Here is a 57671-nt window from a genome sequence, read left to right as displayed (position 1 = left end):
GCGCAGCCGAAGGTGCGATTGACGCAGCATCCATTCTGAAGCCCCTTCTTGCTCGCGGTGAGCTTCAGACCATTGGCGCCACGACTCTCGATGAGTACCGCAAGCATTTCGAGAAGGATGCTGCCCTCGAGCGCCGCTTCCAGCCGATTCAGGTCGCTGAGCCGAGCCTTCCTCACTCGATCAATATCCTCAAGGGATTGCGCGATCGCTACGAGGCACACCACAAGGTTCAGATCACCGACGGCGCTATCGTCGCGGCAGCTAACTTGGCTGATCGCTATATCGCTGACCGCTTCTTGCCAGACAAGGCCATCGACCTGATCGACGAAGCTGGCGCTCGCCTGCGCTTGTCGATCCTGTCGAGCCCGCCTGAACTGCGCGAGTTCGACGACAAGATCGCTCGCGTTCGTGCCGACAAAGAGATCGCCTCAGAAGAGCAGGACTTTGAAAAGGCCGCGTCATTGCGCGACGAAGAGAAATCTCTTCTCGCGGAGCGTCTGCGACTCGAGAAGCAGTGGCGCTCGGGTGACGTTGCAAGCCACGCGGTGGTCGACGAGGGTCTGATCGCCGAGGTGCTCGCCCAGGCGACCGGCATTCCGGTGTTCAAGCTCACCGAAGAAGAGTCCAGCCGCCTGGTCTTCATGGAGAAGGCGCTGCACCAGCGCGTCATCGGCCAAGAAGAAGCTATCGCCGCGCTGGCAAAGACGATTCGACGTCAGCGTGCTGGGCTCAAGGACCCCAAGCGCCCCAGCGGCTCGTTCATCTTTGCTGGTCCGACGGGTGTGGGAAAGACCGAGCTCGCGAAGGCTCTCGCAGAGTTCCTCTTCGACGACGAGTCGGCTTTGATCTCGCTCGACATGAGTGAGTTCGGCGAGAAGCACACCGTGTCTCGTCTGTTCGGTGCCCCTCCCGGATTCGTCGGCTTCGAAGAAGGCGGACAGCTCACCGAGAAGGTGCGTCGCAAGCCGTTCTCGGTGGTGCTGTTCGACGAGATTGAGAAGGCCCACCCCGACATCTTCAACTCGCTGTTGCAGATTCTCGAAGAAGGTCGTCTTACCGACGGCCAGGGCCGTGTCATCGACTTCAAGAACACCGTGATCATCATGACGACGAACCTCGGCTCGTCGGCGATCGCGGGTGGGCCGGTCGGCTTCCAGGTCGAGGGCAACTCCGCGACGACGTACGAGCGCATGAAGGGCAAGGTTGATGAAGAGCTCAAGCGCCACTTCAAGCCCGAGTTCCTCAACCGCGTCGACGACGTCATCGTGTTCCCGCAGCTATCGAAGGAAGAGCTGGTGCAGATCGTCGATCTGTTCACCAAGCGCCTCAGCGAGCGACTGCTTGATCGCGACATGACGGTGGAGCTGTCGCAGAGTGCGAAGGAACGGCTCATTGAGATCGGCTTCGACCCGACTCTCGGTGCACGACCGCTGCGTCGCGCTATGCAGCGCGAGGTCGAAGACGCACTTAGTGAACAGATTCTGCACGGCACGCTCAACGCGGGCGACCACGTAAAGGTGGACTTTGCCGACGGAAAGTTTGGGTTTGAGACGGCACCGCGCGGCGAGAAGGTGGCTGTCGGTGAAGTCACCCAAGGTGAGATCGCTTCGACGCCATACCTTGCGGCAACCAGCGACTGATCGCACACCATAGCGAAGGGCGGGTGCTTCCGAAAGGGAGCATTCGCCCTTCGCGTTGTGGGCCGTAGGCTTGAGCGGTGAGTACTTTCACCGTCAGACCGGCCGCGACGCGAGACGTTCGGGCAATCCAGTCACTGCTGGAGCCGTACGTGCAGCGACGCATTCTGCTGGGCAAAGACCTCGTGGTGCTCTATGAATCGACCCAGCAGTTCGTGGTTGCCGAGGCGGAAGACGGCACGATAATCGGCTGTGGTGCGCTCCATGTGATGTGGGAAGACCTCGGCGAGGTTCGCACGCTCATCGTTTCAGATGAGTGGCTGCATCGCGGTGTGGGCCGCCGCGTCGTGGCAGCTTTGGAAGACAACGCGCGTGCCCTCGGAATCTCGCGACTGTTCTGCCTGACCTTCGAAGTGGCCTTTTTTGAACGGCGCGGCTTTGCGACTATCGGCGAACAAGTTGTCGACCCCGACGTGTACTCCCAACTGGTTCGCAGCCCCGACGAAGGTATCGCCGAGTTTCTCGATTTGGCACACGTCAAGCCGAACACTTTGGGTAACACTCGCATGCTGAAGAGCCTCTGAGGGGCGAGTCACACCAAAGACTCGGCAAGGCCCGCCTACCCTGGAAGGCATGACCGGCCAGGAACGTCGCAGAAAGCATTCCCCCGCCGTCTACCGACGCCGGCGCATCGTGGTGCTCCTCGCGATTATCGCGATTGCGGGATCTGTGTGGCTTCTCATCGCGCAGCCATGGCAGAGCTGGGGTGTTGAACCCGAACCCACCGCGGGAGCGACTGAGCCCGTTGCGCAATCGACAGCATCCGAGCTTCCGGCTGCCGGATCGACCGCCGCGGCGACACCAGCAGCAACCGCGCAGCCTACGAGCGACGTGCCCACCGCCTCACCCGACGCGACACCTGTAGTGACCCCCTGCGTCGAGAGCGCAATCACGGTCATTCCGGCAACGGACCAGAGCAGCTACGCCGCTGACGAAAACCCGCAGTTCTCGATCACCCTGACCAATGACGGCGAAACTGACTGCAGTCTCAATGTGGGTACGAGCACCCAGAAGTTTGAGGTATCGAGCGGCAGCGATGTGTGGTGGCGATCAACCGACTGCCAGAGCGAACCGAGTGACATGGTCGTCATGCTCGCAGCTGGCCAGACTGTCTCAAGCGCAGCGCCGCTGGAATGGGACCGAACTCGTTCGTCGGTCGGCACGTGCGACGACGACACTCGATCACGAGCAGCCGGCGGCGGGGCCACTTATCACCTGTCGGTAGAGATCGGCGGCATCCCGTCGTTTGAAACCGCGTCATTCCAGCTCTACTGACCGGCGAGCGAGGGCACGGTCTGCTGGCCGCGACTACGCTGGTGGGGTGGCAGGCAAGAAGCGATCGAAGAAGCAAGAGCCCCTCGAGTTTCGAAATCCGCAACTGAGCGACGCATTGCAGACCGGCGACATGGCTGCGGTTGCGTTCGCGCTGCGGCACGGACCGACGGTTGCGCCGCTCATGCGCGCGGGCCAGCGTGACAACCCGCTCGACTCGGGTGAGGTGTGGACCTATCGCGATCCGAAGACAGGCGACGTCGCGTTGTTGCTCTTCAGTGACGCTGCGAATAAGCCAGAGAGCTTGCCACCGGGTGTCGCCTTGCAATCACCCGCATGGCTTCACGCGTTTCTCGAGGTGCACGGTGACGAGATCACGACGGTGTTTTTCGATATCGCAGGCCCCCACGCGATGCAGGCAACTCCGTCTGACTTGATCGCGGCGCTCGACGCGTAGTCGCTTTCCTTAGAACTGGGGAACGTCGTCGCCCGGGCGCCCTTTGGAGCGAGCTCGCACGTCATCGAGCGCGCCGCGTAGCCGCGACGAGCGGCTGTCGATCAGGTCGCGATACCCCAAGCGAGCGGCTTCGGTGCGCCGCTGGGCGGCCTGCGTGACCGGACGAATCTCGCCCGCGAGGCTCAGTTCACCGATGGCGGCAATGTGTTTGGGGATCGCTTCGTTGCGCACTGCTCCGGCCACGGCGAGCGCGATCGCGAGGTCGGCGGCGGGTTCGGTGAACTTCACGCCTCCGACCGTTGATACATAAACATCTTGATTCGAGGTGACGATGCCGGCCTTCTTCTCAAGCACGGCAAGCACCATCGCCACTCGGGCAGAGTCGACCCCGTTCACGATGCGACGCGGGTTTGGCGCATTCGTCGCGATAGTGAGTGCCTGCACCTCGACCGGCAGTGCCCGTCGTCCTTCAAGCGCGATGGCGACGCAGGTACCCGGCTCGGTGCTGCCATGGCCGAGGAAGAGCGCGCTCGGGTCAGGAACCTCAGCAATTCCTGCGCCGGTCATGTCGAAACATCCCACCTCGTCGGTGGGGCCGAAGCGGTTCTTCAGCGCTCGCACGAAACGCAGCGACGTCTGTCGGTCGCCCTCAAAGTGACAGACCACATCAACGAGGTGTTCGAGAATGCGCGGGCCAGCGATTGACCCATCCTTCGTCACGTGCCCGACGATGATGGTGGGGAGGTCGCGGTCTTTCGCGGTGCGGATGAGCGTCGCTGCAACCTCACGCACTTGCGACGGATGACCAGCCATGCCGTCAGACATGGATGACGAAACGGTCTGCACCGAATCGACGATCAGCAGGTCAGGTTTCACCTCGTCGACGTGTCCGAGAATCGTGGCGAGGTCGGTCTCGCTGGCGAGATAAAGACTGTCGTGCAGAGCCCCGGTGCGCTCAGCACGCAGGCGCACCTGGCCGGTGGACTCTTCAGCACTCGCGTACAGCACCCGCCGCCCCGACTGAGCAGCCTTCGCAGCTACTTCGAGAAGCAGCGTCGACTTGCCCACCCCGGGCTCGCCAGACAGCAGAATTGCGGCGCCTGGCACTAGGCCCCCACCAAGAACGCGGTCGAATTCGCCCACTCCGGTGCTGCGCCGCGGCGTATCGGTGGTGTCAATCGCGGTGATCGGCCGGGCCGCTCGTGATGCGCCGGGCGCAACTGCAGTGACTGACTTTAGAATTCCGGTTTGCTCGGCGCTTTCGACCACCGTTCCCCACTGCTGGCATTCGCCGCAGCGGCCGACCCACTTGTGGGCAGTCCAACCGCACTCCGTACAGCGGTACGCCGCAGTGGTGATGGATTTGCGGGTCGCCATGAGATCAGCGTACGGGCCGGGTACGACACTCGCCGCCCGCCGTAGGCATCAATGGCTCACACTGGAAAGATGACAGACCGATCGCCGAGCAAACCCGATACGTGGCCGCGGCGAATTGCGCGCTGGCTTCTCGGCGCGTTCTTGGTGTTCGCAGGCACTTCGCATCTGACCTTTTCACGTGAGGACTTTCGCGCGCAGGTACCGCCCTGGTTACCGCTCGATGTTGATTTCGTCGTCATCGCTTCGGGAATAGTCGAGATCGCTCTCGGCCTCGCGTTGCTGTTCTTAGGGCGCTGGCGTGTGCCGATCGGATGGATTGTCGCGGCTTTCTTCGTCGCCGTATTCCCCGGCAATATCGCGCAGTTCGTCGAGGGCCGCGATGCGTTCGGCCTTGACTCCGACCTTGCTCGCGGATTGAGGTTGCTGTTTCAGCCACTGCTCGTGCTGTGGGCCCTATGGGCGACCGGCGCGTGGGCCACGTGGCGGGCGCGGCGAAACCGCTGACCGCCAGGATTGAGTGAGCGGACGCCGCCGCTGGCAGCATCCGCTCAGTCATCCCCCAGAGACGGGTTAGGAACGCAAGGAATTCACGACCTTGGTGAGCTCCTGTGCGGAATGTAGGAGCAGCTCGTGCTCTTTGGGGGAGAACGGTGTCTGGGGGATCGGGACGGCTCCCTTGGCGCTGACGATGGAGGGGACCGAGAGGGCAACTCCGTCGACGCCTTGGAAGTCTTTCAACACCGGCGAGACGGGAAGCACGGCGTGCTCGTCGTTCAGGATGGCTTCAATGATGCGCGCACTTGACAGGCCGATTGCGTAGTTCGTTGCGCCCTTGCCCTGAATGACCTTGTAGGCAGCATCGCGCACATCAATTGCGATCTGGTCAAGTTCTTCGACCGTCATCCGGTCACCAGCTGGGGTGACCCAGTCGAGAATGGGGACCGTGCCGATGGTCGCGGCCGACCAGATCGGAAACTCGGTGTCGCCGTGCTCGCCGACGATGTACGCGTGCACGCTTGAGGTAGCAACTCCGGCTCGTTGCGCAAGCTTCCAGCGCAGGCGCGAGGTGTCGAGAACGGTGCCAGAGGCGAAGATGCGCTCGGGCGGCAGACCGGTTTCTTGCTGTGACAGCACCGTCAGTACATCGCACGGATTGGTCACGATCACATAGACAGCGTTAGGCGCGACCGACAGCAGCTGCGGCATCATCTTGCGCATGATGCCCGCGTTGACGCCCGCCAGTTCGATGCGCGTCTGACCGGGGTTCTGCTTTGCGCCGGCGGTGATCACCACGACGTGTGAACCCTCGGCGACCGAGATATCGCTCCCGCCAGTAATGCTGCTGGTTCCCGTGAACTGGGTGCCATGTGCGAGGTCAAGCACTTCGGCTTCGACCTTCTCGGTGGCGATGTCGTAGAGCGCGACGTGGCGCGCGGAGCCTCGGATGAGTGCTGCGTACGCGACGCTGGAGCCGACGCTGCCGGCGCCTACAACGGTGACTTTGGAGTTCTCAATAACGGCCATGCGTACAGTCTGGCAGTGGCGGTTGAATCTGCGCCAGGACTAAAGGCCCGTCTGTCACGTGTCATGGTGAATCTGGGTATTTCGGATGCCGAAAAACGACACCAGACCACCCGCGAACATGAAGATTGCCGTCGCGATGGCTGCACGATGGAAGCCGTCGAGATCGAGCGCGCCGCCGACGATGGTGGCGAGCAGGGCGAGCGTCACGAGTCCGGCGACGCGTGAAACGGCGTTGTTGACAGCAGAGGCTATGCCCGAGCGTGCGATGTCAATCGAACCGAGAATCGTGGCGGTCAGCGGGGCCACCATAAGCGCGAGTCCGAATCCGCTCAGCAGCATGCTCGGCAGTACTTGCCACCAATAGGAGAAATCGAGCGAGACAGTGAGCAGCAGCAGGGCGCCGGCTCCCATCAAGATCGGCCCGATGGTCATGAACAGTCGAGGGCCGATACGTGCCGCGACCGCGCCGACGCGAGAGCTCAGCAGGATCAGCAGCACGGTAGCGGGAAGGCTCGCCAGCCCTGCCAACGTCGCCGAGAGCCCTGCGCTCTGCTGCAGATAGACCGCCACGACGAAACCGTTGAGTGCGAGGGCGCCATAGATGAAGAAGGTCGCCACGTTGCCGGTCCAGAAGTTGCGCACCGTGAATAGATCGAGCGGCAAAATCGGATTGCGCACGCGTCGCTGCCGAAGGATGAAGAGTGTGAACAGGATGCTGCCGCCGACCAGTGGCATCCAGATCGCCGCAGATTGCCATCCCAGGTGCGGCTGCTCGATGAGCGCGAAGACCATCGTGCCGAGGCCCACGGTGCAAAGCACTGCGCCAAGCCAATCGACCGATGCGTCGGTGCGCCGTACGTCGCGCACGCGGGTGCGGGTGAGCAGCCAAAGGGTGATCGCGATCGGCACCACGTTGATGAGGAACGCGAGTCGCCATGACACAAGGTCAACGAAGACTCCACCGATAACGGGGCCGACGATCATCGCGCTGGTGGTCATGGCCGTCCACACGCCGATCGCGCGCCCCTGGGCAACGCCTCGAAAGGTTGAGGTGATGAGAGCCAGGGAACTGGGAACAAGCAACGCGCCTGCTGCGCCTTGAAGAGCGCGTGCAACGACGAGAAGTTCCGCCGTCGGGGCTATGGCGATGGCGATGGATGCTGCGCCGAAACCGATCAGCCCGAGGCGCAGCACCAACACACGTCCGTAGGCATCACTAATTGAGCCGGCAATCAGGATCAGCGCGCCGAGGGTAATCAGATATGCATCGACTACCCACTGTTGTGTCGCCAAACCGCCGCCAAGTTCGTCACGGATCGCGGGCAGCGCGACGTTGACCACCGTCCCATCGAGGAACGCGACGAATGACGCGAGCACCGCGATGATGAGGATGACGCGCTGGTCTCGCGTCATTCGCCCAGCGGGACTGTCGCCGAGCGGCTCACCTCGCGTGGCACTCATGTTGACACCGTATTGGGTGGGCGTGCAGACCAGGGTGATCGGGCTGAATTGTGCCCTAGCTGACCCGATTCGCGGCATCCGGATCCGTATCGTAAACTGATCGATGGTGACGTGTCCGAGCGGCCGAAGGTGCAACACTCGAAATGTTGTGTAGGTTCACCCCTACCGTGGGTTCAAATCCCACCGTCACCGCCATTTAAAACCCCCGCAGTTCCCTTGTAAACACTGGGATCGCGGGGGTTTTTGCTTTTCCTCCTCGCCGATCTGACCGCGATCTGACCGGACTTGGCCAGCGAGGCGTACCTGCGTCGTAGGCGAAGCGGTCGCAGGCCGCCGGACGCCGCCATATCAGCGTGTCGCACCGGTTGGCCCCGACGGGGTGTTGTGATGACCGGCTTCTGTGAGTGTGCCCCGCGGCGAGCTTGTGCGATCGAGCGCGTCACCAGTGAGTCAGAAGGAGTTTCTCAGTCGGCGATGTTTCGCAGAGCTAACGTGCCGCGTTGCAACATGGTGTGAACGAAAGCAGCAGAGACGGGTGTCGGCTTGCCGTTCCGCGAGTGGAGCTGATCAGCTCCGAGGCTGGGCAGATTCTCAGGATTCTATTTCCCGTTCATATATCAGCCAGGGTGTGCGTGGGCTGCGTTACAACCGCATCGTGGGGTGTTCAGCCGGTGCGAGAATCAGCCAGACCGGTCCGACACGAGCACAACCAGACGCCCCATGAAGGAGTCCCTTCCCATGAGCACGCAGCCGACACCAGAACTCGATGACACGGACGTTCCAAGCGAGACCGCAGGACTGGAGCTACCCGATTTCATTGGGCAGAGTGCTTCCGTGCCTGAGCTAGACGACCTCGGCCGACCACTTCGCGTCATCAGGCAGTTCGAGCCGTACCCGTTCGACCGGAACTCGTCATCGCCTGCAAGCTTCTTAGTCACGTTCATCGAGAGCGCCCAGGAGTTGGATTTGCAGCTGCGGATCACAAACATCGTTGCCGAGGTCGGGGAGATCGAATTTCAAGTGTCGGTGATGTCGGGCGCTTCCGAGATCAGCCAGACGGACGCGGTATGGGCGAACAATCCAACCACTTCACCGATCGTTCGCGTGGGTGCAGCGGACGAAGATCAACTCGAGGAATTGCTTGCAGACCCGAGGTGGAAGTCCCACCATGCGCGTCTGATCACCGTGTCCATGCAAGACGGCGATATTGCCAGTGCGGTGACGCTCGTCGACTTTGTAGACGAACCGATTCCCGCGGACTAGATTCCCTCCCAGATCAGAAACCGAGGGTGTTGCACTGGAAGATCACGCTCCAATTGCCGGCATTGGTGTTGTCCTCAATGCTGAAGAATGTGTGCGACCACCGCTTGCAGAAATCATGACGCGGAAATGCGAAATTGTCAGCCAATTACAACGAGGTTGCAAGTGCGACAACGCCAGGCCTTCCCGTCCGGATAACACCGCGTGCCGCATGAGGGGCAGTCAGGGTCGGTTGCGAAAAAATCCTCGTCCATGGGGAAATCATTGCACCGCGAGCTCGTCGCCCCGAGGAGTTATGCACAGCCGCCGGACCAAGACACGGCGGAACTGTCACCTGACGGTGCAATTCCGCCGCTCACATTGCTCAAGCGGTGCACAGGATTGCGGCATGATGAAGTCATGTCGACGACGCTCTGGGATCTACTTGATGACATGTATTACTCGGCGACGAGTGAACGTGACAAGGGGACGAAGTTCGAGCGCTTTTTGAAGAGCTATTTGCAGACTGAGCCGAAGTACGCTGATCTGTTTTCGGATGTGTGGTTGTGGCAGGAGTGGCCCGAGCGCGCGAAGCGTCCGGACACTGGCATCGACCTCGTTGCGCAGGATCGCTACACGGGCGAGTACACCGCGATCCAGGCGAAGTTCTACGATCCCTCGCGGGCGCTCCCTAAAGCTGAGATCGACTCCTTCTTCACAGAGTTGGGTAAGCATCCGTTTACCAACGGCATGATCATCACGACCACGCAGACGTGGTCGAAGCACGCCGAGGCTGCTCTCAATGATCAGTCCAAGCCGATCCAGCGCATCGATCTTCATGACCTCGCGGCATCCCGCATCGATTGGTCCTTGTTCGATCCGAACCAGCCCGAAGTGCTCGTCAAGGGCCCCGGCAAAGAGCCCCGCAAGTATCAGCGCGAAGCGATTGACGACGTGGTCACCGGCTTCACAGCGAACGACCGCGGCAAGCTCATCATGGCGTGCGGTACAGGCAAGACGTTCACTTCACTGAAGCTGGTCGAAGAATTCGTACCGATCGGCGGCTCGGTGCTGTTCCTTGTCCCGTCGATCGCTCTGCTGCAGCAGACGCTCAACGAGTGGACCGCGCAGGCAGACAAGCCGTTGCGCGCGTTTGCTGTTTGCTCTGACGTGTCTGTCGGCCGGCGTGAACATGAAGACGTCTCCTCCCATGACTTAGGTTTCCCCGCGACCACGGATGCTAACAAGCTGTTTCATCGCTTCCAGATCTCCAACGGCGAAGAAGCCATCTCGGTGATCTTCTCCACCTACCAGTCGATCGACGTGATCCACCGCGCACAGGAACTCGGTCTACCTGAGTTCGATCTCGTGATCTGCGACGAGGCACACCGCACCACCGGTATTTCGCAACCAGGCAGTGATGACTCTGCGTTCGTCAGCGTGCACAACCAGTCGTTCTTGAAGGCTAAGAAGCGCCTCTACATGACGGCGACCCCTCGTATCTATATTGAGGACTCGAAGCAGAAAGCGGCCAAGGATGGCGTCGCCGTGTTCTCTATGGACGAAGAGGACACCTACGGTCCCGAGTTCCATCACCTTGGTTTCGGTCGCGCAGTGGAGATGGGACACCTCTCCGACTACAAAGTCCTCATCCTTGCAGTGGACGAAGAATCCGTCGCGACGAGTTTCCAGGACCTCTTGGCTCGTGAAGGTGACATGAACCTTGACGACGTCGCTCGCATCGTGGGCTGTTGGAACGGGCTGTCAAAGCGGGGCGTGAACGGTGAGCGTCTGTCGATCACCGACACGGCTCCCATGCAGCGTGCGGTGGCGTTCGCACGCAACATCAAAGAGTCCAAAGCGATCGCGAACCAGATGAATGTGATCGGCCGCGAGCTCTTGATGAATGCCAAGGATGGCGCATCTGCGCTTGCGCTGTCTGCGCAGCACGTCGACGGTACATTCAACGTGCTCGAGCGCTCCGCGCGCCTGGACTGGCTGCAGGCCGGTGAAGCTGCTGATGAGTGCCGCATCCTGACTAATGCGAAGTGCCTCACCGAAGGCGTTGACGTGCCTTCACTTGACGCGGTGCTGTTCTTGAACCCGCGTAACTCTCAGGTCGATGTTGTCCAGGCTGTCGGCCGTGTCATGCGGCGGGCCGCGGGCAAAGAATACGGCTACATCATTCTGCCGATCGCGGTGCCTGCGTCCCAGGACCCGGAAACGGCTCTCAACGACAACAAGAAATACAAGGTCGTGTGGGACGTCTTGCAGGCTCTGCGGGCGCACGATGATCGCTTCGAGGCGATGGTCAACAAGCTCGGCATCGATAAGAAGGCCAACAACCGCATCGACGTCATCGGTATCGGTGGCGGCGGTGGCGGCAAAGAAGACGGTGACGCCACGTCCAACGATGACACAAACGAAGCATTGTTTTCGATGGTCAATGCTGCTGAATGGCAGGACGCGATCTTCGCGCGCATGGTCAAGAAGGTCGGTGACCGTCGGTATTGGGAGGACTGGGCGAGCGATGTTAAAGACATCGCGGATCGCCAGGTCATCCGGATCAAAAACATCCTTGACACTGTCCCTGCAGCATCGACTGAGTTCGAGGACTTTCACAAAGCGCTGCAGGCGAACCTGAACGACGGTATCAGCCGAGATGACGCCGTCGACATGCTTGTGCAGCATCTGATTACGAAGCCGGTATTTGATGCGCTGTTCGAGGACTACGCATTCTCTGAACACAACCCCGTCTCAGTGGTGATGGATCGCATGCTGGCAACGCTTGACGGCTACCACCTCGAATCCGAGACGTCGCAGCTGGAGGACTTCTACCGATCGGTCAGGGTGAGGGCCGAGGGTGTCAGTACCGCCACTGGCAAGCAGAAGATCGTCACCGAGTTGTATGAGCGATTCTTCAAGCTGGCGTTCCCGCGCGTCGCGGAGTCCCTGGGCATCGTTTACACGCCGATGGAGATCGTTGATTTCATTCTGCGTGCCGTCAACGACGCGCTGAAGGAGCACTTCGGAGCAAGTATCGGGGATGAGGGTGTGCACGTGCTCGACCCGTTCACCGGCACCGGCACGTTCATCGTTCGCCTGATGCAGTCCGGCCTGATCGACCCGCAGGATTTGCTGCGAAAGTTCACGCAGGAGCTCCATGCCAACGAGATCCTGTTGATGGCGTATTACATCGCGGCGATCAACATTGAGGCGACGTTCCACGCGCTACAACAAGACCAGGCGCGAGAGCGTGGCGAGGATATCCACTCGGTTGGGTACGAGCCCTTCAATGGCATCGTTCTCACGGATACGTTCCAGATGAGTGAGGACGGTGACGCTCTCGACGAGCTGGTGTTCACGCACAACAACGATCGCGTCGTAGAACAGAACGCCCTCGATATTCGGGTGATCGTCGGTAACCCGCCATATTCTGCTGGACAATCTAGCGAGAACGACAACAACGCGAACTTAAAGTATCCCTCGCTCGATTCGACAATCAGGTCGACGTACGCTCGGTTCTCAAATGCTGTCAGTTCACGCAGTACATATGATTCATATGTACGCGCAATCCGCTGGGCTTCAAACAAAGTCCTGTCATCACACCAAGGCGGGGTTGTTAGCTTCGTGTCGAACGGTGGATATATAGATGATAAATCCGCGGACGGCTTGCGTCGGGCTTTGAGCGCTGAGTTCCACCATGTCTACGTTTACAACCTCCGCGGAAATCAGCGGACTGCCGGAGAGCTGAGTCGCAAGGAAGGGGGTAAGATCTTCGACTCGGGGTCGCGGAACACAGTGGCAATCATCTTGCTTGTCAAGCTGCCGGGTTCTGTTGCTGCTAACACACTTCACTACCACGACATCGGAGATTACCTCACGCGCGAAGAGAAGCTCGACCGAGTGAACGAGGCATCGCTGGCGACGATCGAGTGGCGGACAATCGTCCCAAACCCGGAGGGAGACTGGGTAAATCAGCGCGACCCGGCGTTCGAGGCATATGCCCCAATCTCCGATAAATTAGGGACGGGGATATTTCAGATTCGATCGCTCGGACTGACGACGAATCGAGATAGTTGGGCGTATAACTCAAGTTTGACGAACCTCACCAGCAATATGTCGAAAATGGTGGAGAGTTATAACAACCACCTCGCCGCCTGGGTCGCAAATGGTAGCCCAGTTCCCGCAACGGACCACATGGGTGTGGAGACGACGAAGGTGAGTTGGTCGCGTCGACTTCGTCAGACTTTCACTAAAGGTATCCGACTTGAATTCTCCGAGGCGAGCGCTAGAACCGCGCTGTATCGACCTTTTCAAAAGCTAAATGTCTACTACGCCCCAGTCCTAAATGAGGATCGTCGTCAGATTCCACGACTGTTTCCTTCGGCTCAACAACACAATCATGGGTTTCATGTTGTAGGAACGGGGCTCGAAGTGGAGTTTTCGCTAATCGCGTCAGACTTGATGCCCGATTTGCAGCTACAAGGAAATGGCCAGTTCTTCGCCCGATATTCCTACACTCAGCCCGCGCCGGACTCGTTGTTCGGTGAGCCTGAACGAGTCGACAACATCACGGACTGGGCTCTCGGCGAATACCAACGCGAGTACGGTGCGCAGGTCACCAAGGATAACGTCTTCTTCTACGTATACGGGCTGTTGCACTCGCCCGAGTACCGTAAGCGCTACGCCTCGGACCTGAAGAAGCAGTTGCCACGTATCCCGATGGTTCCGGGCCGTGATCGCTTCGAAGCGTTCGCTGACGCTGGCCGCAAGCTTTCTGAGCTGCACATCGGATACGAGGGCGTGGAACCGTATCCGTTGACTGAGGTGAGCACCAAGTTCACTCCCAGTGATCCCTTCGAGAAGTTCGAAGTGAAGAAGATGAGGTATGGCGGCAAGGCGGGCGCGTGGGACAAAACCCGCATCGTTTACAACAGCCACATCGATATCGAGGGCATCCCTGAAGATGCCCAGCGCTACATGCTGGGCAGTCGGTCAGCGCTTGACTGGATTGTCGAGCGATACCAGGTCAAGACTGACAAAGCTTCTGGCATCGTCAATGACCCTAACGACTGGTCACGCGAGCACGATCAGCCTCGTTACATCATCGATCTCATCGGCCGCATCGTGACGGTGTCGATCGAGACGATGAAGATCGTGGACGCGCTGCCGGATCTGGGGATCTGAGAGTCACGGGGAGGACGAGACCGGGGCCTCGCGGCGGCTCAACGCCCTGGGAATCCCAGATGCGACGAGTTCGCTCGCGAGCGAACGGCATCTTTTCCGAGCAGTGCACATGGACGGAGCGCATCCAACGGTTTGGTTTTGTTGGCAGACGCACTTAGGGCCGTAAGGGTTGGGCCCTTCGCGCAGGCTAGTTCACAAGTGGGTGGTTCACCCGAGAGAATGAGGCGGTGCCGTTGAGGAGTGAAGCACCGCTTCGTCTGGTTGGGATGCCGGGTGTGTGCTTACTCAAGCACTACTTTCTGGCCTTCAACGCCTAAGAAGCTGCGAGGAGTCGGGCAATTGTCAGCGACGGCTGGCCGCCTGCACTCCGCGCGTAGTATCGTGTACACGACGTACTTGATGTACGTTGCCGAAAGGAACTAGCCATGTCGATCGTCGTCGACTATCCGACCTTTACCAACGCCCGTGCGCACCTAAAGGATGTTCTGGATTCGAACGCCCGAGGTATCACCGTAACCGTCGGTCGTGATGAGCAGGTGTCTGCCGTGGTGCCCGCGGAACGTCTCCGTGAATATTTCTTCCGCACCGTGTCACCACGTGTTCGACTGATGCGCGAGGATGGTCGCGTCATCGCGCTGATGGACGAGCGCCCCTTCGTCTCGGAGGGAGCGGACATTGAAGGCGCCCTCGGCGACTTAGCGCTGACGCTGCGCGAGTACGCGGATGACTGGGAGGAGCGCTTGCAACACGCCCCCAACCACTCTCAGCAGTGGGCGATCGTGCAACTAGTTAAGCTCTCGACCGATGACGAGCTTCGTGAGTGGTTCAGGCGCGGCGGTGAGTGACAAGCGCCCTCCTGCTACACGGGAGGACCACGACCAGTTCTGCGAGAACGAGGGATGGAGACTGGTTCGCGGAGCCACTGGGAAACCAGTGAAGCATCATCGAACGTACGAACTTGGCCTTTGGGATGGTCGCATCTTGCGGACACGCATCTCGAAGCCTGTCGACAAGACGGACTACGCAACGAGCATGTGGTCTCACATTCTCAAGAATCAGCTAGAAGTCACTGCTAACGCTTTCTGGTCCTGCGTCAATGAGCGAGTGATTCCCGATCGCGGCTCACCCTCGAAGCCGGACACGAAGAAGGCCGTGCCACTGTTCCTCATAGAGGCACTACGGGATCACGGGGTCGATGATGACACGATCCTGGCTCTCGACGCCGCGGGGGCGGCCGCTCTGCTGTCGTCGAAATACCTCGACGAGCAGGCGGAGGCTACTGGCGACGCAACGGACAGCGGATGAACTATCGGCTGGCTTAGGCTCCCCGGTTCGCCAAGGCGCTCAAGACTCAAGAAGCTTGACCGCCCCATATCGCGGTGCGTCTTGGCCGCGATTGTGGCGACTGAGTGTGGGTGACTACCGGGTGATCCTCGATGCGCACACGGGGGATTTTCTCGGCCTGGGCGGGGAGTCTCACACGATGACTCGACCGCCTTCAATTTCTCTTCAATGTGAGTCGAAGCATTCGACGGGAGCATCTACCAGGCCGGCTGCGATCGCCGTTGCTGTTTCTCTCCAAGAAGTCAGTTCAGCAATAGCAAGGTGGGGCTGTCCTGTTGAGAACGAAGCGCGTGCTGCGTCGACGAGATCTTGAGCGCACTGCTCACGGTCAGTCTGTGACAGGGCGAGCATCCATTCGAATTTGCGACCCATGCGCGAGGCGAGGCTTCCTTCGTCGTCAAGAGTCACCGTGATCAGGTCAGCCGCGAACTTCAGGAGCTGAGCGCGGGCATCGGCTTCGCGCTCGGACATCAGCACCATGGACTCGCCGTCTCGGCGAGTGATGATGACCTGACCGCGCTCTGCTTCTGCGAAGACGCCAGCGGAGTGCTTGCTCAGATCCGACGAACGTCGAGTTGGGGAGGATGCAGGGCGCGGGAGTGACATGGGTGCAGGCTATTCGGAATGTGTTCGGAAGTCTAGCCTTCACGTGTCACGATGCCTTTGTGGACGGGCGGGTGCTAGTTCTGGTCGAATCGACCTCGAACGGGAAAGTGGTCACCCGGCGGATGACCAGTTCAGCAGCTGTGCGCTGAGCGTTCTCGACGCGGCGCATCTCGCTGGTGTCGAAGTCACGTGTCATGTCTGCAACCTCGGGTGCCCACAGCGTCTGCGTGTACGCCGCAGTGGTTCTGACGTAGCAAAGCTCACGGTCAACCATCTCGGGGGATGGTCGCTTCGTGTCGCGGGTTTGGTATCCCAGCAGTGAGAAGGCCATGCCGACTTCACTCGCAGACTTGTCGCACAGCGAGCCGAGCTGAGTCTAGTTCAGCCATTCGGTCATGGGATTCTCCATATATATAGGTCAGCAAACGTATGGCGATAAGGTATCTTATCGCCCACCCAATTCGAGACAATTGAGTCATGGATCTCGCCCTCGTCACACGAACCGGCAGCACGCCCGAAAACCGCGTACCAAGAGCCGCTGTCGTAGGTGCTCTCGCCGACGCACGCTCTGCGTCACCACAACGGATCGATCGATCAGTTGCGCTGACGGTATCCCGTGGCTCCGACAAGACCGCTCACCTGCGCCTGGAGCGACTGGCTCGTGTAGTGATGGCCGCCGACTCCCGTGTGACCGACCCGATGATTGCGTGGTCATCGAATTGGGCAGGTATGAGTGTGCCGACAGCGGAGGCGATGGACAGAGCGATCCGGAACCGCTGGAGCTCAGTGTCGACGCGCAACGCGATGCGCGATTCTGTGCGCGCTGTGTTTCGGGAATCACTGAACGCAGGGATCCTCACCCACGACCAGGCGACGCCGCTGCTGAACGCGCTGCGCCCCGAGAAAGCTGTCCGAGATGAGGAGAAGCAGGCGAGAGGCCATGTGCCGGCTGATCGGCTGCGGGAGGTCTTTCATGAGCTGGCGAGTGACCCGGAGCCGACGGCTCGACGTGATGCGGCGTTGATCTCGTTGCTCGTAGGCGGAGGGCTCCGCCGTGCCGAAGCCGCCGGCGCCGATGTTGCCGACTTGGATAGCAACCAGGAGACGTTGCTCGTGCGAGGCAAGGGTGGTGTGGTCAGGGACGTTCCCCTGGCGCCAGGTGTCAGGCGCGCGATCCGAGCGTGGTTGGATGCGCGAGGGGGCGACCCAGGACCATTGCTGAACCCGATGACTCGAACGAAGCCAAGGGCGGCGGTCATTGGAAAGAGGCTGTCTACGAACGCGATCGCGCAGATCGTGGAACGCAGGTTCGGTGGTGACGTCGCCCCGCATGATCTCCGGCGCACCTTCGCCGGCGACCTGCTGAACAGCGGCGCCGATCTATCGACCGTGAGCAAGGTGTTGGGCCATCAGAACCCGGCAACCACGGCCGGCTACGACCGCCGAGGTCACTCAGCCCGACGTGAGGCCGTGGAGCGGATCGGGGTCCCGTTCGAGGACGCGGTTATCCAGCCGGCGTGTGCGTCACCACAGGTCTAGAGTCACTTCCGACGGCTGAGAGCATGACTCCGAGGTCGAAATCAAGCTTCGGAAGGTCGTTACAGCCCGTGTTGCTTCACGCGACCGCAGTTTGCGCAGACGCGGTGCGTAGTTTGGCTGGCAGTCCCGCATTGGGAGCAGGGGCGGGACGCAAGCTCCGCGTATTTTCGGTCAAGGCTTGCGTTGCGGATGTTCTGGAGCCATATCCACAAGCCGACCCACATGAAACACCACAGCGGACCGAGGATCGAACCCCACGGGTTGACCCTGAACCCGTCGGCGGACCAAATGACAATGGCGACAATCACAGTGACAATGATCGAAGCGAAGGCGAGAAGTCTGAACATAAGTTACTCCAAGGGTTTGTGTGCGGGGATCGGCGTGCTCCGGAAGCCCGGTTGGCTACGTGCAGATTTCTAGCCGGCCGGGTGGACCACGCAGAGTGGTATGCCCTCCTCGACAAGGAACGCGCACCTATGAGACCGGAAACTACCCGCACTATTACGCAGCTGCGTCCAATTTCACCCGCGGGTGAAATTGAGATGACCACGCGCGGTCTCGTTACGCCGCGGCTAGGCGTCGCGTTCGAGGATGAAATCACCGGCCAAAAAAGATCAGCCCCACTTCACCTCATATACGAGCGGGGAACTGAGAATCCAGCTCAAAAGTGCCCAGATGAGGGACTAAATTACCTGGCAGTATCGGAGAATGGTCGAGCCACATGAAGTCACCCAAGCAAAGCTTTATACGCAAGTGTGGAAGGATTCAGCCTTCCTAACTCCTCGACAGGCCTATGCCGTCGGGGGAGTCTTGGAATTCTGGGCAGACTCGTTTATCGACCATCTGCTCGACGGTTCGGAAGAGCAGCCAGTGTTCCGCACCACACCCTTTTCAGAAATCGACCGACGCGTGTTTTTTCATGTGGGGGAGAACCGCGCGTGGGTAGCTCACACCCAAGACCGGTGTAACAAGCTCGCACAGGAGATCGAAGCAGGAATCCTTCCTTTCCAGCGAAACGGCGCGTTCATTGACGAACTGCTGTTTGTGCTCGCGCTGCGCGAGGCTCAGGCCGAGGCTGATGCGAGAGTCGAGTTCGTCGAGATGATCCCCGCTCGGCCTGCGCAAGCCGTGAAGGGTTCTGCGGGCGGCTCAGAGCTCAATCTTCCCGGCGACGATGACTGGGATCTCGTATGGTTGACCCTCGACGAATTGTTCAGGTGGGGGGAGTGGGGACTCGTCATCACACCAGACCGCCCAGATTTGCCCGGGTTTCTCGCGAAGCATCACCCGTTCACCTGGTTCGACGTCCCCGTCAGCTAACAGCAAAGCCCGAGGCGCATCCGCATCCTCGGGCTTTGTGATGGGGGCTCGATACGCCCCGGCGAGAGCGGGCGAACTGACGTGCCACGTGCAGGCAGTGTCATCGCAGTCGGGGAGTTCGCGGTGGCTACGTGCGACCTCGGGCCAGTTCGCTTTCTCGGTCCGATAACAGTCCGCCCAGTCGCGACCCCGTTCAGACTTCTCGGCGTAGACCGGCACGGGGGTCGCCCCGTCACGGATGGTGAACACGAACTGCAGCGCCTTGAGCACAGCGGCTTCACCTTCGTCGGCACGCTCGATAGGAACCGAGAGCACGATCTCGTCATGGACGATTGCTCGGAGACACGGCAATAGCCAGTCCGGCAGGCGGAGAACACCCTCCATCATCAGGTCGCGTGCAGTGCCCTGGCCGACGTGCGCAGGTGCCTGCGTGTGCTCCCTGCCAGGCAGAACTCGCATCCGACGCCCGAAGGCGTTTTCGATGACTTGGGCGCGAGCCTCTTCACGAATCGCGCGCTTGAACGATGCAAGCGCTGGGAATTTCACCTCGAGCAGTGCCAGTTGATGCGCGGCCTCAGTCTCGCTAATTCCAACACGGCCAGCCATCGAGGCCGGACCCATCCCGTATGTGGTTGCATGGGTGATCGCCTTTGCGTCATCTCGTCGAGGGTGATGCCCTGCACTGCGATCCCAACCCTCCTCTCCAAACAGGGTGGCTGCCATCTCGGAGTGCATGTCTTTTCCCTTTTCAAGGGCGCTGATGTACGCCGGGTCCTGGCTGTGCGCGGCCATCGCACGCGCGTCAATCTGCGACAGGTCGGCGCTGATGAGCACGTGGCCCTCGTCGGCCAGGAGTAGGGCTCTCTCACACACGTTCCCACGATCACGCTTTCCCATCACGGACAGACCCGGCTTCGTCGTGCTGACACGTCCGGTCGCCTGCGTTGCCGCAACGCTGGGGCGGACCCGGCCGTCGGGTCCGGTGTTGTCGAGGATCGTCTGCGCGGTGGAGCGTTCGCCGTTGAAAGCACGAAGCGTCCCACACAACTCCAGCAGAGCGTCATTGGCCGGATGACGGGCTTCCAGTTCACACAACGCGTCTTTTCCCGTCGCCAGCGCACCTTTCGAAGTGCGGATCGGCTCAACGTCGAGGTCTCGGAACGCCCGCTCGAGCGCTTCCTTGCCCGCGTTCGTCGTGTGAGGCCTTTTTCCTTCCATCGGCAGCCCGTAGCGCTCGTGCAGTGCGCGCTTGTGCTCCAGCACCCGAACGCCCTGCTCGCCCACAAGCCGTTGCGCCAGCTTCACGTCGACGCGAAATCCATGCTTCGTGATGTGATTGAGACGGTAAGTGACCTCGTGCTCGCGGAACAGGTAGTCATCAACCCGCAGCACTCTCGCCAACTCGCGAACAAGCTCGACGTCCTTTCGGAGATAGCGCAGATATTCCGGGTGGTCGACGGGAATTCGGTCGTAGCCGCCGTACTCCGCACGAAGTGCCTCTAACACAGAGCCACCGTCGCCGGAAGGGAGCTTGCCGCCAAGGCCCAGGCGCTGTGCGATCGCGTCAAGGCCGTAGCGACGGCTGTCGACCTTGCTCGAAAGCGGCGGATCGTTCTGACGCACCGTGAGCAGAGTGTCAATCACACGCTTCTCACGCACCAACTTTGCGAGATCGAGCCCGTAGTAGCGCTCCAACGCCGGCAGATCGAACGAAAGAATGTTATGCCCCACGACAAGGCCCGCCTGCGAGATCAACCGAACGAGCGCCGGAATGTCAGTGGTGGTGACTAAAGGCCCGTTACCAATTGCGTAGCCCGCGAGACGGACGAACCCCTCACCGCAGGTGTAGAGCTCGTCCGCATCGGCTGTTTCAAGGTCAAGGTAAATTATCTCCACGCTTAGTCCTCGATCTCTGCGATTGTCGGGCCAGCTACGGGCTTGTTGACGCGGGCCACGGAGTTCTTAAAGCCGCGCCGGTCCGTTGTCGAAATCGCTTCGCCAGGCGATACAACAGACGCGGGGGCGGGTGCCTGCGTGGCGGGGGCGACAGCGGAAAGTCGTTCAAGTACGAACGCCTTGACGTGCCCCGAGAACCTACCGTCTTCTTTGATTCGGAGGTCACCGAACCAGCGGGGACTTCCCCGGTAGTGGGCAGAGAGCTTCTTACTATCAGCGTCATCACGGGCCATCCCGTACGGCATGGCCGCCTCAACGTCGCTCTTGATCTTGGCTAGGACGTCGGCGCACTTGAACCTCGTACCCACCGGGAAGGCCTCTTCGAGCCATTGGAGGTGCGCGACGTTGTCAACGGTCTCACTGTCTGCGCTTGCGCGAACCTCAAGGAGGTTTGACAAGAACCCTTCAATCCCGGCCGAGTGAAGGATCCCACCAACGACGCGCTGCCACGAGTTGAAGGACTTGAACCCAAATGTCTTAGGTGCCTCGGGTTGTCCGAGATCAAACCACGCACGAATGAGAATCAGAACGGCGCGCAGAAGCTCAGCGCGGTTGTCTGCAACCCACGTGTCGAGGTCATGGCGGAAGTTGTCGCGAGTCTCGAGGTCGGCGCGGTCGGATGCGAGACGGCAGGTGTACACACGACGAACCATGTCGCCCGGGATGTTGACGTTGTTACCCGTGGCGAAGAACGTCGCACGCACAGGCAGTGACAGCCGTTCGGAGACCCCCAACTTGCGACTCTCAAAAATCTCGGAGGTCAACACGGAACTCAACGTGGGTGAATCGATCCGCGACGAACCATCCGAGTTCTGAATCTCGTCGAGAACGATGACGTCAGAGCCAGCAAGCAAGCTTGAAACGAGACGCTTGCCCATTTCGTCGTCGGTGCGTGGAGCCACGCCAACCGCAACGGGTGCACCGTACGCAACAGTGCAGATCACTGAGATCAACTCACCCTTACCCACACCACGGTGAATCCCATTGAAGATAAGCATCGGAACCTTACTAACGACATCGCGTAGGAACGGCGTGACCAACCCGGCGATCGCGTGAGTTTGATCAGCCTTCATAGCCCACGGCCAACTATCGAACCCGTCCGCACCATCGGCCGCGAAGAGGTCGTCGCGGAGGAGTTTTACAGACTCCTGTACCTGCGCGGCGGTCGGGTGTTCCGGGACTGTGAAGCCCTCAATATCGTCGGCAAGGTCGAGAATCATATGGGTCTTCTCGTCAAAACCAGAGACACTGCAGATAGATCCATCCCGCCGCACGATGGGGGAGCGTACGATACCGGCGAGGAAAGGCAGCTCACACGCGTAGGTCGCAACCATATCGACGAGGGCGTCCGACAGAGGTGCAGGCGAGGCCGCACCCTCTGACTTCGAGTACGTCGAGGGCGCCGCTGCCTTGAACAGTTCCACCCGGAGTCGCGCACGGGTGAGCGGCTCCATCGTAAGCGCGCCGGCGTTGCCAAACACATCTCGCTCTCGCACGACGCGCACCATCCCACCGGCGTAGTTGTACACGCCGTTCGCAGGGCTTTTCGCAACAAGAGCGGCAAGAAGGGCGCGGGCCACCTCACCCTGATCACCGTCGACATCAACGGTCACACGACCACCCGAATCGGCAGAATCGTTCACCGAGTTCCGCTTACGGCTGAGTTCCACACGCATCGACTTCTGCCGGACGGCAGTAAGGTCCGCAGGCTTCGACTTTGCGTTGTCAATCCAGGCTTCCACGAGCGCACGCCGATCCCCTTCAGCCACGCTAGCCAGGGCGTCGTCAAGACCGTCCTTTTCCGCCCCAGGGAACCGCAGGAACTTGACCGAGGACGCTCCGAAATCTCGGCACGCCTCCCCAAGCGCGCTCGCACCGTCGAAGACATTGATATTCGTCTTGGCATCTGCATCAGCGACGATGACAACCCGATGGCCAAGTACGACGCTGAGAAGCGGAGTGGGTGCACCCGACGAGCCGTCCTCGCCCGCGACCATCCAGCTCCAAATTCCGGTGATCCGGTAAATCGATACGTTCTCCGGAGCCCATGCCAACGCCGCCAGCGCCTGCTTGCCACCCTCGACGATGAGAACGAAGTCGGGGTTATCGACTTCGCGCAGCACTGTCAGTCGTGGCGGGTTATGGTCCTTGCCGGGGGAGACGTATTTAAGTGAGCGCCCGTTCTTGTCAGTGACACTACCCGCGGCGGGTTTGACCTGCCAGGTCTCAGTCCCGTCCGGTTGCACCATGGGGTAGACGATGGCCGGGAGGACCGCGCCACCGTGGACGTCATGAATCCATCGGGCGTCCGCAGGCAACTCGTCACGCACGGTTGCCGTGTGCACACCTTGCGAGTGAGCCACGGAAAGCGGGATTGCGCTGGCGTATAGCTCAGCCTCGTGCTCAGGGGCTAAAGTGCGACCAGCCGCCACGCACTGCAGGCGATCGGTCACACTGGACGGGGGTTGGTTCGTGTCGACATCGCCGACGTTGTTCGGTAGAATAGTAGTCAAGGGGTTCGCCTCTGCGTTCGGTAACGGTGTGCAGCCGCTACGGAATGAAAATGTGTGGAAAATGATTTGTTGAAACGCCCTGACCTCGGTCGGGGCGTTTCACTTGTTGCGGCTAGTTGGTCGAAACCACCAGCGAGGATTCATCGTTGCTCGACGCGGTAACCGCTTTGAGCAGGTCAATCAGCGCAGCCTTACCCTCGGACCGGCGATTTCCATCGAAGACGAGCATCCGTGCATTACTGACGGCACGGCCGGCAAGTAATGCAACCAACGCACCGCTCAGCTCGCCAAACTCCTTCAAGGACTGCGCAACGTCAGCGGAGGTTGTAGGCGGATTCGAAATGTTTGTCATGGGAGTTTCTCCTTATCCCGTGCAGCGGCAGCTGCAACGGGACTCTTCTTGTAATGGTCTAGGTCTTGTTGGGTACACCCAACGCAGCCAGGTCAGGCTGCGCCGGAAGCTCGCTCGTGCGAGTACATCCACTCGAGGACCGCAGAGCGGCGATACAGAGCGCGGGCGCCGATCTTCAGGTAGCGGGGGCCAGTCCCGTCGTAGCGGCGCTGGCGGAAAGTGCGCGCACTCTCGCGGGCAACTACCGCGGCCTCAGGCTCCCGCAGAATGTCGTCGGTGAGTTCTTGATTGGCCATGCTGTCCTCCTGGGTCATATCTCCACAGTACACGAAGTTGCGCAGATTTGGCCAAAACTTACAAATAGATGTCAAGAACCGCCAACCCCGAAGCGACGAGGCACGAAGAAGTAAGGTCGAAAGCATGCGCACAACACTCATGACCGACCCGGCAAAGTCTGGTTGGAAGGTTAGCCCTCATGCAGCAGACAACCTCAACCTGTTTCCAGGCATGAACGCGGTTGAGCTGACACCGGGGGTAGTCGCACCGCTCACCGTGACCGCCACAGGGCCACTCAAAAACATCCCAACGCTGAGAAGGGCTGACGAGCTGAGCGGGGACTCGCTCCACGCAAACGTGTACATAGAGATGAACTACAACGAGGATCTTGGGCAGTACCTCGTGCAGGACATCGGGATGCGGATGAATGGCGAGCTGGAGGTCACAACAGTTAGGCTCCGCGAGATACCACCCCTCCGCATCGCGAGGTGGGTGTTGCCTTGGACATTCAAGATCGACAACAAAGAGCTTGACGCGCACCCAGCGGCGTTTATCACACCGGGGTCGATTGGCAAGGTCACAGGCGAATCTGCGAAACCCACGCTCGCGGACGCGGCAGTCATTTACCGCCTCGCGACGGCAATCAGGGAAACAGCACCGAACGCGGTAGCGGCCTCATTGGGACTCGCGCCACGGACGGCGGTCTACTGGATCGCCCGGGCCCGAGAAGAGGGGTACCTGCAGACAAGAGCTGAAGCGCGGGAAGAACAACGCAGGGATGAGCTGGAGCTGCTGCGGGACCTTCAGGCAGAGCAGGACCCGAGATAGCGTCTGAAAGCGTCAAATAAGGGGATGGGGGGGGATGAAGGGGGATGAAATACCCAAAAGAGGGGGATCCCCACACACCATCCCCCACCGTTTTCCCTTGATATACAAGACAACCCCAGCAGGAGGGGGGATAAGGGGGATAAATCGGTGGTCCTACCCCTATAGGGAACGAATGCAACACGTCGCAATGCACACACGTAGACAGGCATACTTTTGTTTTTCTATACGTTGAGTTATTGATTTATCCCCCTTATCCCCCCTCGTAGTTGCTTTCCCTTGATATACCGAGGGTTTTTGGGTGGGGGATGGGTGGTTTCCATCCCCCTCCATCCCCCTTTTGTCCCCCCCTCCATCCCTCCGAGCGCCCTGCTGGAGTCGGTTTCGTCTTCAGTTTGCAGAGCGCTCGTTCGCGCTACCGGCGGCGGTAGCCTTGGTAGCTCACCCCAACTCCCGGAGGGACCCCATGTCGCCAGCCGATCTTGTAAAGCTTCGCGAGCTGACGCTGCTCCTGGACCTTGCGTACATTCACAAGTTCGAACGTGACGCCGACGCCGACGCCCCTGCTAAGAGTGCAGAAGGTACTGTGCGCCTCGAATTCGGCAATCACTTTTGGCGGCGGGAAAACGCTCCAGTCAACAGCCCGGAGGTCACGATCGAAGATGTGGTCGTATACAGCTCCGTGTTTTCGGCAAACAGGATCAGCCATTTTGACTCGCTCGACGACGCGATCGCTGTCGTCCGGGGCTGGTACACGGACGCGAAAGCGAAGAACGAATCGCGAAGCTGAGCCGCTTTTTTGGGCTAGTGGCTCGCACGCGTCTCGCATTTGGGCCGCAGGCGGCTACGCCGCCTCTCTTTGCTGTCTCCACACAAGCAGCAACGGCCCCAGCCGGGGATGCGAAGTGCCGCCGACCACGCGCAGGGTGGGGGCACCGCAGCAAGGCCCACCGGGCGTTGATGGGGCAAGACGTTGAAGCGCAGCGAAACGACGCAGTAAGAGGCCTCAAGGAGCGAAGCGACGAAGAGGTGAGGGAACCGTGAGCGTCAGCGAACGGGGCCCGAAGGGATGTCGGCTCTGCCGACCCCCAAGCGAAGCGAGGTGCCATCCCCCCTTATGCCCTTTTCTCTTCTTTGGAGCATCTACCGCTTCAGCGGTGGATCGACGTCGACATCCCTTACGTTTCAAGGGATTCGAGCGGGTCCGCAGCATGCGGGTCCGCTCGTTTTTGACTGGAACTACAGTTCCGGTCAAAAGTTGTGGCCCCTTTGTGACAGGGATCGTGGCCCTTTGAGCGGGTCCGCTCGTTTCGGTGCCGTGGCACCGCGGGTCCGCTCGGGTTTCAGGGGTGCTCTTCCCCCTGAAACTTTCTTGGACAGGGTCTCGGTCACTGTTTCTGTGGAGCACTGCCCGTCTTGGCGGGCTGTGTCATTGTTGCTCGTAAGGGATGTGTTTTCACCCTCTGGTTTGACTCTTTCCGGGAGCGTTAGCGACTGTGTTGCTGTCCCTTGTGCCACCTTTCAGGGACAGACGCTTTCATCGCGAAACATCGGCTCGAGATATACAGGCTGTGAGACAGGCTGTGAGCACTGGAGTAAGGCTGCGAGGCAGGCTTGATTCAGGGCTTAGATATGCAGGGCAATGAAACCCAGAGCCATCAGGCCGGCTTCCCGAGGGGGAACCCTGGGCTGTGTTCTCAAAACAGCGTGCTTCTGGTGCTTCACTGTCGCCCGAATGAACAGGCTGGTGCGCAGAGCTACAAGGTCCCGATGGGGGCTTGCAGCGGCGCTTGTATTACTCGGGTGACACTCGTGATCTGTAGACCATGAGATTCAGCGCGCATCACGGCCTCGAGGAGGGCTTGATGAAGCGTCTTCGTCTCCTTCTGGAGCGCGATTGCTTCCCGAGGGGGAGCATGAGCGTGACGCGATCGTGTTCACATCGTGCTGTGTTCTTGTCGTAAATGTGTCTTGTCGTAAATGTGTCTTGATCGTGCTTGTTTCGTGTCGTAAGCGTGCTGTGTTCGTGTCGTAAACGTGTCGGCTACGTGCTTGTTTCGTGCTGAAAGCTCGTCGCGTTATGAATCCGAACATAGGTCGCGAGGCGGGCTTGTCGGATTCGTGCTGTGTTTGTGCAGGATTCGTGTCGCGAACGTGCACTCTCCGTGTCGTGATCGTGCAGGATTCGTGCTGAGAACGTGTCGTCCCGTAAAGAACATCATGAGCATCACGAGGTGGTGCGACCGGTTGTCGTAAACGTGCTCGTTTCTCGTCGGCTTCGTGCGTGCTTCGTGCTGGAAACGTGTCGTCACCTGTGATCCGAAAGCGGCTATGTGATTCGGCCTGGGTTTAGTTCCGACCGGTTTGTCCGTTACTCAGTGAGTATCGGAAGCTGTGTGGCTGATTTGGCCTGGGTTTAGTTCCGACCTTCAGCGCTCACGGCTCCGATACACCTTCGAGGCGATCGCACTCTCCGAAGCGAGGTGAACTTGCTAAGCGTGTCGCGTGCGCGCGGTCACGCGCGGCCGTCGATCACCACGCGCATCTCGCACCGGCCGGCCTCGTTCCACTGATGGCTCGGATCGACGAGTTCGCCCCTGTCTGATGCTTTGGGCCGTCTCTGGACGGGCCCTCGGCGACCTGTTGTCATTTTGTCAGACGTCTCCGCTAGTGTGTGAGACACCAGTCCCCCCGCCGCCTCTCCACGATGCGCCCTGCGGGGGTCCTTTTTACCCAGGCAGACCAATGACCGAGAAGCGGCCGTACCTAACGCCCGAGAAGCGCACGGCGTACCTCGTCGATCGCGGATACATCGAATCCGGCGAGCTGAGCGACGAGGCGAAGTCCTTCCTCGCTCGCACGAACTTTCACTACTTCCTTGGTTACGCGCGGAATTTCCGCAAGCTCCGCCGCGATGGACTGATCGACGGCGACGACCGCATCGATCGTGTCATCCGTATGGTGCAACTCGATCACCAGATCTCGACGAGGCTGTTCACAGCGCTTCGTACGCTCGAGTGGCGACTCCGGTCGGCGCTCGTTGATCACCACTGCCAACTCTTCTCGCCGGCTGGCTGCTTCTTGAAGTCAGACCACTTCGTTGTCATGAATCCCGACGCTGCGCCCGTCGATGTCATCCTTCGCGATCAGATTGCACGCTCGCGTGAGCCGTTCGTGCTCGGAGAGTTCGAGAAGTACGAGACGAAGCACGGACGCACCTGGCGAGATAGCCCTCGGAAGATGGCCGGGCCTGATCAGCTTGCAGCGATGCAGGATCTGCCGATCTGGGCCGCGGTCGACGGCTGGACTCTAGGCCTGCTCGAGCGGATCGTCACGGAGACAAAGTCGACAAAGGTTGACGACCAGGAGCGCTGGCTGTGGAAGGACGTCGCCGGAACGTTTGGTGTGAGCAACACGATGTTCCACACGCAGTTGGGCAGTGTGATTGTCCTGCGTAATCTCGTCGCCCATCACTCTCGCCTCTGGATGAGGCCCACGACGGTGTCGCCCAAGAAGCCGAAGATCTACGTGAGGTCGCTGCGCGATGTGGACGCCAAGTCGATGTACGTACTCTGGATGACGCTCGCCTCGTTCCTGCGGTCGGCCGGCGGTGATCGGGAGTTGATGGACGACCTCGACGCCCTGATCGCACTGGACCCGCTCTACGAGCTCGGCGTCAAACACCCGCTGAGCTCAGCCGAACTCGTAGATCGCTGACCTCCTCTGCGCCTCAAGTGCGCCCCGCGAGTCTCAAAGGCCTTGCAAACATTGGGCTGCCTCCTGCTTTACAAGCAGGATGTCAGGAGTTCGAATCTCCTAGGCTCCACAGAATAGAAGTCCCCCGGCCAGACGGAAACGTCAGGCCGGGGTTTTTCGTTATCCTGCCCTTTTTCGAGTCGGACCTTTCGATGTGTCTTTGAACAACGCTCGACTTATAGACGACCGTTACGCGGAGAGCGGGATCCGAAGACTGGCGCGTCCCACGATTACAGCGTTGCGCTGGGCTTCAGCCTAAACAGCACTATGGACGGCCTGGAGGTGACAGGACCGATTCACTGCCACCTCGGCGAGTCTCTGTAACCCTTCGGAGCTCCGCGTCTAGGGGGAGGGTGAAACAACAGGTGAAGTTAAATTCGCATGAATAGAAGTCGGTAAACCTACGGATGCATCGCAAGGTGTATTCAAGAGGACGGCTTGAGTAGTCACGCAGTCTCCATCGTTGAAATTTCGCGGCTGCGAGCTGAATGCTGCGGTCTCTATCTTGTCGCTAAAGTGCGAATTTAGATCCTGCAATGAAATGTCGAGCCGCAGATCACTTCCCGCGACGTTGCTAGCTTTGCGGCAATCGTGCTTACAACTCGAATGTAGGCGTGTTCAAAACATGCAACGAGGGTTCCTATGCCCGAGTTGCGCCCGGGGGGGGGGAAATGCAGAAACGCACGCCTACGCGTCGCGCCATCGCAGCTTGTGCTGCAGTGGGCGTCGCGCTAACAACAACTTTTACCTTTGGAGCGGTGCCGGCCTTAGCGGCCGGTGAAACGCTGAACGTTACGCTCGCGCAGATAACTGGAACGCCGGACTTTGACGCGGATGATGCTCCGGGGAATGATTCGTCGGCCGATAACGACATTGTTCGCACGAACGACACCGTCGCTTACACGGTTGGCCTCCGCTACGAAGGCGGAGCCCAGACGAATCCGACGATTGAGTTCACTCTGCCGCAGGGAGAAGAACTGGTTTCACTGCCCGCATTCTGCTTGGCCGGTTCTAGTGTGACGCCAGCAACAGTGCCAGCACCTGCAGTGCCCATAACAGCGACGAGTTGGGAAAGTCTTCCCATTCAAACCATCACCTGTGTAGTGGCAAACCAAAATGCAGGTACATCCTTGGACTACAGCTTCTTGTCCAAGGTTCGTTCTGAGGTTCCCAACGGAACTGCGCTCACTCCGGTGTCTGCGTCAGCAACGTCCGACCAGGTGACGGTGCCGGTTGTCTCGAGTGAGGTTTCGCACACGGTTTCGGCCGCGGCGGACTTCGACCTCTCGAAGCGCCGCGACGTCGTCGCAGAAAACTCCGGGCCGCTCTTCACCAACAACCGCACGTGCTCGTTTGATACGACACGTGCGTGCGCCTACCTTGAGTACCCCCTGTCACTGTCCGGTCCTGCCGGCGGTAAGGGTATTACCCCGCTACTGTCACCGATCACGGTGACGGAAGACCTCCGCGTGGACTCGTTCTACGGTGCAGGCACCACCACGTCAGCCGCTTGGCTGGCCGCCGGTGCAAACGCCGCAGAGTTGTATGCACCTCGTTTGGTGAATTGCGCTGGTAGTACCTGGAACTTGAGGTACGCCATGCCTGGTTCGGAGGCGACGTCAACGACGCTCGATTCGGCCGTACGGGACTCGGGTACGAGCACCTGCGTGCAGTCTTCGTTGAACAGCGAAGTCGACATCGTTATTTCAGATGCCGACACCTCGGGCTACACCGTGCCCACCAAGACCAGTGGAGGCTCAGCGCTACCCGCAGACCTTGGGTTCGTCATCTCGCAGACGGTCCAGATCGAAATTCCGATGGACGCGATTACCGACTTCGGAATTCAGTCAGGAAACACGTGGACCCTCAACTGGGAGAACACCTACACCGGCATCGAGGCCACCGCCGTTGACGGAACCCCGTTCACGACCGATGACCCGTCCAACAATAACCGGACAGGTACCTCAAAGCTGCAGACTGGCTTCGGGTTCGACAAGGGCTACAGCGGAATCACCGATGCCGCCGGAAACACGCCCATGGGGACTGGTGGCTACACCACCTTCAACTATGAAGGCCCCGCTGGATCTGGCGTCTGGCATGACGGCAACACTGTTGTGCTGCCTGGCCAGACTGTTTTGAGCAACGTTCTCTCAACCCAGTCAGTGCCCCCGTTCACCGGGGAGCAGTTCTCGTACAGTTCTTTGATGTGTGACACCTGGGACAGCACCACGATGGCGATGCCTGCAACGTTCGACTTCGCCGGGGCAACGAGTTCTCGAGTACAGATTCCCAGCGACGGCAACCCCGCCTGGATTTCAAGCTTTTGGCAGGACGGGTATCAGCCCAACGCTGACGCCCTAGAGAACCTGACGATCGAATACGGTTACACGGCTACGCCGGGTGCCGGTGCAGCATCTTCTTGTGACACGGGGGTTTGGGCATCTACGCCTGCCGGTGTGGCCGGAGCGTCTGTTGTCGACGGCCTGTGGGAAGGTGTCAACCGTGTGCGGGTCTCCTTCAGCAGCGATGCTGGTGTGGACGCCGAGGCATTTGACGTCAACCTCTCTATTGCGTTGACTGCACTCGACTCAGGAGAAGCGACTGGCACGTACTTGCCCAACTGGGCGAGCATCAAGCGCGTTCCCGGTGTCATGGGAATTGATGACGTCGTTGCGTCAACGGTTTCAACCGGCACGTCCACCTACAACCCTGACAACAACTCAGGTCAGTACGGTGACCGTCTGATTCTTGGCGGTGCATCAACTCGCATCACTAAGGCAGTCAAGAACCCGTCCACGGGCGAGTTCTCGGACAGTACTGTTCCTCAGTACACGTCAGGCGCGTTGGTTGACTACCGTCTAAGCCCGTCGTTGACGGCGGACACTTCGGGAACAGGCTCTTCTCAGGATGTGATTGTCGAGGATTGCCTACCTGCGTATCAGTCGTTCGTGGCATCGGTGCGAGCAAATGGTGACGCGATTAGTCCGGTTCTCGTCCAGGCCGGTTCGCCGTCTGGTTCAGAGCTCACATGTGCTGCTACCGAGACTTACATCAAGTGGGAGCTTGGTTCGTTGCCGGTCAACACCGTCATTGACCCGATCATCTACTCGGTCGAGCTCGGTGGAACCGTCCGCAACGGTCTCTACACGAACACCACAGTGGTGTCATCTCCGGGGGACCCCTCATCGGTGGCGTCTCGTACGGACACCGCACAGATTCAGGTGACTGTGCCTACTGGTATCGCCATTTCCAAGACGGTCGACAAGTCAAGCGTCCAGGTCAACGACACTGGACTCACCAACCCGCGCTCCTTTGTGTGGACGGTGGATTTCGCCAACTTGAACTCGCCCGCGGGGATCTCGAATGTCGACGTGATCGATGTGCTGCCCGCTGATGGCATCAGCGGTTCTGACTTCGAAGGCACCTTGGCGCTAGACTCGGTGACTGTCGCGGCCGGAACCGGCATCGAGATCCTATACACGAAGACACCGTCTGGGTCGCTTGCAGTCGACCCGGCGGACTCGTCTAACGGTGCGGCGGGTTCCGCTGTCTGGTGTGACGCCTCAACTGGCGGATCAGTAGTTCTTGGTGCAGGTGCAGGTGCAGATTGTCCGACTGGCTTGAATGAAGTCACGGGTCTGCGGTTCCTGCGTGCTGGGGATTTCGAGTCGACAGACTTCATGACCATCAATATCGCGATGACACCTTCGGGAAACTCTAAGGGAGATGTGTACGAGAACATCACTGCTGGTCGCGCCGATGGTGTCAGCCAGGCCGTTGGCCCCGCTACTCGCACCGTGAATGTTGTCGCATCGTCGGTCGGTGACCTTGTGTGGCTCGATGCAAATAGCGACGGCATCCAAGATGCCGGTGAACTTGGCGTTGAGGGTGTACCGGTCACGTTGGCGGGTACGGACATTGACGGCAACACGGTGTCTGAAACCACAGTCACGGATGCAGACGGTAACTATCTGTTCGCTGACTTGGCATCGGGTGATTACACGGTAACTTTCGATCCCACGTGGGTCGATGCGAACAACTACACGTTCACTCTCCAAAGCAACGGCGACGATACGACTATTGATTCAGATGCTGACCCGGTAGCGGGTGTTGTGACCGACATTGCTCTTGGCGTCGAGGAAGATCGCACTGACATTGATGCGGGACTCATTCGAATCATGGGCGGGCTCGTCATCAATAAAGCGCTCGAGGGCCAGGGGGTGCGCTTCGCCGAGCAAACCTTTGCATTCTCGGTTGTCTGCACTTTCGGTGGTGCAGAGATCTATAACGGCGGCCTCAACATTGTGCAGCCGGCCGGAGTGTTCGGTGGAGCAACTCTCACCTCAGACCGAATCGGCAATCTCCCCGTTGGTTCGGTGTGTGATGTGTCTGAGACTGAAAACGGTGGAGCAGATTCAACACCCGCTCCGATCACCGTGATCATCGAGCGTGACGAAGACACAGACAACACCGCGTCCGTTGCGTTCGTGAACGAGTACTCCGCGGGAACCATCTCGGTTGAGAAGGTGCTTGACGGCACTGCTGCTTTGACAGAAGAAATTCTGGCGAAGACGTTTACCGTACAGGTTGTGTGCCAGGTTGACGTTGACGGTCAGGAAGCAGCTTCCACGGTGTACACCGGCGATATCGACATCAAGGGCGGTGAGATCATGCCCATGCTTGATGAAGAAGGCGAAGTCATATTGCTCCCCGCTGGCGCGATCTGCTTCGGAACAGAAACAGACGATGCAGGTGCCGACAGCTCAAGCGTTGACTTCGATTCGTTCGAAAACGGTGTTGAGGTTCAGACCGGGAACGTCGACGAGCTTCAAGCTCTGAAGATCACTGTGACGAACACGTTCGATGCCGTCGAGCCGACGCCCACCCCGGCAAGCCCCCCGACCGCTCTTGCCGTCACCGGTGTAGCTGTAGGCGGAACGCTCGCGGCTGCAATCCTGCTCATTGTTCTGGGTCTCTTCATCTCGAAGCGCAAGCGACGTGACGAAGTCGAAATGAGCGTATAGCTTCCCCCGAGCTGTACGCGCCTCGGGAGACGCGACCCCAGCCCAAGTCTCCCGAGGCGCCTGCATCCGTAGGTGAGGTGGCACCCCAGCTCCCTCGCCTACGGGCACAGGTGGGCGCGGGCGGAAACCGTGCCACTAGAATTCAGGGCATCAGCTGGCGTAGAACATCGCTGCATCTCAGGCTTTTCCTGGGTTTTTTGGTGCGCGGCTTGTCGAGAAACGTGTGACCACCACCACCGCGGCGCAAGCATACTGATCTCAGAGCAGGCTTAACTGTTCCCATCCCACCTAAGGGGAGAAGTGGCACCGCACCGCTACGACGCAACGATCTTGCCACGACCAAGGCTTCTGGAGGTCTTCGACGCCGCACGTCCCGCTGTGTGCATTCTCAGTGCGCCTAGTGGATTTGGAAAGACAACGCTTGTTCGCGATTGGATCAAGTCTCGTGAGTTGGACGAGTCACGCATGATCGCCTGGGTTCCGCTTACAAGAATCGTCCCGTCCGTGCGAGCATTTTGGGACGCTGTGCTTTGGGCATGTCACCGGGCGGGCATGGTTGACGCGTCTTACGTCGGTGCAGTGAGGAGTGCAGATCACATCGGCGACGATTTACTTCAACGTGTTGCGGCTAGCTTTCCACCGCATTCGTTCCTCGTGATTGATGCATATGAGAACGTCGGGACAAACGCTGACCGTCTTGCAGATGAGCTGATGACTCTCGATGCCATGGCCGATGACCTCCACCTCATCGTCACCACACACTCGGCCGGAAACTTCGCAAGTGCCTCGCGTGTGTTGCGAGATGAGGTGCGCGTCGTCACGGCTGATGATTTAGCCTTCAACCTCGAAGAGACAGAGCTACTTCTTGAGCGGATTGACCGTGCCGAAGACGCCAAAGCACTGCATGCTGCGACGAAGGGTTACCCGTTGGCTTTGCGGTCCGCGCTGCTCAGTTCTTCGAATCCGAAAGTAGTCCCACAGTTCGTTCAAGGAGGAGATGCGACAGTGTGGGCGCCGCTTGTTGCCGATCATCTCCGCAACCAAATTCGAGATCCCCGGCTTCTCGAATTCGCGCGCTTGACGTCATTGTGTGCTTTTTTCGACAGAGATCTCGCGGCATCGATTACTGGGTGGAGCGACCTCGACCCAGTCATCGAGACTTTCCAACGCGCGGGGTTGGGACGTTGGATTCCGTTCGGGTACGACCTCGAAGTATTCCAGTACATTGACTCGTTTCGCGAGACGATGCGAGAAGATGCGAGGCGGGGTGCGATCCACGGAGCTGCCCTCGCTCACGCAAATCATGTGTCTGCGCGGTGGTTCGAAAAGCATGGGCTGGTGGAGGACGCCCTCGCACTTGCGATATCAGCAAATTCTCTGGATATGGCAACAGCGCTCACGATGAATCTACTGTTGACGGTGCCCGAAACGTACACGTCTGGTCGTCTTCGCCCGCACCTGAGTATGGTCAGCAAGACCGCGCTGGCGGTGCATCCAATTCTTGCTTTTGCCCTCGGGCTTGGGATGCTGGTCGATCCGCACGCTCGAGCCGGGTCAGTGGAGCTCTTCAACATCGTCAATGAAAATCTCATCGTAGATGCACTCACCCCGCAAGGTCGATTCTTCGAGTACGGAGTTCTCACGGTCAGTCAGAGACTTGCTGGGCGCTTTGATCAGGCCGCGGAGTCAGCCGAGCGTGTCTGGACGACGTATCGCGAACTCTCGGACTCAGAGCGAAATTCTCTTGGTTCGCTCGCTACCGTTGCGCTTCGCAACGCTAGCTACGCCTTTCTTCAGGCCGGGTTGGTGGACACAGCGTCAGAGGTTCTGCGGGCTGCACTGCTTGGAAGCGAGCCTGGATCAGAGCAGAATTTCACGCTCGCATTCGCTTCGGGAGTCAACGCGATCGAGGGGCGGAGTGACTTGGCTGTTTACGCGTTAGATCGCCAGGATCCGCAGTCATGGCCACGTAGGCTCAACCGGTCGTATATGAGTCTTCTGGGCGAGGTCGGCGCTGCCCAGGTGCGTCTCGACGCGCTCGATGCGGAAGGCGTCGCCGCGTTGATAACCGAAGATGCCGCCTATGTGCGCGACTCCGAGTTTTGGCCATTTGCTGTCGCGATGTCGATGCGCGCCGATCTCGCACGCGGAAATGCGGAACTTCGAGCGTTGTTGATGGCGAAGAAACTCACCGAAGCTCCCAAACCCCCAGGAATCGGCAACAATTTCGGCACCGCGCTTGTGTATAACGAACTGGCGTTACTTTGGCTTGCATGTCGAAGGTTCAACCTTGCTCGAGAGGCCCTCGCCGCGTTCGGCGCTCCTCACGCTCAGCTTTCTTCGGCCCTGATCTTGTTCCCGCTCGTGCAGGGCGACTTCAATGAGGCGATCAGGCAATCAAAGATTTCTCTGGATCGTCACGGCCATACCCGACGTTCGAGGGCCTCCGTCGCGTTGTTATCGGCCGCGGCCGCGGCTCAGCGAGGGAGTGCAGAGTTCGCAATCACCCGGCTGAGGTCAGCGGTCGTTGACTTTCAGATGTATGGGATTCGATCGGACGTGTTGCTGTTGCCGCTGCCCGCACGAGAGGCGCTTTGTCGTCTCGCTGATGCGCACGGACTGGATGTGCGTGAGTACATACCTGAAAGCCTTCACGTGCCGTTTCTCATGGTTGAATCTCCGGTTCCCCGTCTCTCTGCCAGTGAGAGAAGGGTGCTTCAGGCGTTGATGGCCTCAAGATCAGATACAACCGCGACGCTTGCCGCGAGTCTCTTTGTGTCGGTCAACACTTTGAAGTCACAGCTCTCAGCGATCTATCGCAAACTTGGAGTCAGCTCACGCGAGCAAGCGGTGGAGCGTGCTCACTCGCTCGGCCTCTGAGAACGGGCGTAAACCTCCTAGGCTCCACAGAAAAGCCCCCGGGTCGGGTCCCCTTCTTCTCAGTTCGGACGCAGGCCCCCTCTCATCCTCTGGTGGACTACTGGTGCGCGTATTATCTATCGAGCAGCTCCCAAAAAAACACAGCCTCTCTCGTGGCCCGGTTGAACGCCGGCTTGAGCTGAGTTGCGAAGTAGGGCTCTGTTACGTGCACACAAGGTTCTTGAGCACTACACCTACGAAAAACCCCACGACGGTGCGCGGTATGGCGGGGTTGAGTGCGTGATTCCAGGTTCAAGAAGACGCAGATTTCAGAATGTCTCGAATGCTCCGAATACGCTCTTGCGACATGGGCGGCGCCTGGGCGACCGACTTGAGGATCTGGTCGAGGTAGGGCGGCTTAGGGGAGATCGTAGCCAAGTGCGTCGAAATCTTCTTCGGTCATCGGTCTGCGTTCCGTGTTATCGACCACGCTAAAAACCCCATCCACTGAAACTGACAACGTACCTTCAGTCAAGCTGAATGCTACGAAAGTAACACGGTGATCGCAGCACCAGAGTATCTGGGTACTGCGACCACCGTTAGGATCAAGGAGCGGTTAACTCTCGATCCATGCACCGCTACGCTCCAACTCGAAGCCCAGGATGTCCGCGTTCACGATGATCTCGTCGCTGAGCGTCACACCGACCTTGATGAGAGCAATCGTCGATGTGTGGCTGTACACGGCGGCTCCGTCAGCGGTTGCACTTGGCTCCGCAGCGTTGGGAATGATGACGTCCTCGGTATCCTCGAGATCAAACAGGGATTCAGCGCAGTCTTGCACGGACACCCCGCTTGCCAGGTCTTGCGCGAAGTGGAACCCGCGTGCCGGGTCAGCTTCATCGAGGCCAGCCAGTGACCCACCCCGCACCGAGAGCGCGTTGCCCGCGCGCTCCTCGTTCGGTACAGCCTCTGCGTCCATGACAACAGTGCTGTAGTAGTCGTCCGATTTGTCCAGCAGGATCTGGACGGCTGCATCGACGTTTCCGTCTGTGGCGAGGTAGTTTTCGTAGAACGTGTAGCTGATCGTTTGGAGGCGTCCCTGATCATCTGCAGATTTGACGGCGGCGGCCAGCTCGGCCTGCGTCGCCACCTAAAAATTGTCGAGAAGTGAAGACATCGCCTTGTCACGTTCTATCTCGACGAGGTTGTCTTGGACGAGCGCTTTCAGGATCGTATCCCGCGCACCCTCCGCATCTGCCGGGGCTGCGTCATCGTTTGCTGCACTGCAAGAGGTGAGCGCGAGCATTCCAGCGAGTGCACCTGACAGCAAAAGAGTGGCCGCGCGGTTGCGTGTGTTGAAAATCATTGTCTGTGTACTACTTTCTGTGCGCGAGTGGTACAACGACGCGAAGTCGAAAAACGAGGCCGGTAGCGTCTAGTGGTTACCGCGCATCAGCGCAGTTCTTCGCCCGTGTGCAGGTGCTCGTGTGAGAGAAGCCACGTATCGACGGCCTCGGGGCGATATCGAGGAACTCGACCAACGCGTATGAACGCGGGGCCACGACCTGTGATGCGCCATTCGTCGATGACGCGGCGGGTGACGCTCAAGCGATCAGCGAGAGTGTCGGGGGTTATAAGTGAGTCAAGCAACGGTGTGCTGACGACGGGACTAGCCATGGGGGAACGTTTCGAATGTAGGACCCGAAGCGCCCGAAGTACTGCCGCTATGCGGCTCGACGGCACACCCGTGTGGGTCAACCAAATCCGAGAGGGGCGAATTGGCCGACCATCATGACTGGTTCTTGGCCGCCTGGCCCTCGGCGGGCCCGTCTGTGGACCCTCACGGCTTTAGTTAGTTCCCCGTGTGCTCTCACGATATCGCTTGTTACATCTATTGAGCAAGCACCAAACTGTAAAAACATTTAGCCGGGAGAGCCATGGGTACGGTCAAGCCGTACGAGACGAAGACGAAAGGTCGCCTGTACGAGGTTTGGTACACCCGGCCGAACGGCACGCGCGGGCACGCACGGGGGTTCCAGCGAAGGCGAGACGCCGAAGCGCATCTCGTAAGCGTCGAGTCATCAAAGCTCAAGGGTGCCTACGTCAACCGGTCCGACGGTAAGGCGCAAATTGACACTCTCGGTCCTGATTGGCTGTCCCGTCACGAAGCTCGGCTAACCTCGTCGAGCTTTCATTCCGTAGACAGCGCCTGGCGGGTGCATGTTCAGCCGAAGTGGGGACACTATTCGGTGGGCGCCATCACTCGACGTGACGTGCAGGTCTGGCTGAACGAGCTGGGGGAGCAACGCTCACACACGACAGTCGCGCGCGCACGGGACCTGCTCGCGGGCATCCTGGATGAGGCTGTCGAGGATAACCGGATCAACAAGAATGTTGCGAGAGACCTCTCGATCAAGCGAAAGCCGATCGCGGACGAGGTCTTTCTGTCTCACGCCCAGGTTGAGGTTCTCGCGAACGCATCACGCTACCCAGGCCTCGTACGCTTTCTGGCTTACACGGGTCTTAGGTGGGGCGAGGCAACCGCCTTGCGCGTGCGAAATGTGGATCGGGTTCGACGTCGCTTAACAATCTTGGAAGCTGTTGCCGAGGTGAACGGCAAGCCCGTACCAGGGGGAGTGAAGTCACACGAAAAGCGCGTCGTAGCGTATCCCGACTTCCTTGACGCCGATATTGAAGCAGCGTGCGTAGGGAAGGGTCAGGATGAGCGGCTCTGGTACTCAGAGAGCGCGGGATGGCTCAGACCCGGCAATACCGTCTCGGGCTGGTTCGCGGGCGCTGTGAAGCGAGCGCAGAAAGACGATCCGTCGTTCCGGCGGGTGACACCTCATGACCTCCGCCACACGGCAGCGTCGTTGGCGATTAGCGCGGGCGCGAACGTCAAAGTGGTGCAACGGATGCTCGGCCACAAGTCGGCCAAAGTTACGCTCGACACGTACGCGGCTCTGTTCCCGGATGACCTCGATGCGGTCACCACAGCGCTCAGCGCTCAGCGTGCATCGCAGGTGGCTGCGGCCACAGACCAGAGCGCGGGAAGCGCACTTGCGGATAGCCCCGAATGACCGGCTGCCGTGGTGCAATTTGGTGCACTTTGGTGCAATTTGGTGCAGTAATACATGCGAACGGTTGCGAATACGTGTGAGCAAGTGTGTCGGAAAACCGCGTAATTACGCGGAAAAGCGCCTGCTCGCGCGTATTCATGGGATCATGCCCGTGGGTTCAAATCCCACCGTCACCGCCACTCAAAACCCCCGCACTTCCCTTGTAAACACTGGGATCGCGGGGGTTTTGCTTTGCCTGAAAATGGCCAAGTGAGAAAGAAATGAGAAAGAACGGGTTTTCGAGCGCGCCGAAGTGGGCGCTTTCGTAGCGGCCGCGATGGCTTCGGTGGAGAGATCAGTTGCTGTCGGAACGAGCGCGGTCAAGCGCATTTGCGACCGCATCGAGATCGTCGTCAAACAGATCTGAGTATGTGTCAAGCGTCATCGCTGCCGACGCATGCCCGAGCATCCGTTGGACTGCTTTGACGTTTGCTCCGGCACTGATCGCCAAGCTCGCGGCAGTGTGACGCAGATCGTGTGGGGTGAGGCGGGGGAAAGTGTCGTCGGCGCGATGGGCTCGCTTGACGGCTCCGGCGAACCAGCCGTCTTGTGAGTTTGGAAGGCGGAGGTGCTCGGCGCCTGAACCGAACAGCAGATCCGTACCGCGTTTTCCTAGAGTTTGTGCACCGATCATTTGGTCGAGGAACGACGGATATGGCACCGAACGGCTCTTGTGCGACTTCGGCGTCCCGACATGCAGCTTTCCATTGACCATTACCGCATTCTCTTGGACGGACACCCGGCGACGTGTCGCGTCCAGGTCTTTGACCCGTAGGGCTGTCGCTTCGCCCCAACGGAGTCCGGTGTATGCGAGGAAGTAGATGAGATCAGGGTGCTGAGAGGTCTCGGCCAGCTCGCGAACCTGCCCGTGACTGAGATATACCCGCGGCTTGGCCTGCTTCTTTGGTAACCGGACACCGCGCGCAGGATTGTCTGGAATGCGTCGATCACGCACTGCAATGTCGAGAATTGCAGCGATCACCCCGTAACAACGGATGACGGTCACCGCTCCATGTTGACCGGTGAGGGCCGCGACCCAGTTGCGAACCTCGCTGTGCTTGATTGAGTCCAGTCTGCGGTTGCCCCACTTGGGCCTGACATGAATACGCCATGCCGATTCGAGGGGGTGCATCGTCGATGGTTTGAGCACGGCTGCTTGGCTGGCAAGCCACTCGTCACCCAGTTCACCAACCTTGATCAGAGCGCTTGAGGGGTCAATGTAGCTGCCCTGTCAACAAGCGGTGTGACGCGCTTGGTTAGCGCGTCGGCCGCAGCCTGGGCGGCGCCTCTCGTGGTGACTGTGACGGTAGCAGTCGTGCGGCGGTCGCTGGTGGCCTCCAGGTGGATGCCGAGGTGGTCGAGGATGAGCAACACCGTGTCGAAGGAGGTGCCACCGTTGCCTCGCTCGAGGCGGGCGAGCGACTGACGGGTGATGCCGACAGCGTCGGCGACGTCCTGCTGGGTGAGGTTCCGCTGGACGCGGGCGTTCTTGACCAAGCGGGCGAGGTCTGATGGTGTCTGCAACTTCACGTCGACCACCTCCATCTATGTTCGAAAAATAGCACCGCGAGTTTTTGTTAGGAAAATCTACCATCTAATTCATGTGAGGTAAATAGAACATCGAATCGATGTATCAAAAATACAACACCTCCAGGCGCACCCCGGAAGGCCGAGTTGAAGCCGGGTGCGCCGCGCGCGGGAATGCGGGGCGCGCGGACGGCAAACTGGACCTCGAGCGACTCGACCGCGGCCACTTCTTCGCCGCGCAGGAACCGTCGGCCACGCTGCTCGCCTATGGCTGGGTATCGAAAGTGACGCTACGTAGACCTGCTTCGACAGTTCGACCAGACGCGCGACCCCGCCGCACTCGTCGCGTTTATCCCCTGCCGTGAAGGTGAGTTGAGCGTCGCGAAAAGGGCACCGGTGCCTCTCGAGGCGTGAACAAAAGTGTGAATGATTGAGGAGATCGGGTGTAGCCGCGGAGAACTCGCCGCCCGTGCGATCGTGGGGGAGTGCAGGGTTTGAGATCGAATGCAGTCGGGGTGACCCTCGCACATTAGGGTTCAAATGCCACTATTACCGCCAGAAAATGCCCGATCAAAAGCATATTATCTGAGCAGGTGTGAACAAAACGTGAAGAAACGTGAACAGCCCGTGGATATCTCCACGGGCTGTTGCTCGTTTGAAACCCTCGTTGTCCGCAGAGCATCGGCTGGTGAACGAGATATATCTGCCGCTGGGATCGCACTGGGGGAGATCTGGCTGGCCGCCGAAACCGAGAGTTCCGCCTATTGGCCGTCGTCACTCCACTCTTGCCAGAGGTCGGAACTTTAACCAGGCTAAATCACTGTTCGAGTCGCCGCCAGGTGTTTGGGTTGAGTCCACCCGTGCGCACCCTTGAGCGGTCCGAGCGGTGGGGACTCAGCCGAGTAGCGCGTATGCCCCACTGTTTGCACGCGCCTCATTTCGCATCGTGCCGATTCCCTCGATGCCACACGCGACAATGTCGCCAGGCTGGAGGTAACGCGGCGGATTCTCACCCATTCCCACACCAGCTGGGGTTCCCGTGAAGATGAGGTCTCCGGGCTCAAGCGTGACGATGTGCGAGAGGTACGAAACGAGATATGCGGGAGAGAAGATCATGTCGGCGGTCGACGCGTCTTGTACCCGGTCTCCATTGATCTCGCACCAGATGCGCGCGCGTGTAGCGTTATTGATCGAGGGCAGATCGACGATCACCGGTCCGACTGGCCCAAACGTGTCAAACGACTTGCCGAGACCAAACTGTGGCGGTGCGCCAAGCATTTGAACGTGCCGGTCAGAGATGTCTTGCCCCACCGTGGCACCGGCAATGTAAGTCAGCGCCTCCGATTCGTTCACCCGACGCGCTTGCCGCCCCACCACTAGAACGAGTTCGACCTCCCAGTCGACCGAAGGGGAAACCACATCGATCTGGCCAGCGGGACCGGTCAAGCAATTCGGGAACTTCGGAAAGACCATGGGGAAGTCGGGGATGAGAAGTTTCGATTCGTTGGCATGTGGCGCATAGTTCAATCCAACGGCAAGGATTTTCGACGGTGCCGGAACGGCTGCGTCAAGATCCTCGATCGCGACTGCACCATCGCTCACCTGGCCTTCGAGATACTGAGCGGCGCTCGCGCTAAGGTCGGCGAATCGCGGGATAGCCTCCATCACGTTGTGCGAGAACGCTGACCCGCTGATGCGCTCGAGATCAAAAAATTCGTCTCCTACAACGAGTACGGCACGGCCCTTACGGTTGGCCAATGTGAAGCTCATAGTTGTCCTTGTGTCTGTGTTTTAGGTGATGGTCGGTAGTCAGAAAGAAGAGAACAGTTCGGCGAAGCGGTCGCCGATCAGTTTGTAGCCCGCGGCGTCCGGGTGCAGCCCGTCGTAGAGATGCGCGGCATCGGCCTCAGCGAAAAGAGATCGACCGTCGAGGAATAGCAGCGAGGCGTCGTTTCTTTGGGCGACAAGTCGCTGCAAGATGTCGCGTTCAAGTTCGAGGGTCAAGACGCCCGGTCGATCGCCCCGGTCGGGCGTGCCGACGAACTGTGCGCCCGCGGAAAGAACGGTCGGTCCGGGTATGTGCTCGTGAGCAGGGCATGCAATGGGGGAGATCAGCACGATTCGAGTCTCGGGATGGCCATCTCGAATGGTGTCGAGAAATCCGTGCACGGCGGGACCGAACGTTCGCACCCGCAGCGCATCGGCATTGAGCGGATTGATGCCGACTTTAAGCGTAATGACATCGGCGGGCAGGTCCCGAATGGTGCGTGCGACGAACTGGTCGAGCATCGCCTGGCCACCGAAACCCATATTGGTGAGCTGCCAGCCCAGCTGCCGTGCGGCTACCGTCGGCCAGGTACCCAGAGGGCCGTCGGCGTCGGCACTGTGACTGATCGAACTCCCATAGTGGATCCACTTCGTGGCAGTTTCTGGTCGCGCGGCCGTCACGGTGCCATCGCTGCGCAGCGCAAGGATGGTGACATTTGCAGTGTGAGGCAACCACAATTGAACACGACGCTCGGCCCCAGTAGCAGGACCCAGAGTGAAGCGTATTGAAATGAAAGGATCGTGGCTACTGCGGTCAATATCGTCGGCCGAACGTGCCCGCACACGGGTGCCGCCGGTCGACACCACCCGATCGGTCGGCTCACCATCAACGGTCACTTCGAACACCGCCGGCCTGGCGGAATCTGCTGCCTCGAGGGGGAGAGTGCGCACGAGTAGCGCATCTAACTCCAATACCGACGCTGCCGTCAAGAAATCAAGAAATATGCCGGCCGACTGGTCTGCCACGCGTGCCATGGCGCTATCTGCATGTTGTGAGTTCGTCCACTCCGGCAAACGAAGCGGCTCTAGCGCGCCGTGACTCGTGCGAAAAAAAGTGGTCCCGCGCATCAACTCACGTACGTTGGTAAGGGGTAGTTCGATCACGCGAAATCTCCGGGTTCTGGTGCGGGTGGTGGCGTCACGCTGAATGGGGCTACAGAGATGAAGGCGCCGGCAGCTGCCGAAGCGTGCAGTGCCTCGGTGAAAGAAACCGCGTGCATCGCGGCGATCGGGTCTCCGTGATTCTCACCAAGGTATTTGCCTGTCAAGAGTTCGATGAACTCTCGCGCCGGCTCGGTCGCCGGATACGCGTGTCCGATATGCGGGGAACGTAGCTGGAGGATCTCACCGCCGGCACGTTGTAATTCGGCGCTGCCGGCGATTAAATCGTGATCCACGGTGCCGTGAGTTCCGATGTATCGGATCCTTTGGCGTAGCGGCATGTTCGCGTGGAGCGCGCCCGTTGCGGCGGCTGAGCAAAGTGCCCCGTTCGTGAGTCGAAAGATCACGGCATCCTCTACGTCGACGGACAGACCCCTGTTGGAGGTCATCCCGCCAACCGAAGTGGCGTTTTCTCCGGTGGTCCAAAAGACCGCTGAGGCGGCGTGGCTCAGCTGAGTGATAGCTTGGCCGCTTCCGTTGACGGAGGAATAGCTCGATGTCGCATTGTCCGCGCACGTGCGAGCGAAAAGTTCACCTGCGCGTGACGAGAACTCGATGATGACCTGCACAAGTTCACCGATTTCTTCGCGAACCCACACCCGCGCTTTCGATGCTGCAGGCGCGTATTGCGCCGTATATCCGACTGCGAGGAGCAAGTCGTGTTTCTGTGCTGTAGCGACGAGGTCGAACGCATCCGTCGATGTCAGAGCCAGCGGCTTTTCCACAAGTACCGGAATCCCGGCTTCAAGGAGTGCCTTCGTTGCGCCGTGATGGAGAGCATTGGGGCTAGCCACGAGCGCGGCATCGATGGATGCGCTTGCGATGAGCTCCTCAACGTCTGTGAATACGAGGGGCACGTCATAGTCTCGGGCGACATCGGTCGCGAGGGGGACGCGCGGCTCGATGATTGCCTCGATCGTGGCCAGCGGGTGGGCGCGAAGAGTGGGCAGATGATGGGTGGTGGACCACCAACCGGCGCCGATAACCGCAATGCGTAGGGGGTCTCTCATGCGAGCGCCCCCGTGCCCAGCAAGCGCCCGAGGTTGCCGCCCATAATCCTCGCGACGTCATCGGCTTCGAGGTAGCTCAGACCAGACCTCACGAGGTCTATCGTGGCGCGATAGCTGATCTGCTGTGTGCTGACCGGTGCATCTGAACCCCACAGCAGTCGGCCAGGACCGAACGCATCTACGATGCGGGGGAGACGCTCCACCGCATCTGTGTACGGATAGCTCAAGCTTGAGACATACCGAAATCCGGATATGTTGACAAAGACGTTGGACCGGCGACTCAGCTGAGCGAGCAAGGAAAGCTCATCGTCCGATTCTGCGTGCCCTTGGTGATGCAGCAAAATGGGTAGTTCAGGGTGCTGCGCGGCCAGTTCGTTGAGCGAGTGAAACCATGGCGGTTTAGCGTGCAAGCTCGCGACGAGTCCCAATTTCACTGCCCTCTCGAAAAACGCGTGCCCATCGGCATCGCTGAACCAGCCGTCATCCGTGCCGCGGACATAGTGCGTAAAGCCCTGTGCTCCGGCCGACTCTTGTTCAAGACGATCGGCAGCCCCAGAAGTGTGGTAAAACGGCGACCAACGAGAATCAACGTCAGCTACCCAACTCAGCCGACTCGGGTGCTCAGCGGCGGACGCGCGAACGTAGCGGTTGTTATGGGCGTTATCGGTGGCGGCACCGGGCCCGCCAGTATTCGCAGCCACAATCAGGGCGCGACCCACGCCATTTTCGTCCATGCGGCGCAGGAGCGTGGTTGTGCTGGCGTGGGTGCGTGGATCGGGGACGGACGTACGATACGGCCAACGCTCCCAAGCGTGGCAGTGCGCATCGAAAATCATGAGAATCCGATCAAGAATGGTTCGATTCCGACACCGGGTTCGAGTGACGGCTTGGGGACCGCGGCGGGATGGCCCAAGCCAACAAGCACTTCCGCGAGCCTCGCCGGTCCCATCGCGCCGAGTAGATGCACGGCCCACGGGTGCATGGCGGCGCCATGGGGGGCAAAACGTAAACCCCGAGCGGCAGCGATCGTGCCGATCGTCGATGCAGTTGCTAGTCCGCCGCACCAGGTGACGTCGACTTGAACGACGTCGACGCACCTGTTGTCCATGAAGCGAAGAGCATCATTGAGTCCGAAGATGTGCTCGCCTCCGGCGATTTGAATGGGGTGCACACGAGCACGTAGTTCGGCGTAGCCGGCAAAGTCGTCACTCAGAAGTGGCTCTTCGATCCACAGGACCCCTAAGCTTCGCGCATCCTGTGCGAATGCCGTTGCGTAGGGAATGTCCCAGGACATAAAGCAGTCGACGGAGACACTGGTGTGATCAGGCAGTAGGTCGCGAACCGCGGCAACGTCATTCAGGTTTTGCGCGTAGCCGGCTACACCGTCGGCCGGACCGAATCGCATAGGAATTTTTACGGTCAGCGCGTCTTCGACTAGCTGTGTGTCGAGATCGGGAATCGCGCGCGTATCGGGACATGTGAGGTAATACGGGATGGGCCCAGGTTCACCCCCGAGCATCGTAACGAGAGGAACGCCGAGTGCGCGCGCTGCGAGATCCTGAAGCGCGAGCTCAAGGGCAGACAGCCCCATCGAAAGAACTCCTCCAGCGGCATAGGGAAGTGCTGCGCGGTACAGCTGCTCGATGGTTCGCGTGCGTTCGAGAGCAGGGGCACCGAGCAGAAGAGGCCGCAGATGGTGCTCGATCAGTGCCGCTGTTACGGCGCCTCCGCGGGTCTGCCCGATACCGAAAACCTTCGGATCATCGGTAGTGATGTAAATCCACACAAGGTCGCCGCCGGGGCCGCGCCATGTGCTGCGGCGCTCCGAATACTGGGGATACCAGGACATCGGGGTAGAAACTTTACTTTCGTCGAGCCACGTACCGGTAGAGAACGGTGTGGTCCTGATCGCTATGTCGCGAATCTGCATGAGTTATGCCGACTTCCTCGTCACTGGGTTGCACTGGTTACGGCAAGCCTAGTAGAGTCCACGACAGCAGTTCAACATACGAGACAAGCGTTCAACCTGTTGAACGCTTAGCACAGTGGAGTGATCATGTCAGAAGCGAAGCGCGAAAGCGCTCCCGCCGTTGCACGCGCCTTGGAAATTCTCGAATTTCTTGCGGCGACAGGGGGGAGTGTTCGGATGAGCGACTTGGCCGGCCAGCTCGGCATGCCCAAGTCGTCCACACACCACGTTCTCTCTGCCTTGCTCGACGCGGGTTGGCTTGAACGCGAACCGACCACCAAAGAAATTACGCTTGGACTGCGGGCGTGGGAGGTCGGCCAAGCGTACGATGCGGCGCAAACGCTGAGTCAACGGGCGCAGCCATTCATCGACGCAGTCCGCGACGAGCTCGGCGAGACAGTAAGGCTCGCGATTCTCTCCGAGCACGACAACGTGTGCATCGCCAAAAGCACTGGGCTGCACACTCTCGTGTTCGACCAAAGGGTGGGCGCCCGCCTCCCCGCGCATGCGACAGGCCTCGGCAAGGCACTACTCGCTGGACTCTCCCCTGCGCAAATTGGCGAGCGCTACCAGGACTATGCATTCGAGCCATTTACTGAGAACACGCTCGTCTCGGTAGAAGCGCTCGAGAATGATCTTGCCCAGATCCGTGAACGCGGATGGGCTGATGACAATGGGGAATTCATCCTCGGCATTCAATGCATCGCGCTACCTGTTCGCTCACGAACGGGAGACGTGCTCGCCGCGATTTCCGTCAGTGTTCCCTCTGCACGATTCGACCAAGAACACCAGGAGAAGACCACTGTGTTGCTCACGCAAGCCGCCGCGGCACTCTCAGAAAGATTGAGTTCAGGAGTGGCACGTTCGTGAAAACAATGGATGCTCTAGTGCTCGAAGCTTTCGGCACAATGGTCGTGGCGAAACGACCAGTTTCAGATCCCGCCCCCCACGAGGCGATGGTGCGCACCATCGCGACCGGTATTTGCGGCTCGGACCTTCATGGTTTCACCGGGCATAATGGCCGTCGATTCCCCGGTCAGGTAATGGGCCATGAGTCTGTGGGCAGAGTCGTCGGCTACGGAAGCGAGGTCGATCCGAGAACGGTGCCGCAGCTCGGGGCGGCAGTGACATTTAATCCCACGATCTCGTGCGGAGCATGCCCCGCGTGCGACTCAGACCTGGCGCAAATTTGTCTATCCCGGCAGGTCATCGGAGTCAATGAAGAGATCAGCGCCGCTTTTGCGGAGTATGTCACGGTGCCCGCGACGAACCTGGTCGCGCTGCCCCAAAACATGCCTGCGCACCACGGCGCGCTTGTCGAGCCTCTCGCCGTGGGTTATCACGCCGGCATCCGCGGGGGAGTGCATGGAGGGTCTACTGTGCTTGTCATCGGGGCTGGGCCGATTGGTCAAGCCGCGATTCTCGCCGCGCAACGTCTCGGTGCAGCACGGGTGCTCGTGAGTGAACCTGCACAATCACGTCGGCAACTCTCAACTGCGCTTGGCGCTGAACTACTTCCGACCGGTGATCAAGTGGACGCCGCACTTGAACTCACAGAAGGCTTGGGTGTCGATGTTGTGATCGACGCGGTCGGATACAGCAAGACACTCGACACATCGCTGCGTTCCGTGCGGAGAGGCGGAGTCGTCGTTCTGGTTGGGATGGGAAGCCCCTCGATCGAACTTGAGGCATTCCGTATTTCTACCGATGAACGCTCCGTGGTCGGAGCATTCTGTTATTCGACTCTTGAGTTCGAGCAAACAGTTGAATGGGCCGCCACGGTACCTGATCAACTCGAAACGCTCATTAGTACCCGGGTCCCCCTCCACGAGGGACCCGGTGCATTTCGCCGTTTAGCTGATGGAAAAAGCGACGAAAGCAAAGTTCTAGTCATATTCCATAACGACTAGGGCCCCCTCGAAAAGATAAAGAAGCACTGTTCACCAAAGGAGACTGAACTCATGACCCACATTACACAGCGTCGACGCAGCCGCGCCGGCATCGCGGGCCCTGCCCTCGGCTTGGCATCCGTGCTCGTCTTGGCCGGCTGCTCGTCTGCATCGGAGGAGCCTTCGGACTCCGGCGAATTGGGCGGAACCGTCACTGCACTCATAACGCCTGGGCAGAACACCGGTCTTGAGCCGATTTACGAACCATTCGAAGAAGAGTCGGGCGTCGCAATCGATGCCGACTTCGTCGATGCAGTCACGCTCATCGAGCAACTTCGAATCCAACTCGACTCGGGCACCGCACCGGACCTCTTCCGCCCTTCGCTTGGCTACGGCACAGTGGGCGCCGTGCCGCTTGGCGAGCAGGGCTACCTTGCCGACCTTACGGACGAGCCGTGGGTTGACGAGATGCCCGCGTCCGTGCGTGATGTTGTGTCGGTCGACGGCAAGGTATATGCATACCCTGCCTCGGCGCAAAGCATCGTGATGTACTACAACAAGTCGGTTTTTGACGACCTCGGCCTCCAAGCACCGAACACGTGGGATGAGTTCATTGAAGTTAACGAGACCGTCAAAGAGGCGGGACTTATTCCCATCTCGCTCGGGCTCGGCACTCCGGCCTTTATTCAGTTCATGCCATTTATGCTTGCGGCCACGTTGGTAAGCGGGGTTGATCCCGACATCGATGCACAGATGGCGGACGGCGATGCGTCTTTCGCAGAGTCAGTGGGATGGAAAGAGACGTTTGAGAAGTTCTTTGGACTGATCGAAGACGGCTACACCACCCCGACCCCGCTCGGCATGCCGAGCGACCAGTCCATGCAAGCCGTAGCTACCGGCGAAGCTGCCATGATTCCCCTTGTCTCGAACAACATTTCGGAGCTCTCCGAGTACTTCGAAAACGGCGTTGATGACATCGGCGTATTTGCGCTGCCTGCCACAAACAATGCTGAAGATACCTGGGTGCCGTTCTCGCCTGAGCTTCTCGCCATCAACGCGGAAGCCGAAAACCCTGCAGGGGCGAAGGCATTTCTGACCTATCTATCTGATCCTGCCCGCTCAAGCGAGTTTGCGGCAGCAACGGGCACGTTGCCGGCATTCATCAACAGTGATCCCGTGGACAACGAGGTCGCTGAGACGCTCGCACCGTTCATCGAAGAAAGCAAGGTCGCGCCCTTCGTGGTGCACCTCTGGCCGAACGGTGAGGTTCAGCAGGTTCTCATCCAGTCCGGTCAGCTTGTTCTAACAGGCGACATTACGATCGACGAATTGCTCGAAGAGATGGACGCAGCCTACGCGATCGGTCGTTCGTGACCTTGAGCACGCCGGCTCCACCTGTGCGCCGCCGGGGGTCCTCCCGGCGGCGCGCCACCCTCACGACACTCGTTCTGGTGGTGCCCGCCCTCGTCGTCTACATCTTCGTGATGATCTACCCAAGCATCGTGGGTGCTGTCACCGCGTTCACAGATGCCCGCGGGCGCAACGACCCCCAGTTCATTGGACTTGATAACTTTGTTCGGCTCATGAGCGACCGGGCCGCGTTGGGTGCACTCGGAAACACTCTCATCATCACGGTGAGCCTCGTCCTCTTCCAGACGCTTCTCGGCCTGCTCCTTGCCGTATTACTCAGTCCACGCCTGCATATATCAGGCATCCTGCGCACCGTGTTCTTCATCCCGTTCGTGCTTCCTCCATTGATCATTGGTGTGCTGTGGCAGTACCTTTACACTCCAGGCGGCCCAATCGACACGGTCCTCGAAGGGCTAGGGCTCGGTTTTCTGGTTCAGAGTTGGCTCGGTGACCCGTCAATTGCGCTTTGGTCGGTTATCGCGGCGATCATCTGGCAGAACGTCGGAGTCTCGATGATCATTTTCATCGCTGGGCTCGAACGGATTCCTGCCGAACTATATGAAGCGTCATCGCTTGATGGGGCCGGAGCATGGTCGACATTCTGGAACGTCACGCGACCGCTGCTCGCCCCAGCAACCACAATCGCATTGACGCTGACACTGGTCGGTAGTTTGAAGCTGTTCGATCAGGTTTTCGTCATGACCGGCGGCGGTCCAGGATACGCAACGCAAACACTGTCGTTGATCATGTACCAGCAAGCCTTCGTGCTCGGAAACTACGGCTACGGAACTGCTATCGCACTGGTACTCACGATTCTGGTGGCCTTCGCCGCGTTCATTCAGGTCACCATTAGCAGACGATACGAGAGAGACGTATGACCCGCCTACGCGCCACATTCGGTTCAGCGCTTCTCGAGATCTTGCTCTTAGGGATCGGAATCGCATTCATCTTTCCCGTGTACGTCCTTTTTGTTATGTCGTTCAAGACAAAGCAAGACATCGCGGTATCTGCTGTCAGCCCGCCGACCTCGCTCTATCTTGATAACTACATTGAGGCGTGGAGAGAAGCTGCGCTGGCTCAAGCACTATTCAACAGTGCGATCGTCACCAGCCTGAGCATGGTCTTTCTCGTTGCGTTGGGCTCGATGGCTGCGTACGGGCTCGTTCGAGCCACAGGAAAGTGGGGTGACATCGGGATCCTCTTCTTCCTGTTGGGAATCACGATCCCCCTTCAGCTAGGAATGGTGCCGCTCTACCAAACGATGCGTGACCTCGGACTTTTGCAGTCGTACACGAGCCTCATCATTTTTCACACCGGTTCGCTCCTCCCCATAACCGTCTTCCTGTACGCCGGATTTATTCGAGCTCAAGACCGCAGCTATGAGGAAGCTGCGTATGTTGACGGCGCGAGCACAATGCAGACGTTCACCAAAATCGTCTTCCCTCTGCTGCGGCCTGTCACCGGCACGGTCATCGTGCTCAACGCCATTCACGTGTGGAACGACTTCCTCACCCCGCTGCTGTACCTCGGTGGAACCGACAAGCGAACGCTGCCTGTCGCAATCTTCGCGTTCAAGGGCGAGTACGCAACCGATTGGGGCATCATTTTCGCCGGTCTCGCGATTGCGATCATTCCAATCGTGATCGTCTTCTTCGTACTTCAGAAATACATCATCAAAGGATTCTCAAGTGGTCTCAAAGGCTGATCAAGCTCACCCCTCCACACTTGCCCGCGTCGGGCTCGAGCTCTCGCTCAAGCCGTTTCGTGGATGGAGTCAGGATGCGCTCGACAACGTGGCGCACACTGTATTCGAACAGTGGGCGAATCTCATTTCCGCAGCGGATTCAACTGCGATCCTCTTATGGATCGCTGACGGGAGCGAGATCCTTGAGTGGCGGGACGAGCTTTCCGATGAGGTCACCTGGGCCAGTTCGGTGGGGTTCTCCAACACCGAGGTCGACCCTTACGGCGTGAACGTTACTCCGGAGATGATCGCCGAACCGTATAGCGATCACATTCCAGTTCTGACATACGCTGACATTCAACGCATTATTGTGACCCTCAAGCGTGTGGGCGAAGCGGCAACGGGAAAGCCGGTGAGTGTCGGTGCCACGTTCGACGCCGGGCCTGAATTCGCCAAGTCTGCGTTCAAGTACGTACGACACCCTGAGCTTGTCGCACGTGGCGAAGACCGGGGCCTCGGCAAGCTCATCCAAATGGTACGCGCCAACTCCCGTCTCAACGAGGATGCGCAACCGTATGCGGCCTTCCCAGAAGGCATTGCTCAAGACACGTCTTTTGGTGAATTTCTCGGGAAGCAAAGCCAGTCATACCTGAGTGCACTGGGATTCGACTACCTGTGGCTCTCTAATGGTTTCGGGTTCAGCGCATATTCCTGGACGCCGCTCGGTGAAACTTTTGACGGCGCCACGTTCGCCCCCGAGCGCGCCGAAGCCGCCAGCGAAAGCATGCTGCAATTCTGGAGAGACTTTGGGCAAGCATGCACGTTCCCGGTCGAAGTTCGAGGTACGAATTTCACGACCGGCATCGACATTGGCGGCGATGCCACACCTGCGCGCGAAATCTACGCCTCCGGTCAGTTTAGAAACCCGCCACCGAACTCGCCGTGGGGGCCGTTGAACGAGGATTTCGGCATCGAGATGTCAGGATATCTCTCACGAATATCAGTTCTTCCGGCGGACGGTTTTCTGTTTCGTTTTTACGCGAACGACCCCTGGTTCTGGCAAAACCCGTGGTGGGACTTCTACAATCGCGAGCCCTTCGATATCTTCCTGCCGCTGAGCGTCGCTCGAATCGACAACGACGGCTGCGCCCAGACGGCGCAAGACATTCAGATACTCGCGATCGACACTCAGGCTGGACAACTCGACGGACGTGTCGGTCAAGAAGTGGGCTCGCGCATCCTGCAAGCGCTCGAAGCAACTCCGGATGAAGCGGGCCCGTTGGTCTGGTTGTATCCGTTTGATGAATATCACGACGACCTCGCCGGGGATCCGGATTCAATCCGACACCCATATTTTGAGGACTGGTATCTGACGGCAGCGCTCAACGCCGGTCTGCCGCTCAATACGGTTGTGTCGACGAGCGCGCTCGAGACTGCGGCAAAAAGTGGCGCGCTCCGCGATCGCACAATCGTGGCACCGACCCGCACGCTCACCGAGAGTAGCGTGAATGCGCTTCGCAAGCTCGTGGTTGCGGGCGCTAGAGTACTCGCATACGGTCCGATTGATCGCGCAAGCGCATCCGGCAAAGTGCTGCTGGGTCTCGCGGAATCACCGACGGGAATTGAAGGCGACCTGCAATTCGTCGGCGACATAGTCGAGGACTGCGTGCAATCAGGGATGCAATCCACGGTGCTTCGCCACATCGCAGCACTTTCGGGTGGCCCGGTGTCGGAGGTTCTGCGAGACGACAGCACCGATGTGGTCGCGCACGCGCACGTATCCGATGGGCAGTCGCGTCGGGTCTACGCGACGAGTCATGCGTTGGGCGAGGGCACTGTGGCATGGGTGCGCGGATCGTCGACGTTTGAAAAATCGCCCGTGGACAACCACGGGCTACGCAATCCCAAGCATCTTGACCCGGCGTTGTTTCGCGATGCGGGTTCCATACTGACGGGCTTGCTGGAGCATCTCGGAACTCACGTCTCTTCACGCCGGCAGACGCTGCACGCATCACGGCCTGTGCAAGCCCTTCACCGCCATGACAACGCGTACTGGATTAGCGGGTATTTGGCCGACCTGACGACCCAGCCGCGACTACGACTGCCGCATGGGGTGCCGGTATTCACCCATACGGAATGTTGGATCGAAGATGGGGTAGGGACCTATCCATTTGGCAAGTCGTACCATCATGAGGGGCGTGTTTTCGTCGACCAAAAGACGGCAGGGACGCTTTCGTGTCGAGAGATCGCGCATTTTCCGTACGGAACTAGCAGAAGCCTGAATGTGCGAGGCCTTGTCGAGGCGAACGTGACCGTCATGGTGTCGAAGGGCTACGCGAGCACAGCCCGAGTCTTGCTTGACGGCCAGCCGATCGAGCCGACACGAAACTCAGACTCGGATGTGCTCGAGATTGCCGGGGTTACTGGCGCGCTCACCATCAGCTGGTAGCGAAACAGATCTGAGAGCGCAGCTTTCGCTTGAGTCGAACGCTGCGCGAGCCGAGAGGACGAAAAGGGCTGTGACGTATCTTGACAAATTCACCGCGGAGCATGTCAGGCTCGGCGGTTCGCGCGACGGCGGGAGCACGCGGGCGATAGATGTGCTCGCGAACGCGAACGACGCGTCTCATTTCCTGCTCGTGCCAAAGATGCTCGTCGTCGCGGACGACGCGAAAGACGTAGGACGCCTCTTGCGAGCGAGTTCCGCATCCTGTGCGCCGATCACACTGCGGTCTGGCGGCACAAGCCTCAGCGGTCAAGGCGTAACCGACGGCGTGCTCGTAGACGTGCGGCGAAACTTTCGCGCGATCGACGTTCTCGACGGTGGTGCGCGCGTGCGGGTGCAGCCAGGCGCGACAGTTCGTCAAGTTAATGCTCAACTAGCAAAAGTCGGTCGAAAGCTCGGGCCGGATCCGGCGAGCGAATCGGCATGCACAATTGGTGGCGTAGTAGCGAATAACTCAAGCGGCATGGCGTGTGGAACCACCGACAACACCTATCAAACTCTTGAATCAATGGTTGTGGTGCTGACGAGCGGCACCTTCGTCGACACGGGGGCACCCGACGCCGATGCTCGACTCCGCCGCGACGAGCCGGCACTGTTCGACGGACTGCTTCAGCTTCGCGATCGAGTTCGCGCCAACCCGGAATCGGTGCGCGTCTTACGGCATCAATTCTCCATGAAGAACACGATGGGTTACGGCCTGAATGCTTTTCTCGACTTTGATGACCCGGCTCAAATCCTCGCCCACCTTGTCATCGGTAGCGAGGGCACGCTCGGCTTCGTCGCAGAAACCGTCTTCCGTACAGTGCCGTTGCTGACCCACGCCGCGACAGGTTTGGTCGTCTTCGATGGGCTTCGAGCGGCGAACGAAGCGCTACCAGAGCTGGTAGCAACGGGTGCCACGGCCATCGAGTTGATGGACGCGACGTCGCTGCGGCTGGGCGCGCGTGAACCCGATGCGCACGCCGTGTTGCGGGACCTAGTCGTCGACAACCATGCCGCGTTTCTCGTGGAATATCAGGCTTCAACACAGGACGAGCTCGATTTGGCGCTGCGGATCGGCTCGGAGGCGTTGAGTGGCCTGCGCCTGCACGCACCTCCTGTGCTTTCGGAGGACCCAGCAACGCGCGCGTCACTCTGGCATGCGCGCAAAGGTCTGTACGCAACTGTCGCTGGCGGTCGGCCGTCTGGAACGACCGCGTTGCTTGAAGATGTCGTCGTTCCCGTGCCGGCTCTGGCAAGAACCTGCGCCGAACTCATCACGCTTTTCGACGCATACGGCTACGACAACAGCGTGATCTTTGGTCATGCACGCGACGGCAACATTCACTTTATGCTCACCGACCATTTTGAGGGGCCGGGGCTAGCGAAGTATAGGGCATTCACCGAGGAGATGGTTGGTCTCATTCTTGGTGAGGGTGGTTCCCTAAAAGCAGAGCATGGCACGGGTCGAGTCATGGCGCCGTTTGTGCGACGCCAATATGGCGACGAACTTTATGCGGTGATGTACCACGTCAAGCAACTTTTCGATCCGGAGGGAACGCTCAATCCGGGCGTCGTGATTTCGGATGATTCCGAAGCGCATCTGAAAGACATCAAGGTCACGCCCGCGGTTGAGGCAGAGGTGGATCGCTGTGTCGAGTGCGGATATTGCGAACCGGTGTGCCCGAGCCGTCAGCTCACGCTGACGCCGCGGCAGCGAATAGTTGTTCGACGCGCGATTGCCACTGCGACGGCATCAGGTGATGTCGTGCTCGCGGCTGAGCTTGAAAAAGACTACGAGTATCAAGGCCTTCAAACGTGTGCCGTTGACGGCATGTGCCAGACGGCGTGTCCGGTGTCAATCAACACCGGCGACCTGGTGCGACGTTTGCGCGAGCCTGCGCACCACGCTCTTGAGAAAAAGGTGTGGTCCGTTGCTGCATCGAAATGGAACGTGACGACGAAGGCCGCCAGCGCCGCACTGTCGGCGACCGCCGCACTGCCGGCTTCGCTAGACTCGATCGTTCTCGGAGTGAACGGTTTGGCGCGGGCCGTTATGGGTACGGACGTCGTGCCGCTGTGGTCGCCTGAAATGCCCTCCGGCGGACGAGGGCGTGCCCGCACTGCCCCGGTGGGGTCTCCTGAACTGGTCTACCTTCCGGCGTGTGTCAACGTGATGTTTGGACCGGCTCGCGAAGGTGCGGGTGTACAGCAGAGCTTCGAGGAGCTGTGTGCGCGCGCTGGCATCCTGATGATCGTGCCGAGTGACATCGATTCGTTGTGCTGTGGCACGCCGTGGTCGTCTAAAGGGCTTTCCGGCGGTGGCTCCTTCATGAAACAGCGCATGCTGTCAACGTTGCGCTCGGCAACGCGCGACGGAGAACTGCCGGTGGTGTGTGACGCATCATCATGTTCCGAAGGGCTCGTGCACTTGAGTCAATCAGACACGGAAGAACCGCGTATCCGGGTCATCGATGTGGTGGATTTCGTTGCGGAACGTATCTTGCCCCGCCTGCCGTCGATCGAGAAGATCGAGACGCTCGTGCTCCATCCGACGTGTTCGTCTGAGCGGCTGGGCATCAACACTCAGCTCGAAGCTTTAGCGCATGCGGTCGCTGAGAAGGTCGTGATTCCGGATGCGTGGGGCTGCTGTGCATTCGCTGGAGATCGCGGGATGCTTCACCCAGAACTGACCGCCTCGGCGACCCGCGAGCAGGCAGCGCAAGTGCGTGAGCTTGCCGCCACCTCGCACGCGAGTTGCAACCGTACCTGCGAGCTTGGCATGACGCGCGCGACGGGTTCCGAGTATCAGCATGTGATCGAGCTATTGGCATCAGCGACTCGTCCAGGAGGCGACGGGGCAGGTTAGCGGCCGAGCGTCGTTCAGGACCTTGGCTGCGCCGCCGTACAGGCATCGATGACGCCGTCGAGCACGAGCTTGATGCCCACGACGTGAAGCCAGGGCGAATGCACCTCCGCCGCGAGCTGAACGGCGCGTTCTAC

43 protein-coding genes and 2 tRNA genes (1 of these 45 running past the window's edge) are annotated in these 57671 nt (G+C 59.6%); 25 read left to right on the top strand and 20 right to left on the bottom strand.

The annotated features are described in order from the left end of the window. From AB0O81_RS07225 to AB0O81_RS07210, 4 genes are all read left to right on the top strand, one after another. Window positions 1–1640, top strand: the 3' portion of a protein-coding gene (locus tag AB0O81_RS07225) for an ATP-dependent Clp protease ATP-binding subunit (protein ID WP_363582734.1). 886 nt of this gene lie to the left of the window's left edge; 1640 of the gene's 2526 nt are visible here — the last part of the coding sequence; its start codon lies beyond the left edge, outside the window; its stop codon occupies window positions 1638–1640. 77 nt (window positions 1641–1717) lie between these two features. Further along, entirely contained in the window at window positions 1718–2221 is a 504-nt protein-coding gene (locus tag AB0O81_RS07220) for an amino-acid N-acetyltransferase (RefSeq protein WP_363582732.1), read from the top strand. A 49-nt stretch (window positions 2222–2270) separates the two neighbouring features. Then, window positions 2271–2972 (top strand): hypothetical protein, encoded by a 702-nt coding sequence (locus tag AB0O81_RS07215; RefSeq protein WP_363582730.1) that lies wholly within the window; start codon window positions 2271–2273, stop codon window positions 2970–2972. 46 nt (window positions 2973–3018) lie between these two features. After that, complete coding sequence (locus AB0O81_RS07210) at window positions 3019–3426, top strand: dehydrogenase (protein ID WP_363582728.1); 408 nt, start codon at window positions 3019–3021, stop codon at window positions 3424–3426. Window positions 3427–3435: 9 nt separating this feature from the next. Here AB0O81_RS07210 and radA read toward each other — a convergent pair whose 3' ends face one another. Further along, window positions 3436–4803, bottom strand: a complete 1368-nt coding sequence (gene radA, locus AB0O81_RS07205) for a DNA repair protein RadA (protein ID WP_363582726.1) — start codon at window positions 4801–4803, stop codon at window positions 3436–3438. A 69-nt stretch (window positions 4804–4872) separates the two neighbouring features. On the opposite strand from radA, the gene AB0O81_RS07200 reads away from it, so the two are divergent. Then, window positions 4873–5307, top strand: a complete 435-nt coding sequence (locus AB0O81_RS07200) for a hypothetical protein (protein ID WP_363582724.1) — start codon at window positions 4873–4875, stop codon at window positions 5305–5307. Between the two features lie 66 nt (window positions 5308–5373). Here the strand turns inward: AB0O81_RS07200 and AB0O81_RS07195 are convergent, their stop codons facing one another. Beyond that, complete coding sequence (locus tag AB0O81_RS07195; protein ID WP_363582722.1) at window positions 5374–6327, bottom strand: L-lactate dehydrogenase; 954 nt, start codon at window positions 6325–6327, stop codon at window positions 5374–5376. A gap of 54 nt (window positions 6328–6381) precedes the next feature. Next, the gene (locus AB0O81_RS07190; RefSeq protein ID WP_363582720.1) at window positions 6382–7788 is read right to left on the bottom strand and encodes an MFS transporter; all 1407 of its coding nucleotides are present in this window, start codon (window positions 7786–7788) and stop codon (window positions 6382–6384) included. 105 nt (window positions 7789–7893) lie between these two features. On the opposite strand from AB0O81_RS07190, the gene AB0O81_RS07185 reads away from it, so the two are divergent. From AB0O81_RS07185 to AB0O81_RS07165, 5 genes are all read left to right on the top strand, one after another. After that, window positions 7894–7983 (top strand) — tRNA-Ser (locus AB0O81_RS07185). A 543-nt stretch (window positions 7984–8526) separates the two neighbouring features. Next, window positions 8527–9051: a hypothetical protein gene (locus AB0O81_RS07180; RefSeq protein WP_363582718.1), complete on the top strand. Its 525-nt coding sequence runs from the start codon at window positions 8527–8529 to the stop codon at window positions 9049–9051. A 396-nt stretch (window positions 9052–9447) separates the two neighbouring features. Then, complete coding sequence (locus tag AB0O81_RS07175) at window positions 9448–14217, top strand: type ISP restriction/modification enzyme (protein WP_363582716.1); 4770 nt, start codon at window positions 9448–9450, stop codon at window positions 14215–14217. A gap of 425 nt (window positions 14218–14642) precedes the next feature. Then, window positions 14643–15062, top strand: coding sequence for a hypothetical protein (locus AB0O81_RS07170; protein ID WP_363582714.1), 420 nt, complete (start codon window positions 14643–14645; stop codon window positions 15060–15062). Window positions 15063–15198: 136 nt separating this feature from the next. Further along, entirely contained in the window at window positions 15199–15522 is a 324-nt protein-coding gene (locus tag AB0O81_RS07165) for a hypothetical protein (RefSeq protein WP_363582712.1), read from the top strand. Between the two features lie 204 nt (window positions 15523–15726). Here AB0O81_RS07165 and AB0O81_RS07160 read toward each other — a convergent pair whose 3' ends face one another. Continuing rightward, entirely contained in the window at window positions 15727–16167 is a 441-nt protein-coding gene (locus tag AB0O81_RS07160; RefSeq protein WP_363582710.1) for a prevent-host-death protein, read from the bottom strand. 46 nt (window positions 16168–16213) lie between these two features. Continuing rightward, window positions 16214–16498, bottom strand: coding sequence for a hypothetical protein (locus tag AB0O81_RS07155; RefSeq protein ID WP_363582708.1), 285 nt, complete (start codon window positions 16496–16498; stop codon window positions 16214–16216). Between the two features lie 146 nt (window positions 16499–16644). Between AB0O81_RS07155 and AB0O81_RS07150 the strand changes: the two genes are divergently transcribed. After that, window positions 16645–17706 carry a site-specific integrase gene (locus AB0O81_RS07150; protein ID WP_363582706.1) on the top strand — a complete coding sequence of 354 codons (1062 nt, stop codon included), beginning with the start codon at window positions 16645–16647 and terminating at the stop codon, window positions 17704–17706. Window positions 17707–18597: 891 nt separating this feature from the next. Here the strand turns inward: AB0O81_RS07150 and AB0O81_RS07145 are convergent. From AB0O81_RS07145 to AB0O81_RS07125, 5 genes are all read right to left on the bottom strand, one after another. Further along, complete coding sequence (locus AB0O81_RS07145) at window positions 18598–18831, bottom strand: hypothetical protein (protein WP_363582704.1); 234 nt, start codon at window positions 18829–18831, stop codon at window positions 18598–18600. A 24-nt stretch (window positions 18832–18855) separates the two neighbouring features. Next, a complete protein-coding gene (locus tag AB0O81_RS07140; protein ID WP_363582702.1) occupies window positions 18856–20922 on the bottom strand; it encodes a DNA polymerase in 2067 nt (688 codons plus the stop codon). A 2-nt stretch (window positions 20923–20924) separates the two neighbouring features. Continuing rightward, on the bottom strand, window positions 20925–23495 hold the full coding sequence (locus AB0O81_RS07135; protein ID WP_363582700.1) for a hypothetical protein: 2571 nt from the start codon (window positions 23493–23495) through the stop codon (window positions 20925–20927). 112 nt (window positions 23496–23607) lie between these two features. Then, entirely contained in the window at window positions 23608–23847 is a 240-nt protein-coding gene (locus AB0O81_RS07130) for a hypothetical protein (RefSeq protein ID WP_363582698.1), read from the bottom strand. A 92-nt stretch (window positions 23848–23939) separates the two neighbouring features. Next, window positions 23940–24143: a hypothetical protein gene (locus AB0O81_RS07125; protein ID WP_363582696.1), complete on the bottom strand. Its 204-nt coding sequence runs from the start codon at window positions 24141–24143 to the stop codon at window positions 23940–23942. Between the two features lie 124 nt (window positions 24144–24267). On the opposite strand from AB0O81_RS07125, the gene AB0O81_RS07120 reads away from it, so the two are divergent. The 6 genes from AB0O81_RS07120 (at window position 24268) to AB0O81_RS07095 (ending at window position 36608) form a co-directional block, all read left to right on the top strand. After that, window positions 24268–24951 carry a hypothetical protein gene (locus AB0O81_RS07120; protein WP_363582694.1) on the top strand — a complete coding sequence of 228 codons (684 nt, stop codon included), beginning with the start codon at window positions 24268–24270 and terminating at the stop codon, window positions 24949–24951. Between the two features lie 463 nt (window positions 24952–25414). Continuing rightward, entirely contained in the window at window positions 25415–25738 is a 324-nt protein-coding gene (locus AB0O81_RS07115; RefSeq protein ID WP_363582692.1) for a hypothetical protein, read from the top strand. Window positions 25739–27693: 1955 nt separating this feature from the next. Further along, window positions 27694–28665 carry an Abi family protein gene (locus AB0O81_RS07110; protein WP_363582690.1) on the top strand — a complete coding sequence of 324 codons (972 nt, stop codon included), beginning with the start codon at window positions 27694–27696 and terminating at the stop codon, window positions 28663–28665. Window positions 28666–28701: 36 nt separating this feature from the next. Next, window positions 28702–28774: transfer RNA gene (locus AB0O81_RS07105), tRNA-OTHER, on the top strand. A 601-nt stretch (window positions 28775–29375) separates the two neighbouring features. Further along, on the top strand, window positions 29376–33728 hold the full coding sequence (locus AB0O81_RS07100; RefSeq protein ID WP_363582688.1) for an SdrD B-like domain-containing protein: 4353 nt from the start codon (window positions 29376–29378) through the stop codon (window positions 33726–33728). 552 nt (window positions 33729–34280) lie between these two features. Then, a complete protein-coding gene (locus tag AB0O81_RS07095; RefSeq protein WP_363582686.1) occupies window positions 34281–36608 on the top strand; it encodes a LuxR C-terminal-related transcriptional regulator in 2328 nt (775 codons plus the stop codon). A 595-nt stretch (window positions 36609–37203) separates the two neighbouring features. On the opposite strand, the gene AB0O81_RS07090 is transcribed toward AB0O81_RS07095, so the two are convergent. From AB0O81_RS07090 to AB0O81_RS07080, 3 genes are all read right to left on the bottom strand, one after another. After that, window positions 37204–37737 (bottom strand): hypothetical protein, encoded by a 534-nt coding sequence (locus AB0O81_RS07090; RefSeq protein ID WP_363582684.1) that lies wholly within the window; start codon window positions 37735–37737, stop codon window positions 37204–37206. After that, window positions 37738–37953, bottom strand: coding sequence for a hypothetical protein (locus tag AB0O81_RS07085; RefSeq protein WP_363582682.1), 216 nt, complete (start codon window positions 37951–37953; stop codon window positions 37738–37740). It lies immediately after the preceding gene. An 86-nt stretch (window positions 37954–38039) separates the two neighbouring features. After that, window positions 38040–38264, bottom strand: a complete 225-nt coding sequence (locus AB0O81_RS07080) for a DNA-binding protein (protein WP_363582680.1) — start codon at window positions 38262–38264, stop codon at window positions 38040–38042. Between the two features lie 260 nt (window positions 38265–38524). On the opposite strand from AB0O81_RS07080, the gene AB0O81_RS07075 reads away from it, so the two are divergent. Beyond that, window positions 38525–39667 (top strand): tyrosine-type recombinase/integrase, encoded by a 1143-nt coding sequence (locus tag AB0O81_RS07075; RefSeq protein ID WP_363582678.1) that lies wholly within the window; start codon window positions 38525–38527, stop codon window positions 39665–39667. Between the two features lie 334 nt (window positions 39668–40001). Here the strand turns inward: AB0O81_RS07075 and AB0O81_RS07070 are convergent, their stop codons facing one another. The 7 genes from AB0O81_RS07070 to AB0O81_RS07040 form a co-directional block, all read right to left on the bottom strand. After that, window positions 40002–40889 carry a tyrosine-type recombinase/integrase gene (locus AB0O81_RS07070; protein ID WP_363583360.1) on the bottom strand — a complete coding sequence of 296 codons (888 nt, stop codon included), beginning with the start codon at window positions 40887–40889 and terminating at the stop codon, window positions 40002–40004. Window positions 40890–40903: 14 nt separating this feature from the next. Next, window positions 40904–41236: a helix-turn-helix transcriptional regulator gene (locus AB0O81_RS07065; protein ID WP_363582676.1), complete on the bottom strand. Its 333-nt coding sequence runs from the start codon at window positions 41234–41236 to the stop codon at window positions 40904–40906. Between the two features lie 891 nt (window positions 41237–42127). After that, window positions 42128–43003 carry a fumarylacetoacetate hydrolase family protein gene (locus AB0O81_RS07060; protein WP_363582674.1) on the bottom strand — a complete coding sequence of 292 codons (876 nt, stop codon included), beginning with the start codon at window positions 43001–43003 and terminating at the stop codon, window positions 42128–42130. A gap of 39 nt (window positions 43004–43042) precedes the next feature. Beyond that, window positions 43043–44035, bottom strand: coding sequence for a GDSL-type esterase/lipase family protein (locus tag AB0O81_RS07055; RefSeq protein WP_363582672.1), 993 nt, complete (start codon window positions 44033–44035; stop codon window positions 43043–43045). 125 nt (window positions 44036–44160) lie between these two features. Continuing rightward, a complete protein-coding gene (locus AB0O81_RS07050) occupies window positions 44161–45231 on the bottom strand; it encodes a Gfo/Idh/MocA family oxidoreductase (protein WP_363582670.1) in 1071 nt (356 codons plus the stop codon). After that, window positions 45228–46067, bottom strand: a complete 840-nt coding sequence (locus AB0O81_RS07045) for an amidohydrolase family protein (protein WP_363582668.1) — start codon at window positions 46065–46067, stop codon at window positions 45228–45230. The genes AB0O81_RS07050 and AB0O81_RS07045 overlap by 4 nt, the downstream gene beginning before the upstream one ends. Continuing rightward, window positions 46064–47080, bottom strand: coding sequence for an enolase C-terminal domain-like protein (locus AB0O81_RS07040; protein WP_363582666.1), 1017 nt, complete (start codon window positions 47078–47080; stop codon window positions 46064–46066). Before AB0O81_RS07040 ends, AB0O81_RS07045 begins: the two co-directional genes overlap by 4 nt. Window positions 47081–47287: 207 nt before the next feature. Between AB0O81_RS07040 and AB0O81_RS07035 the strand changes: the two genes are divergently transcribed. The 7 genes from AB0O81_RS07035 to AB0O81_RS07005 all read left to right on the top strand — a co-directional run bounded on the left by AB0O81_RS07035 (window position 47288) and on the right by AB0O81_RS07005 (window position 57537). Then, window positions 47288–48070: an IclR family transcriptional regulator gene (locus AB0O81_RS07035; protein ID WP_363582664.1), complete on the top strand. Its 783-nt coding sequence runs from the start codon at window positions 47288–47290 to the stop codon at window positions 48068–48070. 17 nt (window positions 48071–48087) lie between these two features. Next, entirely contained in the window at window positions 48088–49110 is a 1023-nt protein-coding gene (locus AB0O81_RS07030; RefSeq protein ID WP_363582662.1) for an alcohol dehydrogenase catalytic domain-containing protein, read from the top strand. 51 nt (window positions 49111–49161) lie between these two features. After that, window positions 49162–50463, top strand: coding sequence for an ABC transporter substrate-binding protein (locus AB0O81_RS07025; protein WP_363582660.1), 1302 nt, complete (start codon window positions 49162–49164; stop codon window positions 50461–50463). Between the two features lie 77 nt (window positions 50464–50540). After that, window positions 50541–51377, top strand: a complete 837-nt coding sequence (locus tag AB0O81_RS07020; RefSeq protein ID WP_363582658.1) for a sugar ABC transporter permease — start codon at window positions 50541–50543, stop codon at window positions 51375–51377. Then, window positions 51374–52204 (top strand): carbohydrate ABC transporter permease, encoded by an 831-nt coding sequence (locus tag AB0O81_RS07015; RefSeq protein WP_363582656.1) that lies wholly within the window; start codon window positions 51374–51376, stop codon window positions 52202–52204. Before AB0O81_RS07020 ends, AB0O81_RS07015 begins: the two co-directional genes overlap by 4 nt. Continuing rightward, entirely contained in the window at window positions 52188–54632 is a 2445-nt protein-coding gene (locus AB0O81_RS07010; protein ID WP_363582654.1) for a hypothetical protein, read from the top strand. The genes AB0O81_RS07015 and AB0O81_RS07010 overlap by 17 nt, the downstream gene beginning before the upstream one ends. 145 nt (window positions 54633–54777) lie before the next feature. After that, window positions 54778–57537, top strand: a complete 2760-nt coding sequence (locus tag AB0O81_RS07005) for an FAD-binding and (Fe-S)-binding domain-containing protein (protein WP_363583358.1) — start codon at window positions 54778–54780, stop codon at window positions 57535–57537. The last annotated feature ends 134 nt before the right edge of the window (window positions 57538–57671 follow it).

Origin of the sequence: Microbacterium sp. NPDC076911 (assembly GCF_040687125.1) — a bacterium.
Classification (GTDB): domain Bacteria; phylum Actinomycetota; class Actinomycetes; order Actinomycetales; family Microbacteriaceae; genus Microbacterium.
The sequence above is the reverse complement of the archived record's forward strand: the minus strand, read 5'-3'. Positions and strand labels throughout refer to the sequence as shown.

Bases quoted from the DNA above. Each gene is read 5' to 3' on its own strand.
- AB0O81_RS07215 (WP_363582730.1), top strand. From the start codon at position 2,271: ATGACCGGCCAGGAACGTCGCAGAAAGCATTCCCCCGCCGTCTACCGA.
- radA (WP_363582726.1), bottom strand. From the start codon at position 4,803: ATGGCGACCCGCAAATCCATCACCACTGCGGCGTACCGCTGTACGGAG.
- AB0O81_RS07200 (WP_363582724.1), top strand. From the start codon at position 4,873: ATGACAGACCGATCGCCGAGCAAACCCGATACGTGGCCGCGGCGAATT.
- AB0O81_RS07195 (WP_363582722.1), bottom strand. From the start codon at position 6,327: ATGGCCGTTATTGAGAACTCCAAAGTCACCGTTGTAGGCGCCGGCAGC.
- AB0O81_RS07190 (WP_363582720.1), bottom strand. From the start codon at position 7,788: ATGAGTGCCACGCGAGGTGAGCCGCTCGGCGACAGTCCCGCTGGGCGA.
- AB0O81_RS07180 (WP_363582718.1), top strand. From the start codon at position 8,527: ATGAGCACGCAGCCGACACCAGAACTCGATGACACGGACGTTCCAAGC.
- AB0O81_RS07175 (WP_363582716.1), top strand. From the start codon at position 9,448: ATGTCGACGACGCTCTGGGATCTACTTGATGACATGTATTACTCGGCG.
- AB0O81_RS07170 (WP_363582714.1), top strand. From the start codon at position 14,643: ATGTCGATCGTCGTCGACTATCCGACCTTTACCAACGCCCGTGCGCAC.
- AB0O81_RS07160 (WP_363582710.1), bottom strand. From the start codon at position 16,167: ATGTCACTCCCGCGCCCTGCATCCTCCCCAACTCGACGTTCGTCGGAT.
- AB0O81_RS07155 (WP_363582708.1), bottom strand. From the start codon at position 16,498: ATGGCCTTCTCACTGCTGGGATACCAAACCCGCGACACGAAGCGACCA.
- AB0O81_RS07150 (WP_363582706.1), top strand. From the start codon at position 16,645: ATGGATCTCGCCCTCGTCACACGAACCGGCAGCACGCCCGAAAACCGC.
- AB0O81_RS07130 (WP_363582698.1), bottom strand. From the start codon at position 23,847: ATGACAAACATTTCGAATCCGCCTACAACCTCCGCTGACGTTGCGCAG.
- AB0O81_RS07125 (WP_363582696.1), bottom strand. From the start codon at position 24,143: ATGGCCAATCAAGAACTCACCGACGACATTCTGCGGGAGCCTGAGGCC.
- AB0O81_RS07120 (WP_363582694.1), top strand. From the start codon at position 24,268: ATGCGCACAACACTCATGACCGACCCGGCAAAGTCTGGTTGGAAGGTT.
- AB0O81_RS07115 (WP_363582692.1), top strand. From the start codon at position 25,415: ATGTCGCCAGCCGATCTTGTAAAGCTTCGCGAGCTGACGCTGCTCCTG.
- AB0O81_RS07110 (WP_363582690.1), top strand. From the start codon at position 27,694: ATGACCGAGAAGCGGCCGTACCTAACGCCCGAGAAGCGCACGGCGTAC.
- AB0O81_RS07100 (WP_363582688.1), top strand. From the start codon at position 29,376: ATGCAGAAACGCACGCCTACGCGTCGCGCCATCGCAGCTTGTGCTGCA.
- AB0O81_RS07095 (WP_363582686.1), top strand. From the start codon at position 34,281: ATGGTTGACGCGTCTTACGTCGGTGCAGTGAGGAGTGCAGATCACATC.
- AB0O81_RS07085 (WP_363582682.1), bottom strand. From the start codon at position 37,953: ATGATTTTCAACACACGCAACCGCGCGGCCACTCTTTTGCTGTCAGGT.
- AB0O81_RS07080 (WP_363582680.1), bottom strand. From the start codon at position 38,264: ATGGCTAGTCCCGTCGTCAGCACACCGTTGCTTGACTCACTTATAACC.
- AB0O81_RS07075 (WP_363582678.1), top strand. From the start codon at position 38,525: ATGGGTACGGTCAAGCCGTACGAGACGAAGACGAAAGGTCGCCTGTAC.
- AB0O81_RS07060 (WP_363582674.1), bottom strand. From the start codon at position 43,003: ATGAGCTTCACATTGGCCAACCGTAAGGGCCGTGCCGTACTCGTTGTA.
- AB0O81_RS07055 (WP_363582672.1), bottom strand. From the start codon at position 44,035: ATGGCACGCGTGGCAGACCAGTCGGCCGGCATATTTCTTGATTTCTTG.
- AB0O81_RS07050 (WP_363582670.1), bottom strand. From the start codon at position 45,231: ATGAGAGACCCCCTACGCATTGCGGTTATCGGCGCCGGTTGGTGGTCC.
- AB0O81_RS07045 (WP_363582668.1), bottom strand. From the start codon at position 46,067: ATGATTTTCGATGCGCACTGCCACGCTTGGGAGCGTTGGCCGTATCGT.
- AB0O81_RS07040 (WP_363582666.1), bottom strand. From the start codon at position 47,080: ATGTCCTGGTATCCCCAGTATTCGGAGCGCCGCAGCACATGGCGCGGC.
- AB0O81_RS07035 (WP_363582664.1), top strand. From the start codon at position 47,288: ATGTCAGAAGCGAAGCGCGAAAGCGCTCCCGCCGTTGCACGCGCCTTG.
- AB0O81_RS07025 (WP_363582660.1), top strand. From the start codon at position 49,162: ATGACCCACATTACACAGCGTCGACGCAGCCGCGCCGGCATCGCGGGC.
- AB0O81_RS07015 (WP_363582656.1), top strand. From the start codon at position 51,374: ATGACCCGCCTACGCGCCACATTCGGTTCAGCGCTTCTCGAGATCTTG.